We start from the raw sequence: 57,671 nt of genomic DNA on the forward strand, positions 1-57,671 counted from the left end.
GCGGCAACGGGCGGAATGTTGCGTCTGGCCCAACTCCGCCTACTTGCTGTCCCACGCCTCCGCGAGCGGCACCATGTGGTCGATGTCGAGGCTGCTCGCGTCGGTCTGGTCGACGTCGTCGTAGTAGGAGTGCCACTCCCCGCCGGTGAGCGCACACCGTCCCCCGACCGCGGGCGCCACGGTCGCCTCCTCGATCAGGACTTCGTTGCGGGTGTGGCAGCCGTCGCGGTCGGCGTCGACCCAGTGCCGGAACGCGTCGCGCGTGTACCCCGCGCGGTCCTCGTCGGCGACGAACAGCGCCGCGATCGCCTCGCGCAGCGTGGTGGCATCGGCCGTGTCCGGCGGCCGCGACGCTTCGGCAGCCCGCCGCACCCCGCCCCTCGCGGCCTCCCTACGCTGTCGGCACCGAGACGGAAGATCGGAACGCCAGAGGCGGGGAAGCGGGGAGTTCATGGATCAGATCACGGTGGTCACCGGCGGCGGCCGCGGCATCGGGGCGGCCGTCGCGCTGCGGCTGGCCCGCGCGGGGCACGGCATCGCCATCGGGTACGAGCGGGCCCGGGAACGGGCCGAGGAGACCGCGGCCGCGGTGCGCGCGGAAGGGGTGCGCTGTCTGACGGTCCAGGTGGACACCAGCGTCGCGGAGCAGGTCGAGGCCCTGTTCGACACGGTGAAGGCGGAGTTGGGGACGATCACGGGGCTGGTCAACAACGCCGGGATCACCGGGCCGCTGGGCCGTTTCACCGACGCCTCGCCCGAGGTGATGCGCCGTGTCGTCGACGTCAACGTGACCGGCGCCCTGCTCTGTGCGCGTCGCGCGGCGCGTGAGATGTCCACCCGGCTGGGCGGCCGCGGCGGGGCCATCGTCAACATCTCCTCCGGCGCCGCGACCACCGGCAGCCCCGGCGAGTATGTGCACTACGCGGCCAGCAAGGCGGCGGTGGACGCGATGACGGTGGGGCTGTCGAAGGAGCTGGCGCAGGAGGGCATCCGGGTCAACTCGGTGCAGCCCGGCATGGTCGTCACCGAGATCCACGCCGCCATGGGCGACCCGGAGCGGCCCTGGCGAAACCCGGACCGGGTGCCGATGCGCCGGCCCGGCGAACCCGAGGAGATCGCCGGAGCGGTCGCCTGGCTGCTCTCCCCGGAGGCGTCGTACACCTCCGGCGCCGTGCTGCGGGTGGCCGGCGGCCTGTGACCCGTCCGAGGCCGCCGGCCGTGGACCGCGCCGCTACTCCAGCACCCCGGCCAGCTTCTCCGGGTTGCGCACGATGTAGACGCAGGCGATGGCGCCGTCCGCGACATCGAGGCTGAACGCCATGTCCGGGCGGCCGTCGACGGAGAGCACCACCGCCAACTGCCCGTTGAGCTCGGTGAGGGCGAGTTCGGCGCCCGGCATCCGCGCCGCGGCGCCGGCCAGGAAGCGGCCGACGTGGTCGGCGGTCTCCAGCACCCGCAACGGCGCCTGCGCCTTGCCGCCACCGTCGCCGATCAGGCGGACGCCGGGGGCGAGCAGCGCCAGCAGCCGGCCGAGGTCACCCCCGGCGGCCGCGTCGATGAACTGCTCGGTGAGGGCGCGCCGCTCCGCCGGATCCACGGAGTACCGCGGCCTGCGCTCGTCCACATGGCGCCGGGCCCGGGCGGCCAGTTGACGCACCGCCGGCTCGCCGCGGTCCAGGGCGGCGGCGATCTCACCGTACGGCAGGCCGAACGCCTCCCGCAGCACGAACACCGCCCGCTCCAGCGGCGAGAGCGACTCCATGACGACCAGCACGGCGAAGGAGACCGACTCGGCCAGCATCGCGCGCTCCGCGGTGTCCGGCACCGCCTCCCCGAAGCCGGTGACCAGCGGCTCGGGAAGCCAGGGCCCCACATACGCCTCGCGCCGCGACCGCGACTGCCGCAGCCGGTCGATGGCGAGTCGGGTGGTGATCCGCACGAGGTAGCCGCGCGGTTCGCGGACCTCCGCGCGGTCCGCTCCGGCCCAACGCAGCCAGGTCTCCTGGACGACGTCCTCCGCGTCGACCACGCTGCCCAGCATCCGGTACGCCACCCCGATGAGCAGGATGCGGTGTTCCTGGAAGACCGCGGTCCGCGTCGCGGTGTCGGGGTCGTCGCCCAGGTGGGCTTGGGAAGCGCTGTCGGCCGCGGTGGAGGTCACCGGCCCATCCCAGCCGACAACCCGCGCGGTGTCCAGCGCCCGCTACACCGGAACGGCCGACGACTCGGTCACCTGCTCCGAGGTCGCCTCAGCGACCCGCTCGGGGACCGGCGCGGCAGCCGACTCCGAGGTCGACGCGGCGGCCGACTCCGAGGACGGCCCGGTGGCCTGCGCGGCGGCCGGAGTCCGCAGGGCAGCCGGCAGCGGAAGGGCGTGCAGCACCTCCAGACGGGAGACCGCGCGGGTGAGCGCCACGTACAACCGGTGCAGTCCGCGGGGTTCGGCCGCGACGATCTCGGCCGGCTCCACGACGATGACATGGTCGTACTCCAGGCCCTTGGCGAGCGACGCGGGCAGCGCGGTGACGCGGCCGTCCGCATTCGAGGGGCCGGCCGGGGTCCCGGTGTCGATGCCCTCGGCCCGCAGCACCTCCCGCAGCGCTTCCAGTGCGGCGTCAGCGGCGATCACGGCGATGGAGCCCTCGCGCTCCAGGGCGGCGCGCACGGCCGCCGCGACCCCGGGGGCGAGGCCGGCGGCGGGCAGCGCCACGACACGCAGGTCACCGTCCCCGCGCATCGAGCGGGCCGGTGGGACGTCCACGTCCAGCGCGGTCAGCAGCCGGTTGGCCAGCGCGACGACGGCGGCGGGCACCCGGAATCCCGTGGTGAGCGGCGCGATGGCGGCCTCCGGCTTGCCCATGTGGGCGAGGTGGGTCGGCCAGTCGCGGGCGGCCCAAGGGGTGGTGCCCTGGGCCAGGTCGCCCAGGACGGTGAGCGAACCGAAGCCACTGCGGCGGGCGATGGCGCGGCACTGCATCGGGGAGAGGTCCTGCGCCTCGTCGACGACCACATGGCCGTACCCGTCGGGCCGCTCGATGAGCCCCGCCACCTCGTCGATCAGCACCAGGTCGGCGGGGGCCCAGTGCGCGCTCCGGTAGGAGCGGGGCGGCCTGCGCCAGCGGATCGCGGTCTGCTCCGGTTCGGTGAGCAGTCCGTCCGCGGCCCGCGCCAGGACCGTCGGATCGGTCAGCAGGGTGGCCACCAGCTCTTCCGGGCGCACGGCGGGCCACACCTCGTCCAGGAGGGCGCCGATCGCCTTGGCCCGCCCCATGCGCCGCAGCCAGGCGGCGGGCGGCGGCCCGGCGCGACGCTCGGCCTGACGCTGTATCAGGGCCACCACGCGGGAGCGCACCCGCTCGCGCCCCACGGCGTACGGCGGGGTCTGGGCGAGCACCTCGTCGACGACCTGGCGCAGCTCCTCGACGTCGAGGCGCCAACGGTAGGAGCCGTCGGGGACGGCGAGCGGCTCGCCGGGGGCGCGCACCCTGTCGTACAGCGCTCGGTGGAGGACCTCGGCCATCGCCGCGCCGTGTTTGACCCGGGCGGCGGCCGGATCGTCGGGGGCGGTGACGGCGACGCGCTCCCGCGCGATGAGGTCCTCGACGGTGCACTGCCGGACGTCGGCCTCGCCGAGAGCCGGCAGCACCTGCGCGATGTACCGCAGGAAGGCGCGGTTGGGGCCGATGACGAGCATGCCGCCGCGCTGGATGCGCTGGGGGTGGGTGTAGAGCAGATACGCGGCGCGGTGCAGGCCGACGGCGGTCTTGCCGGTGCCGGGGGCGCCCTGGACGCAGACGGAGGCGGCCAGTTCACGCCGCACGAGGTCGTCCTGTTCGGGCTGGATGGTCGCGACGATGTCACGCATCGGTCCGACGCGCGGGCGCTCGATCTCGGCGGCGACGATGCGGCTGGCGTCGGTGGGCCCGGGCCGCGCGCCCTCCGGCTCCGCCACGGGCGGCCGGTCGCCGAGGTGCTCGTCCTCCAGGCTGGTCAGGTCCGCGGCCTCGCCCCGGCCGAGCGGGGCCCAGCCGAAGCGGCGGCGCACCGCGACGCCGTGCGGCTCCCGGGGCCCCGCCTGGTAGAAGGTGCGGGAGACCGGCGCGCGCCAGTCCACGACCAGCGGCGGGGCGGCCGGGTGGGGCGCGATGCGGCGCCGGCCGATGTAGTAGCGCTGGCCCTGGTGGTCGCCCGCGGCGGGCTCGTCGACGAAGTCGAGGCGACCGAAGAAGGGCGGGCTGTCCGGCTCCTCGGCCAGCTCCTTGGCGTGGCTGCGCAGATAGCGGCCGAGGGCCTCCGCGCTGGCTCCGCTGCCGGCGACGTCCTCACCGGAGACGACCCGCTCACCGGCGGCCTCGACCATACGGGTCATGGCCGCCCGGCAGGTGTCGACGTAGGTCCGCTCCGCGCCCAGCGCGTCGTCGAGTGCGTCCGAGGTCATGCCTCTTCTCCTTGTCGGCTTGCGGGTCTCGGTTCAGCGGAGGTCGGCGAGGCCGTCGCCGAGCAGCCCGAAGGCGTGTTCCGCGGCGGCCACCGCGGCCGGGTGCGCCTGAGCCGCCGTCATGCCGCCGTCGGCGACGCACCGCCAGTTGTCGAGGGCGAGGATCCGCTGGGTGGTGACGATCTGCCCGGCGGCCAGCCGCGCGGTGAGCTCGGCGTGCGCGCCGCCGGGCAGCACCTCGCGCAGCGCGCCGGCCAGCGCCTCCTCCGAACGGGTCGTGTACGCGTGGAGGCGGGCGACCAGGCTGGGCGTGGAGTACAGCAGCTGATGGAACGCCAGCACCTGGGGGTGGTCGCAGAGGCCGGTGACGGGGTCGCGCGCGTCGAGGGCCGCGAGGAAGTGCCGGCGCAGCGCGGTCAGCGGCGCCTCTCCGGCCGGGCGCCCCCGCACCACCCGGGCGGCCTCGTCCTCGTGATCGGCGAAGCGGTGCAGCACCAGGTCCTCTTTGCTGGGGAAGTACCGGAAGAGCGTGGGCTTGGAGACCTCGGCGGCCGCCGCCACCTCGGCGACGGACACATGGTCGTAGCCCGCGTCGAGGAAGAGGGTGATCGCGGTGTCGGAGATCGTCTCGATCGTCCGCCGGCGCTTGCGCTCGCGCAGACCGGGCTGAGGCTTCGTCATGCGACAACGGTACGCCCATGCCCGTTACCCGGTCAATGTTTTTACCCAGTTACAAAATTCGACGCGTGCGGGCGTTCATCGAATGTTCGACCGCGGGGCATCTCGTACCGATAGCAACGTGCCCACGAACGACGGAAGGATCTTCATGGCTATCGGACCGGAATCCGGGAGAACGGTCGACCGGCGGGCGGTGCTGCGGGGCTCCGCCGCCGCGTCCGCGGCGATGGCGCTGCCGACGGCGGCGCTGACGGGCCTCGGCGCCGCCCCCGCGCAGGCGCTGTCCGGGCGGCCGCGTGCCGGCTGGGGTGTCCAGGTGGGCGACGTCACCACCTCCTCGGGCCTGGTGTGGGTGCGCTCCGACCGCCCGGCCCGCATGGTCGTGGAGACCTCCACGACCGGGTCCTTCGCCCGCCCGCGGCGCTGGCGCGGCCCGCTGCTGGGCCCCGGCACGGACTTCACCGGCACCACGGCGCTGCGCGGGCTGGCGCCGGGCGCCCAGGTCCACTACCGGGTGCTGCTATCCGATCCGGACGATCCACGACGCACCGGCGAGCCGGTGTACGGCACCTTCCGCACCGCGCCCGCGGGGCGCCGGCGCGGGGTGCGCTTCGTGTGGTCGGGAGACCTGGCGGGACAGGGCTGGGGCATCAACCCGGACCTGGGCGGCTACCGCGTCTTCGAGGAGATGCGCCGACTGGACCCCGACTTCTTCCTGTGCAGCGGCGACAACGTCTACGCGGACGGGCCGATCGCGGCGACCGTCGCACTGCCGGACGGCACCACCTGGCGCAACATCACCACCGAGGAGAAGTCCAAGGTCGCCGAGACCCTGGACGAGTACCGCGGCAACTTCCGCTACAACCTGTTGGACGCCAACCTCCGCGCCTTCAACGCCCAGGTGCCCTCGATCGTGCAGTGGGACGACCACGAGGTCGTCAACAACTGGTATCCGGGCGAGATCCTCACCGATCCGCGCTACACCGAGAAGCGGGTGGACGTGCTGGCCGCGCGGGCCCGCCGGGCCTTCAGCGAGTACTTCCCCGTCCCCACGCTCCGCTCGGACCGCCATGGCCGGATGTACCGGGTGGTGCGGCACGGCCCGCTGCTGGACGTGTTCGTCCTGGACATGCGCACCCACCGCAACGCCAACTCGCCGGGCCGACAGCCCGAGGACGCCCAGGGCGTCCTGGGCGCCGAGCAGTCGGCCTGGCTCAAGCGGGAGCTGTCGCGCTCCCGCGCGGTGTGGAAGGTGATCGCCTCCGACATGCCGCTGGGCCTGGTGGTGACGGACGGCCCGACGGACGTCGAGGCGGTCGCGCAGGGCGACCCGGGCGCCCCGCTCGGCCGGGAGCTCCAGATCGCCGAGGTGCTGCGGCACATCAAGCACCGGCGGATCACCGGCACGGTATGGCTCACCGCCGACGTCCACTACACCTCCGCCCAGCACTACGACCCCGCGCGGGCGGCGTTCCAGGACTTCGCGCCCTTCTGGGAGTTCGTCACCGGGCCGCTGAACGCCGGCTCGTTCCCCGCGGTGAAGCTGGACGGGACCTTCGGCCCCGAGCAGCCCTTCGTCAAGGCGCCGGACCGGGCCAACGTCTCCCCCGCCGAGGGCTTCCAGTTCTACGGCGAGGTGGAGATCGACGGCGACAGCGGCGAGCTGACGGTCCGCCTGCGCGAGGTGGGCGGCGGGGTACTCTTCCGCAAGGTGCTCCAGCCCGGCCGGGTCGGCCAGTAGGGCGAGCCCCCGCGCGAGCGTGGCGAAGAGCGATGTGGTTGACGAGCGTACGAAACCGGGCGTTAGGGGCGTAGGAGCCTCTTTTACTCACCGGACACAGAGCGTTCGTGATCACGCAACACCGCTCGGCGAGGGTGTGGGCATGACTCATGTGACTCCCGCACACTCCCGTCGCCACCACCACTGGCGGCGCGATCTCGTCGAACTCGCCGCCCTCTTCACGGCGGTGGCGGTCGCTGACACGATCGCCAACACCATCGCACACGGCCCCGACGGTCGGGCGCTGCTCCTGGCGTCCGCCGTGACCCTGCTGGCCACCGCCGGGTTCCACACCTGGTGGGCCCGGCGGCACAGCCATGCGCCGCCGGGCCTCCCGACATCCACGCCCGATACCGCCGCCGGGGCCCCCGCCCCGGCCCCCGCGGCGGTACCGGGCACCGAGAGCGGCACCGCGGTGTGGCGGATGCGGACGACCGTACGGGACAAGCCGGGCAGCCTCGCCACGCTGTGCGGGGCGCTCGCCCGGCACGGCATCGACATCCTGACCCTCCAGGCCCATCCGCTGGCCGACGGGGCGGTGGACGAGTTCCTGCTGCGCGCCCCCGGTGCCCTGTCGCCGGCCGAGCTGACGCGCGCCGTCACCGCCGGCGGCGGCAGCTCCACCTGGGTCGAGCGGGCCGACGCCCATGACCTGGTCGACACCCCGACCCGCGTGCTGAACCTGGCCACCCGCACCGCGCTGGACCCCGCCGAGCTCCCGCTGGCGCTGCGTCAGCTGCTCGGCCGCTGCACCATCCGCACGCTCCCCGCCGCCTCGCTGGCCGGACGGCCGCTGGCCGAACCGCTGCCGGTCGAAGCCGTGCTGGAGGAGACCGTGATGCGGCTGCGCGACCCCGCGGGCGGGGCGCTCACCATCGAGCGACCGTACCTGCCCTTCACCCCGACGGAGTTCGCCCGCGCCCGCGCGCTGGTCGAGCTGGACACACGGCTCGGCCCCCGCGTGCCGCCCCGGCGTGATGTGTTGACGCTGCCCGAGGGGAACGAGATCACCGTGCGCCGCGCGGGCCCCGGCGACCTCGCGGCCGCCCGCGCGATGCACGAGCGTTGCTCGACCGCCACCCTGGAGCAGCGCTATCACGGCCCGGTGGGCGACGCGGAACGCTATCTGAACCATCTGCTGAGCCCGCGCCACGGCCGCACCCTGGCCGCCTACACCGCCTCCGGGCGGCTGACCGCCCTCGGCCATCTGCTCTGGGACGGGGACGAGACCGAGGTCGCGCTGCTGGTCGAGGACGCGTGGCAGCGCCGCGGCATCGGCTCCGAGCTGCTGCGGCGGCTGGTGGCCATGGCCGCGGAGACCGAGTGCGCGAGCGTCTACGCGGTCACCCGTTCGGCCAACACCGGCATGGTGGCGACCATGCGCGGCCTGGGGCTTCCCCTGGACTACCAGATCGAGGAGGGCACCCTCGTCATCACCGCCCGGATCGCCGCGACACCGGCGTCCGCGCCGGCGCCCGTCTCCCCGCCGCGCGGGCACCGGCCGTAACCGCGCCGGCCGAACACCGCCCCGACCGGGGCCGGGAACTCCGACGCCCATCGGCCACGCGTATCCCGGCGGTGATGACGCGACGGCCCCGGCCGTACGAGGATGACCACATGTCCGATATCAAGAACGCTCCGCTGCCCCGTCAGGTCGCCGACGCCTATGTCGACGCCCTCGTCGAACTCGACCCGATCACCGGCACCTACCTCGGGGTGCCCGAGAGCTCGCGGCGGCTGCCCGACTACTCCCCCGCGGGCCAGGAGGCCCTCGCCGACCTGGCCCGCGCCACGCTGGACCGGCTGGCCGAGGCCGAGGCGCGACCGGGGGCGGACAGCGACGCCGAGCGGCGCTGCGCGCGGCTGCTGCGCGAGCGGCTCACCGCCGAACTGGCCGTCCACGAGGCGCGCGAGCCGCTCCGCGCGGTCAGCAATCTGCACTCCCCGCTGCACTCGGTGCGATCCATCTTCACGGTGACCCCGACCGACACCGAGGAGGACTGGGCGGCCATCGCGGAGCGGCTGCGCGCCGTGCCGGCCGCGCTGGCGGGCTATCGGGCCTCCCTCGCCGAGGGCCTGGAGCTGGGACTGCCGGCCGGGCCGCGACAGGTGTCCACCGTCATCGGCCAGTTGGCGGAGTGGATCGGCACCGAGCGCGGCTGGTTCGCCGACTTCGTGGCCCCCGGCCCCGAGGTGCTGCGCACCGAACTGGACGCGGCGGCGAAGGTGGCCACGGCCGCGCTGGTGGAGATCCGGGACTGGCTGCGCGACGTGTACGGGCCGGGGATCGAGGGAGCTCCGGAGGTCGTCGGCCGCGAGCGGTACGCCCGCTGGGCCCGCCTGTGGAACGGCACCGACATGGACCTGGACGAGGCGTACGCGTACGGCTGGGCCGAGTACCACCGCATCCACGCCGAGATGCGCGCCGAGGCGGAGAAGATCCTGCCCGGCGCCACGCCGTGGGAGGCGCTGCGCCACCTGGACGAGCACGGCGAGGCCATCGAGGGCGTCGAGGAGACGCGGGTGTGGCTGCAGAACCTCATGGACGAGGCCATCGAGCAACTCGACGGCACCCACTTCGAGCTCGCGGAGCGGGTGAAGCGGGTCGAGTCGATGATCGCCCCGCCTGGCTCCGCCGCGGCGCCGTACTACACCCAGCCGTCCGAGGACTTCTCGCGGCCCGGGCGGACCTGGCTGCCCACCATGGGCGAGACCCGTTTCCCCGTCTACGACCTGGTCTCCACCTGGTACCACGAGGGCGTGCCGGGCCACCACCTCCAGCTGGCGCAGTGGACCCACGTCGCCGATCAGCTCTCCCGCTACCAGGCGACCGTCGGCATGGTCAGCGCCAACGCCGAGGGCTGGGCGCTCTACGCGGAGCGGCTCATGGACGAGCTGGGCTACCTCACCAACGCCGAGCGGCGGCTGGGTTACCTCGACGCCCAGATGATGCGCGCGGTGCGCGTGATCATCGACATCGGCATGCACCTGGAGCTGGAGATCCCGGCCGACTCCCCGTACCACCCCGGTGAGCGGTGGACGCCGGAGCTGGCGCAGGAGTTCTTCGGGGCGCACAGCGGCCGCCCGGCGGACTTCGTGGAGAGCGAGCTGGTCCGCTACCTCGGCATGCCCGGGCAGGCCATCGGCTACAAGCTGGGTGAGCGCGCCTGGCTGGCGGGGCGGGAGGCGGCCCGCCAGCGACACGGCGACGCCTTCGACGCCAAGAAGTGGCACATGGCCGCCCTCTCGCAGGGCTCGCTGGGCCTGGACGACCTGGTGGCGGAGCTGTCGGCACTGTGACGGCCTGACCGCGCGGGGCGGGCCGCGGTCGGGGCCGAGGGCCAACGCCTCCGGCCCCTCCGCGCGGGGCGGACCCGAGGAAACCCGGGTCCGCCCGAGCCCCTGTCTCCGCCCCGAGCTATATGCGCCAGCCGCGGATGCGGTCGGCGCACTCGTACACGTCGACCCGGTACTCCTTGATGTCGCGCGTCAGGTCGACGATCGCACCGTACGGCGGGTCTATGCCCTCGCCCGCCGCGGCCATGTAGGCGACCACGACCATGCAGGCGTAGAGGCTGCTCCGCGCGGGCAGCGGTTGCAGCCGCACCAGGGTGTGCATCAACGCGGCGGCGCGCCAGGCGGCGTCCGGTTCGTGGTCGAACTTGGCCACGTCGAAGGCGTGCCGGGAGACGGCCGCGGCCAGCGCCGTGTAGTCGTGCACGGCGGGCTCTTCGTAGAGCTTCTGCTCCTGTACGCCCAGGAGCCAGGGGATGTCGATATGGAGGGCCATCAGGCGGCCGCGCCACGGTCCGCGGGCGGGGGCACTTCCTCGGGGAAGGCCGCGTCGAACTCCTCGATGTGCTCGTTCCAGAACTTCACCGCGTGCTGGACGAAGATGCGCCGCTGCTGTTCACGGACGGAGAGATCGTGGACGTATGCCTTGATGCTCTTGCCGTCCGCGGCCGCGGCCTCGCGGATGGCCGCGAGCTCCTCGTCGGTGAACTCGATGTTCAGTGCTGGCATACCGGCCACGGTACCGGATCGGTACCACGGCCGGGGGGTGCCGTGACGGAACCCGCCGACGGCCCGCGGGCGACCCTTCTCAGCCCAGGACGAGCTTGCGGCGGACCGCCGAGCCGGCGCGGTCCTTCACCACCTCCAGCTGGGCGGGGATACGGCGGCGGAGGTCGGCGACATGGCTGACGATGCCCACCGCGCGGTCCCGCTCGCGGAGCGAGTCGAGCACGTCGAGGACCTCGTCCAGGGTCTGCTCGTCCAGGCTGCCGAAGCCCTCGTCGATGAAGAGCGTGTCGAGGCGGGTGCCGCCGGCCTCGTCGGTGACGACGTCGGCGAGGCCGAGCGCCAGCGCGAGAGACGCGAAGAAGGTCTCGCCGCCGGAGAGGGTGGCGGTGTCCCGCTCGCGACCGGTCCAGGAGTCGATGACATGCAGGCCGAGTCCGGCTCGGCGGGTACCGGTGCGCTCGTCGGAGTGGACGAGGGTGTAGCGCCCGGAGGACATGTGCTGGAGGCGGGCGCTGGCGGCCGCGGCGACCTGCTCCAGTCGGGCGGCCAGCACATACGACTCCAGTCGCATCTTGCGCTCGTTGTCGGCCGAGGTGCCGGCGGCCAGGGCGGCCAGCCGGGCGACCCGGTCGTACTCCGCGCGGAGCGGGGCGAGCCGCCGCGCGTCGGTCGCGGCCTGCTCGGAGAGCCGGTCGAGATCGGCGCGGCGGGTGCGGGCCGCGTCGTCGGCGGCGGAGGCCGCCCGCAGCCGCAAGGTGGCGTCCTCCAGCGCTGCCTGCGCGGCGGCCAGGGCGGCCGGCGGCGCCTGGGCCGCCGCCGTGAGCTGCGGGTCGTCCAGTTCGGCGGCGACGGCAGCCGACTCGCTGTGCCACCGGTCGAGGTGGTCCTGGAGCGCGCGCTGCCGGTGGTCGGGCAGCACCGCGTCGGCCGCGCCCCGCGGGGTGTCGAAGCCGGCCCGGTAGGCGGCGTCGGCGAGCCGCGCGTCGGAGTCCTTGAGCCGCAGCGCGGCCGACTCCGTGGCGCGCGCCGCGTCCGCGGCGCCGGCGAGGAGAGCCACGCGGCGCTCCAGCTCCCGGGCGTGGTCGGCCACGCTGGCGGCGGCGCCCCGGGCCTGCGCGACCTGCTCCTCCAGATCGGCCCGCTCGCGGGCCAGCACGTCGCGCCGGGAGGCGCGGGAGGCGGCGTCGCGCTCGGCGTCCCTCAGCTGTTCGAGCCGACGGCCGTGCTCCGCCTCGGCGTGGTCGAGGGCCTCGCGAGCGGCGTGCGCGTCGGCTCCGGCCTCCCGCGCGGTGGCGAAGGCGGCGCGCAGCTCTTCGAGCGCGTGGGCGAGTTCGACGGTGGGGGTGTCGGCGGCCTCCGCGCGGGCGGCGGCCATCGCCTCGCGCAGCTCGCGCAGCCGCTCCTCGGCGGCCTTGCGGGCGGCGTCCGCGCGCTCGGAATCGGCCAGCGCGGCCTCCTCGGCGGCACGGTCGACATGGCCCTCGGCCGCGCGGGCCGGCCGGGGGTGGTCCGCGGAGCCGCAGACGGCGCAGGGCTCCCCGGGGAGCAGCCCGCCGGCGAGTTCGGCGGCGATCCCGCGCAGTCGGCGCTCCTTGAGGTCCAGCCAGCGCTCCCGCGCGGTGGCGGCTTCCCGGCGGGCGCGCAGCGAACCGTCCTCGGCCGCGTCCACCTCGGCTTCCAGCGCGTCCCGCCGCAGGGCCGCCGCCAACTGTCGCTCGGCGGGGCCCAGCTGGGCCCCGAGCCGCTCGGCCTGGACGGCGGCGGCCTGGGCGACCTCGACGCGGCGCTGGTGGGCCAGGCGGGCGGGCTCCCAGCCGGCCAGCCAGTCAGCGGCCTCCTGGGCGGCTTCCTCGTCGGCGCGGGCCTCCCGGTCCAGCTCCGCGGCCTCTACGGCGATCTCGGCGGCGCGTCGCTCCGCCCGGCGCGCGACGGCCAGCCGCCCGAGCTCCTCGCGTAGCTGCCGCTCCATGGTGGTGAGCTGCTCGGCGGGGGCGTCGGCGAGCCGCGGCGGCAGCAGGTCGCGGGCGGCGCGCTCGGCGGCGGCGGCCGCCTGGTGCTCGCGCTCGGCCCCGGCGTGCAGCTCCAGGGCCGGGGCGACGGACTCGGCCGCACGCGCCCGCTCCAGCCGGGCCCGGGCCTGGTCCACGTCGGCCCGGCGCGCGTCGAGTTCGGCGGCGCGACGGCGGGCGTCCGCGTGCCGGCGCTGGAGCCGGTCCAGCTCCCGTACGGACTCCAGTGCGGCGGCCGCCCGGTCATGGGCGGCCTCGGCGGTGCGCACCGCCGCGGCGGCGATGTCCGCGCGCTCGCGCGCGCCGCTGCGGGCGATGGCGGCCCATTCCAGGACGGCGGCGGCGAACCCGGGCTCACCGGGGGCGGGCGCGGTCCGCTCCGCACCGCTCGCGGCACGCGCCGCGCGGGCCGTCGGCCGCTCCGCGCGGGAGCGGGCGCGGGACCCGGTGCGCTGGCCGGGGACGGCCGGCGGCGCGCCGCCCGCGTCGAGGAGCGCGAGGCCGCGCAGGTCGGCGCTGTCCCCGGCGGCCTGCGCCATCCGGTGGGCGAGCGCGAGCAGCCGCTCGTCGCCGCCGACGACCCGCTGCTGCGCGGTGCGCCGGGCCTCGGCCAGGTGGTCCTCCACGGCGGCGAAGCGGCCGGTGTCGAAGAGCCGGCCCAGCAGCTTGCCGCGCGCCTCGGCGTCCGCGCGGAGAAAGCGCGCGAAGTCGCCCTGGGGCAACAGCACCACCTGGCAGAACTGCTCCCTGTTCATGCCCAGCAGCTGCTCGATCTCCAGGCCGATCTCCTGGTGGGAGCGGCTGAGCCCGACCCACTCGCCGTCCGCGGAGCGTTCCCGCAGCTCGCTGTGGGCGCGCTGGGTGGTGAAGCCGTCGGCGCCCTTGGTGGACTTCCGGGACCTCTTGGGGCGGGTCTGCTGCGGCCTGCGGGTGATCTCCAGCCGGCGGCCGCCGACGGTCAGCTCGAGGACCACCTCGGTGAGGGTGTGCGGGTCCGCGTGGTCGCTGCGCAGGGTCAGCCCGGCGCCCTGCCGGGCGCCGGGCACCCCGCCGTAGAGCCCGAAGCAGACCGCGTCCAGCACGGAGGTCTTGCCCGCCCCTGTGGGGCCGTGCAGCAGGAAGAGCCCGGCGGCGGCGAGCTCGTCGAAGTCGACCTCCTGGGTGCCGCCGAACGGACCGAAGGCGGTGACGGACATCCGGTGCAGCCTCATCGGGTGCCCTCCCGCAGCGTCTCCGCGGTGCGCACCGCGTCCAGGGCGACGGTCAACACGGCGCGCTCGGCGGCGTCCGGGCCCTGGCCGCCGCGCACGTGCGCCACGAAGTCCTCGGCGATCTGCTGGTCGGTGCGGCCGCGCAGCCGCCGCGCGTAGGAGCCGACGGTCTCCTCGGGCGGCCGCTCCGGGTCGAAGGCGATGCTCACCGCGTGCGGGAAGCGGGCGGCGAGCCGGGCCATCGGCTCGTGCGGCCGGACCGGGTCGGTGAGGGTGGCCTCCACCCACGCCTCGCGGTGCTCCTCCAGCTCCGGGTCGACGAGCAGCTCCTCCAGCCTCCCGCGCAGCCGGGCGAGCGGCCGGGGCACCGGACAGTCGACGCGCTCCGCGGCGACCGCCCCGTCGGCCGCCAGGTCGACCAGCCACATGGTCTTGCGGTGCGTCGCCTCGGAGAAGGAGTAGGCGAGCGGGGAGCCGGAGTAGCGCACCCGCTCGGTGAGCGCCTGGCAGCCGTGCAGATGGCCGAGGGCGACGTAGTCGACGCCGTCGAAGACCTCCGCCGGGACGGAGGCCACACCGCCGACGGTGATGTCCCGCTCGCTGTCGCTGGGGGCGCCGCCGACGACGAAGGCGTGCGCCAGCACGACGGACCGGGTGCCGGCCGGCCGCTCGGCGAGGTCGGCGCGCACCCGTTCCATGGCGGCGCCCAGCACCGCCGCGTGGCTGCTCCGCGCGGCGCCCATTTTCTGCCGCACCAGCGCCGGCTCCAGGTAGGGCAGCCCGTAGAAGGCGACCTCTCCGTGCGCGTCGCGCAGCAGCACCGGCGTACCGCACTCCAGGGGGTCGGTGCGCAGATGGATGCCGGCCCGCTCGATCAGCCTGGAGCCGACGCCCAGGCGGCGGGCCGAGTCGTGGTTGCCGGAGATCAACACCGTGGGCACGCCCAGGCGCGCCAGCCGGTGCAGCGCGTCGTCGAAGAGCTCCACCGCCGCGAGCGGCGGCACCGCGCGGTCGTACACGTCGCCTGCGACGACCACCGCGTCCACGCTTCGCTCACGCACCGTGGCCACGAGGTGGTCGACGAACTCCCGCTGCGCCTCCAGCAGGCTGATCCGGTGGAACGACCTTCCCAGGTGCCAGTCGGAGGTATGCAGAATCCTCACAGCACCACTCCGACCTGCATCTTCATTCGCTCCTCCGGCTCCCCGACCCACACGGAGCCAACATGGGCGCCGCTGTCGGCACCGCACCACGTTAGCGTCGACCGGCACCGTGTCCCTCACCGACCTCGGTTTGGTCACGGCGGTCGCCGCGTCGGGTCGACGCACAACTCGGGTGGCTCACTGAGGACTTCCACCGCGCCACGCTGCCGGCCGGAGGCTGTCGCCGAACGACGCGACCGTCAGCCCGCACCGGCCGGGGGCGGGAGACAGCGCCGCTCAGGGGAGCGAGGAGGCGTGGACGCGCCGTGGGCGTCCACGGCGGTCGTGGCAGGCACGCGAGTGCTCCTGTCGGCCCCCGCCGGCGCCCGCTCGGCTGGTCATCGACGGTCGGTCGCCGAACCCTCTCGCGCAGGGGCGCCGAGGATCCGGGCGATGAAGCTCGCCAGCCGCTCCCGTAGCTCCTCGCGGGGAACCCGCTTCTCGCCGGCCAGGTGTTCGACGAGATCGGCTCGGGTGGCGGCGAGCAGGGCGTGGGCGGTGAAGTCGCTGTCGGGCAGCCCGGGAATGCGTTCCAGCATGCCCCGGAGCAGGGCGTGCCAGCGCTCGTAGTGTTCCGTGCGGTAGGGGCTGTCGCTGCCCGCCTGCTCCAGCGCCAGCGCGAGGTGGCGGTTGTCGAGCTTGAAGCAGAGGACGGCGTCGAGCAGGGCCGGTACGCGCTGAAGCGGCGGGGTCGCGGGTCCCAGCGGGGGCGGTCCCGCCTCGACGGCGTCCCTGACGGGTGCGAGTCGCGCCTCGTACAGCGCGTGGATCAACCCGGTGCGATCGCCGAAGGCACGGAAGAGCGTGCCCTTGCCGACGCCGGCCGCCGTCGCGACGTCGGCCATGGTGACGTCCTGGGGGCTCTGACACTCGGCGAAGAGCGTGTCGGCGGCCGCGAGGACGGCCACCCGGTTGCGCGTCGCGTCCTTGCGCGGCTTGCGCTCGCTCATTCTGCTGCCTCCCGTTCATCTGCTTCCCCGTTGCGATCCGGACCCGTGGTCCGTATCGTATCGCCTCTCAAAGCGGACCGTGGGTCCGCATCATGGACGGAACGGAGACACTCATGCCCGCACACGCCTCGCCGGCAGATCTGTACCGGCACAGCCTGCGCCTGTTGCTGGACAAGGACATCCCCGCCTGGGTCGGCCTGTGGGCCGAGCACGGTGTCATGGAGTTCCCCTTCGCTCCCCCGGGCTGGCCCGAGCGGCTGGAGGGCCGGGCGGCCATCGCCGACTACATGCGCCCCTACCCCGACCACATCGACCTGCGCGACTTCCCCGAGCTGCGGATTCACCAGACCACCGACCCGGGGACCATCGTGGCCGAGATGCGCGGCGTGGGCCGCATGGTGGAGACCGGTGAGCCCTTCGACATGACCTACATCGCCGTCGTGTCCGCCCGGGACGGACGCCTCATCTCCTACCGCGACTACTGGAACCCCCTCGCCGTCCCCGCGCCCGCCGCGGACTTCGCCAGGAACGACGCCCGATGACCACCTCCACCGGCACCACCCTCGTCATCGGCGCCACCGGCACCACCGGCAGCCGGACCACCGCGCGGCTCGTCGCCGCCGGCCATCGCGTCAGGGCCGCCAGCCGCCGTGCCACACCGCTCCCGGGCGCCGCGCCGGTCCGCTTCGACTGGTACGACCCCGCCACCTTCGGCGACGCCCTCACCGGAGCCGACCGCGTCTCTCTCGTCCCGCCGCTGGGCGATCCGGACCCGGCCGCCGTCATGCTGCCCTTCCTCCGGCGGGCCCGCGCCGCGGGTGTGCACCGCGCGGTACTGCTGAGCTCCTCGGCCATCCCCTCGGGCGGCCCAGCCGTGGGGGCGGTACACCAGGCCCTGCCCGACCTGTTCGACCAGTGGGCCGTCCTGCGGCCCTCCTGGTTCATGCAGAACTTCACCGGCACGCACGCCCACGCCCTCAGCATCCGCGACGAGGGCGTCATCCTGACCGCGACCGGGAGCGGCCGGGTCGGGTTCATCGACGCCGACGACATCGCCGCCGTGGCCGTCCACGCCCTGACCGACGACCTCGCGCCCAACACCGACCTGGTCCTGACAGGACCCGAAGCGCTCCGCCACGACGACATCGCCGCGATCGTCACGGAGGTCACCGGCCGCCCCGTGGTCCACCGCGACCTGACCTACGAGGCCCTGCGCGACCGCCTGGTCGCGGCGATACCGCTGGAGTTCGCCACGATGCTGGCCGACATGGACCGCGCCATCGCCGAAGGGGCCGAGGACCGCACCACCGACACCGTCCGACGCCTCACCGGTCGCCCGCCGAACGGCTTCCGGGCGGTCGTCGAACGGGAGCTGGCGTCCGGCGCGTGACGCGCGGAACCCCACGCGAGTCCGGACCACGAGGACGACCCGCTCGTCGGGTCCGCGGGACGCCGAGGCGCCGGCTCACGCGTCCCCGTACGCCTCGCCGCCCAGCTCCAGGGTGGCCGTGCCGGCGGTGGTGTCGGCCAGCCAGCCGCGGAAGGCGTCGAGGTCCGCCTCGGGCAGCCCGACCTCGATGGTGACGGCCTCCGCGTAGCGCACCTCGCGCACCGCGCGGCCGGTGGCCCGCAGGTCGTTCTCCAGCTTGCCGGCCCGCTGGTGGTCGACGGTGACGGTGGCCAGCCGGAACCGCTGTCGGGTGATCGTGCCCAGCGCGTCCAGCGCCTCGCCGACGGCGCCGCCGTAGGCGCGGATCAGCCCGCCGGCGCCCAACTTGACCCCACCGTAGTAGCGGGTGACCACGGCGACGACGTAGCGGACCTCGCGGCGCAGCAGCATCTGGAGCATCGGCACCCCGGCGGTGCCGCCCGGCTCGCCGTCGTCGCTGGCCTTCTGGACGCCGCCGTCGGCGCCGATGACGTACGCGAAGCAGTTGTGGGTGGCGGTGGGGTGCTCGGCGCGGACCCGCCGCACGAACTCCTGCGCCTCCTGCTCGGTCGCGGCGGGCGCCAGCGCACAGATGAAGCGGGACTTGTTGATCTCGATCTCGTGCACACCCGCGCGCGGGACCGTCCGGTACTGCTCCTGCATCAGGCCACCCTACGTGCCGGAGGCCGGAAGTCCGGATCCGGCCGCCCGGTGGGGGAATGCTCCGGGCGGGGCCCCGGTTGAGCTGGTCATGTACGGAGACCCAGCAACGATCCGCGAGATCCTCCAGAACACCGGCGACACCTGGGCGGTGGTCGGCCTCTCCACCAACCAACGGCGGGCCGCCTACGGCGTGGCCGGTGTGCTCCAGCGCCACGGCAAGCGCATCGTGCCGGTGCACCCCACGGCGGAGACCGTGCACGGCGAGCGGGGGTACCGCTCGTTGAAGGAGATCCCCTTTCCCGTCGACGTGGTCGACGTGTTCGTCAACAGCGACCTGGCGGGTGCGGTGGCCGACGAGGCGGTGGCGATCGGCGCCAAGGCGGTGTGGTTCCAGCTCGGGGTGGTCGACGAGCAGGCGTGGCACCGCACCCGGGACGCCGGGCTGGCCATGGTGATGGACCGATGCCCGGCGATCGAGCTGCCGCGACTGGGCTGAGCCGCGACGGCCGGCGCGGGGGATGCGCTAGCGTCGGCCCATGATCCCCATACGAGCCGCGCTGCCCGCCGACGCCGCCGAACTGGTCCGTCTGCGCAGGCTGATGTTCGCGGAGATGAACGGTCGGGACGAGCCCGGGACGTGGGAGCGCTCGGCCCGAGAGATCGCGTTCCGTCAGCTGTCGGAGGACGGCCCGTGTCTCGGCGGGTTCGTGGTGGAGGGCGACCCGCGCGACGGCGGCGCCCACCTGGCCGCCTGCGCGATCGGCCGGGTGGAGCAGCGGCTGCCCGCGCCCGGCCATCCGACCGGGCGCTTCGCCTTCGTCTTCACGGTCTGCACCGACCCGCGCTACCGGGGCCACGGCTACGCGCGGGCGACGACCAGGGCCCTGCTGGACTGGTTCGCGGGCCACGGTGTCACCCGTGTCGACCTGCACGCCTCGGAGGAGTCGGAGCGGCTCTACCGGAGCCTCGGCTTCGCGGAGCATTCCATCGCGCTGTCACTGGACCTCACCCGGCGCGGGCTGAAGCAGGCGGGCTGACACCGGCGGGAGCCGAGGTCGGGCGGGAGCGGAAGCGGGGCGGAAGCCGAGGCGGGGCGGGAGCGAGGCGGGGCTGAGCCCCGCGCGTCAGGCCGCCAGACCCTCCAGCACCGTGGCGCCAGGGAGTTCGGCGAGCGCCTTGCCCGGGACGATGATCTTGCCGCGCCGGCTGCCGCTGCCGATCAGGACGTACGGCGCGTCGGCGACCGCCGCGTCCACCAGCAGCGGCCAGTCGGCGGGCAGACCGATGGGGGTGATGCCGCCGAACTCCATGCCGGTCTCCCCCGTCGCGGTCTCCATGGGCGCGAACGACGCCTTGCGCGCGCCGAAGTGACGGCGCACCACGCCGTTGACGTCCGCCCGGGTGTGGGCGAGGACCAGGCAGGCGGCGAGGGTCACCTCCCCGCCTCGCTTGGCGGCGACCACGACGCAGTTGGCGGACTGCTCCAGCAGCCAGGAGCCGTAGTCGGCCACGAGGACGGCGGTGTCGGCCTTGTCCGGGTCGGTGTCGACGTACCGCACCTCGGTCACCGGGACACCGCCGCTCCAGCCGCGGAGCGCCTCCGCGACGGGGGCGGTGAGCAGGTCGAGGCAGTCGATGGCGGGCCGGACGTCGGTGAAGGCTTCCATGGGCGTTCTCATGGTCGCCAAGCTACCGGCCACGGTCCGGGGCGCGGAGTGCCGTCTCAGGGTGCGGGAGCCGCCGCACTGACGGTGCACGTGACGCTGGCCGTACGGCGCCATCGCTTGGGGCGAGCGGCCGTACGTCGCTACCGCGCGGGCGGGCGACCGTACGGCGCCATCGCGCGGGGCGAGCGCCTGTACGTCGCCGTCGCGCGAGGCGGGCGGCCGTACGGCGCTACCGCGCGGGGCGGTGGCCGTACAGCGCTACCGCGCGGGCGTCCATCAGTGCCGCCGCCCGCCGAGGCGTGCGCGCGGCCGCGCGGGCCCGATTCGGCGCCCGGCCCGACCGCGCGTTGGCCGAGTCCCGCCCGCGCGTTGAGCCGGGGTCCCGCGCCGCGCGGGGAGCACGCCTCAGCACGCGGTGACGGCGGCACACCCGTCGGCCCGCACCCAGGATGAGCCCACGTCGCGCCTCAGCGGTCGCCGGCGGGTACGCCGTCTTCCCGCGCGGGTGCGATGGGGTGCGGGCCGGTGCCGGCATCCCCGAAGGCCGCGACCTCGCCGGACTCCTCCAGCTCGGCGAGCGCCAGCAGCTGGTCGGCGGTCATCCCAGCCGGGATGGGCACCGGCGGCGGGGTGCGCAGCGGCGGCTGCCAGCCCGCCTCCGGGTCCCAGCGGCGCACGATCTTGGCGGGCGCGCCGGCGACGACGGCGTGATCGGGTATCTCTCCGCGGACGATCGCGCCCGCCGCGACCACCACGTTGCGGCCCAGCCGCGCGCCGGGCAGGATCACCGCCCCCGCGCCCAACCAGCTGCCGGTGCCGATGCTGACGGGGGCGCTGCGCGGCCACTGTCTGCCGATGGGCTGGGTGGGGTCGTCGTAGGAGTGATTGTCGGAGGTCACGTAGACGTAGGGGCCGCAGTAGACGTCGTTGGCGATGACCACCTCCTGGGACGCCACGACATGGCTGCCGCGCCCGAGGACGACTCCGTCGCCTATCCGTATCACCGGATCGGGGCCGAGTTCGTGGTCGGGCACGAAGCCGGCGGTGAGGGTGACCTGTTCCCCGATGATGCAGAAGTCGCCCAGTTCGATCCAGCGTTCGCCGAAGACGGTGCCGAGCGGGAAGGCGAGCCGGGTCCCCACGCCGATCCGGCCGAAGCGGTACGGGCCGGGTCGTTCGGCGGTCACCGCGCCCGCGTCACGCAGCCAGCGCCAGCCGCGGTGGACCGCGCGGGAGACCAGGCGGCGCCGCGCGGCCGCGAGGGATGAGAACACGTTCTGGTTCTTCGGCACCCGCACACCGTATCCCCACCCACCTGCCGTACCGCGGCCAGGACGGGTGGTTGACCTGCGTCCCGAGCATGGTCAGGCTGGGGCCGGGCCCGGCGCGGCCCGATCACGGAGCTGACGGAGACGGGAGTCCGATGAGCGGCGACGCGGTGGTGGTGGGTGGCGGGCTGGCCGGGATGTTGGCGGCGGCCGCGCTGTTAGGACACATGGACACGGTCACCGTCGTCGAGCGTGACCGCTACCCGGTGGAGCCCGCCTTTCGCAAGGGCGTTCCCCAGGGCAGGCATCTGCACGTCCTCCTCACCGGCGGTCAACGGGCCCTGGAGGAGCTGCTGCCCGGCGTGGTCGGCGAGCTGAGGGCGGCGGGGGCGCACCGGCTGCTGATACCGCGCGATCTGCTGACGCGCAGCCGGAACGGCTGGCAGCGCCGCTACCACGAGGAGCGGCACTCGATGATCACCTGCACCCGCCCAGTGCTGGACGCGACCGTGCGGAGCCGGGTGCTGGCCGCCGCGGCGCGCTCCCGCACGCGCGTGGAGGTGGTGCAGGCCAGCGAGGCCGTCGGGCTGCTGGGCGGCGCCGAGCGGGTCACCGGCGTCCGGATCCGTTCCCGCGCGGGCGGGCGACGCCGGGACGGCGTCCCGGAGGCGGCGGTGGGAGTGCCGGGGGACGTTCGCGAGGAGCGGGGCCGCCGGGGCGCCGGCGGCGCGGAGGAGCGGGAGCTGCCCGCCACGCTCGTCGTGGACGCCTCCGGACGCGGCTCTCGCGCGCCGCGGTGGTTCGCGGACCTGGGGCGGCCGGCGCCGCGCGAGGAGATCATCGACGCCGGGATCGGCTACACCACGCAGGCGTTCCGACCCGTCGAGCCGCTCGACGCGGCCGTGGCGCTGCAGCCGGAACCGGGGTTCCCGCGCGGGGCGGCGTGGTTTCCGGTCGAGGACGGAATCTGGCTGTTGACACTGTCCGGGGTGCGCGGCCAGCACCCGCCCACCGGCGTCGGGGCGGACGGCATGGCGGCGGTGCTGGACTACGTCGGGGCCTACGGCGAACCCCATCTGCACGACCACCTGAAGACCGCCGAGCCGGTCTCCCCGCCGTACGGCTTCTTCGACACCGCCAATCGGCGCCGCTTCTACCAGGCGCCCGGGGGCGTCCCGGAGGGCTTCATCGCGGTCTCGGACGCCGCCTGCACCTTCAACCCGATCTACGGACAGGGCATGTCGGTCGCGGCGCTGAGCGCCGTCGCGCTGAGCCGACTGCTCCGGTCCCGGAGCGGCCCGCGCCCGGACCGGCCCGGCTTCGCCGCGGCGGCACAGCGGGCCGTCGCGCGGTCCGGCGACACCGCCTGGCTGACCGCCGTCGGGGCGGACCGACCCTTCGCCGCGGACGCCGACGCCACCCCACCGAGCGCCGCGGAACGGCTCGCGACCTGGTACTTCGGCCGGCTCGCGGACCGCGCGGTGATCGACCGTACCGTCGGGGCCGCGTTCCGTGACATCACCTATCTGACCGCGTCGCCGAGCCGGCTGCTGACCCCCGCCGTCGCGCTGCGCACCGTGGCTCTGCCGCGCCGCCGGGGACTCGTCGGGCCGCCGCCGCGGGTGGAGGGGACGCCCCGCTGAACCGGCACCCCGGCTTGCTCGCACCCTGCCTGACCTGCGGAGACATAAGAACAAGCCGCCGAGCGGGGCCGGCGGGGGTAACCTGTCAAGGGATAACAGTGGTGTCAACCCGGCACAGGAGGCACCCCATGCCGAATCCGGGATCCCCATCCGACGCGGCGCACGCGCCGCGGCCGCTCGCAGCCGTCCAGGACTTCCTCAACTCGCTGCACGTCGGTCGCGGCACCGACGAGCTGACCGACCCCGCCCAGGCGCCCCACTGGCTGGAATCCATCGGGCTGCGGCTCGACCGGCAGGGCGCACCGACCCGACAGGCGATGCTCCCCGCCGAGCTGACCACCCTGGCCTCACTCCGTACGGCGCTGCGCGAGCTGGTGCTCGCCGACGAGGACGCGACCGACCGGAGCCATGCCGCGGTGTGGATCGAGCAGCTGGCCGCCGCGACCCGTTACATAGTCCGCACCGACCACGAGGGGCGGATCCGCTTCGAGCCGGTCGGCACCCGCGTCGAGCGGCTGGTCGGCCACTTGTTGACGCTGGTCCACGACGCCCAGCGGGACGGGAGCTGGGAGCGGTTGAAGATCTGCCGCAACCCCACTTGCGCCTGGGTCTTCTACGACTACTCCCGCAACCACTCCGCGATCTGGTGCTCGATGGGGATGTGCGGCAACCGGCACAAGGTCACCCGGCACCGCGAGCGCAAGCGGGCCAACGCGCCCACCACCAGGATCCAGCTCGCCTGAGCCGCCGCGCGGCCCGGTGCCCGGCCGGCCCCTCCCGGATCACCCCGCCGGGGCGGAGCGCGACGCGCGCACGCCCGGCACCACCACCGGCGCTCCGTCCGCGGACGCGGTGAGGATCTCCGCCTCGATGCCGTAGAGCTCCCGCACCAGGGCGGCGTCGACGATCTCGCGGGGCGGGCCGGCGGCGACGACGCGACCGTCCCGCATGGCGACCACGGCGTCGGCGTAGCGCGCGGCGGCGGCGAGGTCGTGGAGGACCATGACGATCGTCCTGCCCTCGGCGGCGATCTCCCGCACCAGGTCGAGGACTTCGACGGCGTGACCGATGTCGAGCGCGCTGGTCGGCTCGTCCAGCAGCAGGACGGGGGTCTCCTGGGCCAGCGCCATCGCCAACCAGCAGCGCTGCCGCTGTCCACCGGAGAGCTGGTCCAGTCGGCGGTCACCGAGCGCGGTGACGCCGGTGGCCCTGAGCGCCCGGTCCACCGCCCGCTCGTCATCGGGCGACCACTGGCGGAACAGCCCCTGGTGCGGATGGCGTCCGTACCGCACCAGCCCGGCCACGGTGACCGCCTCGGGGGCCTGCGGGGACTGCGGGAGGAGGGCGATGCGGTGGGCGGCGGCGCGCTGGTTCAGCCGCCACACATCGGCGTCACCGGCGAACACCCGCCCGGAGTCGGGCTGGTGAAGACGCGCCATGCAGCGCAGCAGCGTCGACTTCCCGCAGCCGTTGGGGCCCACGACGGCGACCACCTGGCCGGACGGCACGACGAGATCGACGCCCCGGACGGCCAGATGGCCGGGATAGCCGGCGGTGAGCTGCTCGACGCGGAGTTCCACGGTGGCGGACCTTTCCGAAGGAGGACGAGGGCGGTTGGACGGCGTGCGCGCCGGCGTTTCCGAGGGCTCGCGGCGACAAGTGTGGCGACAAGTGTGGGGCACCCCTTGCCCAGAGGGCATAAGGTAAGGCTAACCTTACCCATTGCGGCGGAACTGTGAAGCGTTCTCGAACAGCCGTCGCCCCCTGACCACTTGACGCCGGAGCCGTTGATGACCCTGCTCACCCCCTTCCACCCGACCACCGCGCGCCGCGCGGCGCGGACCCTCGCGGCCCTCGGAGCCGCGGTGCTCCTGGTGTCGGGGTGTGGCTCCGACTCGGACTCGTCGGACGGCGGAGGCAAGGACGGTGCGAAGACGCGCACGGTCAAGGACGCCACCGGCAGGCCGGTGGAGGTGCCGGTGGCGCCCCAGCGGGTCGTGACGCTCACTCAGGAGGACCTGGACGCCGTGCTGGCGCTGGGCATGGAGCCGGTCGGCATCACCAACGGCCAGGGGCTCAGCGAGCCGCCCGAGTACCTCGCCGACAAGGTCCAGGACGTCGAGGTGGTCGGCAACCTGCTGCAGCCGGTGATGGACAAGGTCATCAAGGCCAAGCCGGACCTGATCCTCGCCGGCGACATGCAGGACGAGCAGGTGCTCAAGCAGCTGCGCGAGATCACCCCGGCGACGCTGGTCACCATGGCGCCCGCGGACGACTGGAAGCTCTCCTTCCGTGGCGTGGCCAACGCCGTGAACAAGCTGGACCAGGCCAACAAGGTCATCTCCGACTACGAGGCCGACGCCAAGGCGGCGGGCACGAAGCTCGGTGCCGACAAGGGCGCCGAGGTCAGCATCGTGCGCTGGAACCCCGACGGCCCGAGCTGGATGGAGAAGAAGCAATTCGCCAGCGGGGTCGCCCTGGACATGGGCCTCAAGCGGCCCAAGGCCCAGAACAAGGACGGCAACGCGCACACCCCGCCGCTCAGCCTGGAGAAGATCAACGAGATCGACGGCGACTGGCTGTTCCTCTCCACCCTGACCTCGGACGGCGAAAAGGCCCTGAAGGGCGTTCAGGAGAAGCCCGCCTACAAGGAGTTGACCGCGGTGAAGGAGGGCCACGCCGTGACCGTCGACGGCTCCGTCTGGTCGACCCGCGGCGGTCCGCTGGCCAGCCGGGTCGTGATGGAGGACATCACCAAGGCGCTCTCCAAGCCCTGACGGCGCGTGCGGACACGTGCGGACGCGTGCTGACCGGTAAGTCCTGACGGCAGTCTCGCCCGCACAACTGACCGTACGCCGCCAGCACTCCCGACCGGCGCGTCCGGCACCAGCAGACCGGCACGTCCAGCACGTCCTGACGGCGCGTCCTGACGGCGCCGCCCCGACGATCAACCGGTGGCGGATCGGGCGGCCGCGAAGTCCGCGGCCGTCCACGCCATCCCCACCGCGCCGTCGATCAGCGCCCGTTCCGCCGCGGCCCCCAGGGCGGCCGCGGCGAACTCCGGCTCGTGCGGGCCGCAGGCCCCACCGGTGATGTCCAGGACCGGGTGGATGGACGGCACGGCGTGCGAGACGTTGCCCATGTCCGTGCAGGCGAACGGCTCCCGGGCCTCCGGCTCGGGCCGGCCCAGCGCACGGGCGTTGGCCCGCCACAGGGCGGTGAGGGCGGGGTCGGAGCGGAAGTCCAGGTAGTCGGGCTCGGGACGGGTGAGGGTGACCTCGCAACCCGTCGCCAGCGCGCCCGCGCGGAAACACGCTTCGACCCGCTCGCGCAGCTCGCGCAGGTCCTCGGCGGCCAGGGCGCGGATCTCGTACTCGGCGGTGGCCCGGTCCGGGATCGCGTTCGGAGCGGTGCCCGCGCTCGTGGTCACCCCGTGCACCCGCCAGTGCGGGGGCAGCTGCTGGCGCAGCAGGCCGAGGGCGACCTGAGCGACCGTCAGGGCGTCGGCGGCGTTGCGGCCCTCGTGCGGGTTGAGGCTGGGGTGCGCGGCGCGGCCGGTGTACGCCACGGAGAGGGTGCCGAGCGCGAACGAGCGGAAGTCGGCGACATCGAAGGGGCAGGGGTGCACCATCATCGCCGCGTCCACCCCCTCGAACGCGCCGGCCTCCAGCAGCAGGGCCTTGCCCGCGCCGCGCTCTTCCGCCGGCGTGCCCAGCACCCTCACGGTCAGGCCGAGTTCGTCGACGTAGGGGGCGAGGCCCAGGGCGGCGCCCACGCCCGCGGCCGCGATCAGGTTGTGGCCACAGGCGTGACCGAGGCCCGGCAGCGCGTCGTACTCGCAGGCGATGGCGACGGTGACCGGCCCGCTGCCCACGGTGGCGCGGAAGGCGGTCTCCAGGCCGTACGCCGGCGCCGTCACGGCGAAGCCCTGGGCGGCGAGCAGTTCGGCGCACCAGGCCGCCGCGCGGTGCTCGGCGAAGGCCACCTCGGGATGGGCGTGGATGCGGCGGCTGAGGTCCAGCAGCGCGGACCGGTGCGCGGCCACTTGGTCCCGTATCGCGTCCTTGAGCACGCTGGACGCGGTGGGCGCAGTGGGCGCGCTGGACGCGATGGGCGGTGCGGCGGCTTCCGCGGCGACGCCGTCGCCGCTCTCCGCGGCCTCGACGGCCGTGGCCCGGTCGACTCCGGTCATGACTGGTCCCCTTCATCGGATGGATCGGTCGGTCCGCGGAGGGGCGGTCACACCCTCGCGGCCCAGCGCAAGATAACTTAGCCTTACCTAAGTTTGCGTCACCGATGTGTCCGGTGTCGCAGACCGTTCTCGTCCACCGGGAGTTCCCACACATGCGTCTTCCGCTGCTTGCCGCACAGGCCGGAGTCCTGTACGCCCAGCAACTCGATCCGGACAGCACCGCGCTCAACACCGCGGACTGCGTGGAGCTCCAAGGACCCCTGGACGAAGCGCTGTTCGAGCAGGCGTTGCGGCGCACCACCGCCGAGGCCCAGACCCTGTCCCTGCGCGTCGCCGACGACGGAGGCACCCCCGTCCAGTTGGTCGTGCCGGACCCCGAGTGGCGGTTGCACCGGCTCGATGTGCGCGACGCCGACCGCCCGTTGGAGGCGGCCGAGGCGTGGATGCGGGCCGACCTGGCCCGACCGGTCGACCTCACCGGCGGAACGGACCTGGTGACGCAGGCGCTCATCCGGGTCGCCGACGACCGCCACTGGTGGTACCAGCGCGTCCACCACTTCGCCGTCGACGCCTACGCGCTCCAACTGCTGGGGCGTAGGACGGCCGAGGTCTACACCGCGCTCGCCGCCGGTCGGCAGCCCGCCGAGAGCTCGTTCGCGGCGCTGAGCGACCTGACCGCCGAGGAGACGGCGTACCTGGGCGGTGAACAGTGCACGGCCGACTGGGAGTTCTGGCGCGACCGCATGGCGGACCGCCCCGAGCCGGCCACCCTGGCCCCCGCGCTCGCTCCGGCTCGGCACCGGTTGGACACCCCCGGGGCGGACGGGGAGGACTCCCCCGATCCGGGTCGCCCCGAGGGCGCCGCCCGGCGCGGTGCCCCGGCGGACGGTCAGCCACCGCGCGGGACTCGACCCCACGGCGCCGAAACGACCGAACCAGCCGGGACGACCGAACCAGCCGGAACCACCGCGTCGGCCGCTGCGGTCCCGCCCGTTCGGGGCCCGCGGCACCACGCCCCCCGGCGTAGATCCCTCACCCTGCCCGCCGGCACGCTGGCGCGGCTGGAGGAGGCGTCCCGCGCCGCGAAGGCGACCTGGGCGGAGCTGCTCATCGCGGCCACCGCCGGCTATGTGCACCGGATCACCGGCAGCCAGGACGTGGTGCTCGGGCTGCCGCTGTCCAACCGGCGCGGCCCGGCGGCCCTGCGCACGCCGGCGATGACGGTGAACGTGCTCCCGCTGCGCCTCGCCGTGCGGCCCCAGGACACCGCGGCGGAACTGCTGCGCCGGGTGGTGCTGGAGGTGCGCGCGGTCCGCCGCCACCAGCGCTACCCGCAGGCCGACCTCCGGCGCGACCTCGGTCTCACCGCCGCGGACCAGATGCTGACCGGGCCCATGGTCAACATCAAGCCCTTCGAGGGCGACCTGGACTTCGGCGGACTGACCGGCACGGTGCGCAACCTCGCCGCCGGACCGGTCGAGGACCTGTCCGTCACCGTCTCGCCCACCGGGGACGGCGGCCTGCGGCTGGGCCTGGACGCCAACCCGGCCCGCTACGACGACGCCGCGCTCGCCGCCCACGAACACGGGCTGCTGGCCTACCTCGACGGTCTGTCCGCGCTGCTGCGCGACGCGCCGCACCGGCCGGTGGGCGGGGTGGACCTGCTCGACCCGCCCGCCGTTCACCAGGCCACCGCCGGACGGAGCGAGCCCCCGGCCGGACGGACGCTGCCCGAGCTGCTGGCGGAGCAGGCCGCCCGCACTCCCGAGGCGACAGCCGTCCACAGCGGCGCCGCCCGACTCACCTTCGCCGAGCTGGACGCGGCCGCCAACCGGCTCGCGCACCACCTGAGGGGGCTCGGCGTGCGCGCCGAGACGCCCGTCGCGCTGGCCCTGCCGCGCGGCGCGGACACGGTGGTGGCGCTGTTCGGCGTGTTGGGGGCGGGCGGTGTCTGCCAGCCCCTGGACCTGGGACACCCCACCGCCCGCACGGAGGCCGTGCTGGCCGATGCCCGGCCCGGCTGCGTGGTCGGCACCACCGAGGCCCTGGCCGGGCTGCCGCCGCACTCCCTGCCCACCGTCGCCCTGGACGCCCCGGGCACCCGGGCCGCCCTCGCCGACCACCCGGCCACCCCACCGCATCCGGCACCCGCCCCGGAGCAGGCCGCCTACATCATCCACACCTCCGGTTCCACCGGCCGCCCCAAGGGCGTCGTCGTCAGCCACGCCTCCCTGGCCAATCTGCACGCGGGGCACGGCACCGACCACATCGCGCCCGCGCTCGCCCGCACCGGTCGGCACCGGCTACGGATCGCCCATACCGCCTCCTTCGCCTTCGACGCCTCCTGGGACCCGCTGCTGTGGATGGTCCACGGGCACGAGCTGCACCTGCTCGACGACGCGGCCTACCGCGACCCCGCCGCGCTCGCCCGATACGTCGACGAGCAGCGCGTGGACTACCTGGACACCACCCCCTCCTACACCGAGGCGCTCCTCGCCGAGGGCCTGCTGGACGACGACCGCCACCGCCCCGCCGTGCTGGTCGTCGGCGGTGAGGCCGTGCCCGCGCCGCTGTGGGAACGGCTGGCCGGGACGCCCGGACTCCACCCCGTCAACCTGTACGGCCCCACCGAGACCACCGTGGACGCCTACTACTGGCTGCCGGCCGCGGTGCCCGGCACGGAACCGGACGCCGCGCGCGACGGTCGCGCGGCCACCCCCGACCCCGCTGACACCGCTGACACCGACCCGACGGGCGCCGCCGAAGCGGATCCCCAGGCGCCGGACCGGGTGACCGGGCGGCCCGTGCGCGGCTCGCGCGCGTATGTGCTCGACTCCTCCCTCCGTCCCACGCTCCCCGGGTTCGTCGGAGAGCTGTATGTGGCCGGGGCCTGCCTGGCCCGCGGCTATCTCAACCGCGCGGGGCAGACCGCCGAACGGTTCACCGCCGACCCGTTCGGCGCCCTGCACGGTGATCCCGGCGGCCGGATGTACCGCACCGGCGACCTGGTCCGACGGCGCGTCGACGGCACCCTGGAGTTCCTCGGCCGCGCCGACGACCAGGTCAAGATCCGTGGCTTCCGGATCGAACTCGGCGAGATCCAGGCCCGGCTGGCCGCCCATCCGGCCGTGGCCCAGGCCGCCGTGATCGCCCGTGACACCCCGCACGGCAAGCGGCTGCTCGCCTATGCGGTGCCCGCCCTCGCCCCCACCACGGAAACCGGGACAGCCACCGCGGACACCGGCACACCCACCGCGGACACCGCGCCCGTCTCGGACACCGAAGCGCCCGCCTCGGAGGCCGGCGCCCTCGGCCACACCCCGGACACCCGTGTCCCTCTCACGGGCACCGACGGCCTCGCCCTCGCCGCGGACACCGGCGCGTCGGCCGGCACCGCCGGGCAGGCCCTCGCCGGGCGGCCTCCCGCCGGGCAGACCGCCGGGAGCGCCCGCCCGGCCGTCACCCCTGCGGCGCTGCGCGCCCATCTCGCCGAGACGCTGCCGGCGCACATGGTGCCGGCCACCGTCACACTGCTCAACGCGCTGCCCCGCACCGCCAACGACAAGCTCGACGTCCGCGCGCTGCCGGACCCGGCCTCGGACTCCCCCGCCGGGAGCGGGGCGACGGGCGCCGCCGGCGACGCGGCCGCCGCGCCGCGCTCCCCGCACGTGGACATCCTCCGCGGGCTGTTCGCCGACATCCTGGACCTGGAGCAGGCCCCCTCGGCCGACGCCGGCTTCTTCGACCTCGGCGGCCACTCGCTGCTCGCCGGACGGCTGGCCGCCCGCGTTCGGGAGTCCTTCGACGCCCCGATCGGTATCGCCGACGTCTTCCGGCACGCCACTCCGAACGCGCTCGCGGCCCTGCTGCGCGACCGCGCCCGCGGCCGCGCCGGGGCCGGCGCCGACGCGGCCGGCTCGACCCACACCGCGGACGGCGGCGAAGCCCCCGTGCTCGTGCCCGTCCCCCGCACCGAACGACTCCCCCTCTCCCCCGCCCAGAAGCGGCTCTGGTTCCTGCACCGACTCGAGGGCCCCAGCCCCACCTACAACATCCCCCTCGTCCTCTCCCTCACCGGGCCCCTCGACCGTGACGCGCTGCGGCTCGCCCTGCACCGCCTCACGGAGCGTCACGAGACACTACGAACCGTATACCCGACCACTGACAACGCCGACGGAAACGAGCCCTACCAGCGGATCCTCCCCTCGGAGCGGGCCCGACCGACGCTCCACGACGCCCCGCCCGGAGCCACCCTCGCCGACGCCGTGCGGCACTGCTTCGACCTGGCCGCCGAACCCCCGCTGCGCGCCACGCTGTTCCGCGACTCCGCCGAGCGGCACACGCTGCTCCTGCTGCTGCACCACATCGCCGGCGACGGAGCCTCCACCACCCCGCTCGCCCGCGACCTGGCCGCCTTCTACAGCGCGCGTGACCTCGCGCCGCTCGCCGTTCAGTACGTCGACCACACCGCGTGGCAGGAACGTCTCCTCGGCCCAGCGGACGCGCCCACTCCGCTGGCCGAGGCGCAGTCGGCACACTGGAAGCAGGCCCTGGCCGGCCTGCCCGACCAGTTGGACCTGCCGACCGACCGGCCCCGCCCGGCCGTCGCCTCGTACGCCGGCGACACCGTGCCGTTCCACCTGGACGCGGCGACGACCGCGGCGCTGGGGCGGCTCGCGCGCGCCACGGGCACCAGCGTCTTCATGGCGGTGCAGGCCGGCCTCGCCACGCTGCTCACCCGGCACGGCTGCGGCACCGACATCCCGATCGGCACCCCGGTCGCGGGCCGCGCCGACGACGCCACCGCCGACCTCGTCGGCTTCTTCACCAACACGCTCGTGCTGCGCACCGACACCTCCGGCGCCCCCACGTTCCGCGATCTGCTCGGCCGGGTGCGCGCCGCCACCCTGGCCGCGTACGAGAACGACGCGCTGCCCTTCGACCGGCTGGTGGAGGAGCTCAACCCGCCGCGCTCGCTGGGCCGTCACCCGCTGTTCCAGGTGATGCTCGCCTGGCAGTCGCTGCCGGACGCGGAGTTCACGATGGGTCCGGCGGACGGTCCCCCGCTGACGGCGCGTATGGCGGCCGTCCCGTCCGGCACGGCGAAGTTCGACCTCACCCTCAACGCCGGGGAGCGGTCGGACGGAACCATCGCCGGCTTCCTGGAGTTCCGTACCGACCTGTTCGAGCGCGCCACCGCCCAGGGCCTCGCCGACCGGCTGACCCGGCTGCTCACCGCCGCCGCGGCCGCCCCCGACACCTCGATCGGGCGGCTGCCGCTGCTCGGCGCGGAGGAGCGGCGGAACGTCCTGGTCACCGCCAACACGCCCCGTCCTACGGACCCTTCCGCGCCCGCCACGGACACGGCCACGACCGACACCGCCGCCCGCGCGAGCGCGGACTCCGAGCCGGACTCCGCCCCGGACGCCCCGCCTTCGGCCCCGCCCACCACGCTCGCCGCGCGGTACGCCGAAGCCGCCCGTCTCCACCCCGAGCGCACCGCCGTGACCTGCGGCGAGGAGGCGATGAGTTACGCGGAACTGTCCGCGCGGGCGCACCGTCTGGCCAGGCTGCTGGCCGCCCGCGGCATCGGCCCCGGATCCATCGTGGCGCTCGCGCTGCCCCGGTCACCGGACCTCGTCACGGGGCTGCTCGCGGTCTCCCTCTCCGGCGCCGCCTATCTGCCGCTGGACCCGGACTACCCGTCCGACCGGCTGGCGTACATGCTCGACGACGCCGCCCCGGCCGCCGTCGTCACCGACACCGCGACCGCGCCCCGGCTGCCCGCCGCCGCCCATGCGCTGCCCCTGGTCACCGTGGACGCCACGGATGTCTCGGGGTTCGCCGACGGGCCGCTGACCCAGGACGAGCGCACCCGCCCGCTGCTCCCGCGGGACGCCGCGTACGTCATCTACACCTCGGGCTCCACCGGCCGGCCCAAGGGCGTCGTCGTCACCCACCACAACGTGACCCGGCTGCTGTCCGCCACCGACCACTGGTTCGGCTTCGGCCCCGACGACGTGTGGACGCTGTTCCACTCCTACGCCTTCGACTTCTCGGTGTGGGAGCTGTGGGGCGCGCTGCTGTACGGCGGCCGGGTCGTCGTCGTGCCGCACCTGGTCAGCCGCGACCCGGCCGCGTTCCTGGAGCTGCTGGCGGCCGAACGGGTCACCGTGCTCAACCAGACACCGTCCGCGTTCTACCAGCTCGGTGCCGCCGACCGGGAGCGCCCGGGCAGCGGGCTCGCGCTGCGCTACGTCGTCTTCGGCGGCGAGGCGCTGGAGCTGGGCCGACTCGCCGACTGGTACGAGCGGCACCGGGACGACGCGCCGACGCTGGTGAACATGTACGGCATCACGGAGACCACCGTGCATGTGTCGTACATCGCCCTGGACGAGGCCACGGCCGCCGCCGCGTCCTCCAGCACCATCGGCGTGACCATCCCGGACCTGCGGGTCTACGTCCTGGACGACCACCTGGAGCCGGTGCCGCCGGGGGTGACCGGTGAGATGTACGTGGCCGGCGAGGGCCTGGCGCGCGGCTATCTGGGGCGGCACGCGCTCACCGCGGAGCGCTTCGTCGCCGATCCCTTCGCGCACCTCTTCGGCGAGCGCGGGGCGCGGATGTACCGCTCCGGGGACCTCGCCAGGCGGCGCGCCGACGGCACCCTGGAGTACTTCGGCCGTGCCGACCACCAGGTCAAGATCCGCGGCTTCCGGATCGAGCTGGGCGAGATCGAGGCGGTGCTGGCCGAGCACCCGGACGTGGCGGACGCCGCCGTCGTCGTCCGCGAGGACACCCCCGGCGACAAGCGGCTGGTCGGCTACGCGGTGCCGGCGCGCGAGACCACACCGGCGGCGCTGCGCGAGCACGCGGCCGCCGAACTGCCCGTGCACATGGTGCCGTCGGCCGTCGTCCTGCTGGACCGGCTGCCGCTGACCGCCAACGGCAAGCTGGACCGCGCGGCGCTGCCCGCGCCCGACTTCGGCGCCGCCGTCACCGCCGGTGGCCGCCCTCCGCGCGGTCCGCGCGAGGAGCAGCTGTGCGCGATCTTCGCCGATGTGCTGGGCGTGCCCCGGGTCGGGGTGACGGACAACTTCTTCGACCTGGGCGGGCACTCGCTGCTGGCGGTGCGGCTCGCCGCGCGGGCGCGCGCCGCCCTCGGGGCGGAGATCTCCATCTCCACCGTCTTCCAGGCCCCGACCGTCGCCGCGCTGGCCGAGGCGGTCGACGCGGAGCTCAACGGCGAGCGGGCGACCGATCCGCTCGACGTGCTGCTGCCGCTGCGGCCGGCCCGCGCGGGCGACCGGGCCCCGCTGTACTGCGTCCACCCGGCGGGCGGACTGAGCTGGTGCTACGCCGGACTGATCCGCCATCTGCCGGCCGATGTGCCGATCTACGGGCTCCAGGCGCAGGGCGTGGGCCCGGCCACCGCGGACAAGCCGCTGCCGGGCACCCTGGAGGAGCTGGCCGGGCACTACGTCGACCGGATACGCGAGGTGCAGCCGACCGGACCGTACCGGCTGCTGGGCTGGTCCACGGGCGGCATCATCGCGCAGGCCATGGCCACCCGGCTGCGTGACCTGGGCGCGGAGGTCGAGCTCCTCGCCATCCTCGACGCCTACCCCGCCGAGGGCTTCCGCGAGCTGCCGGTGCCCGACCGCGCGGAGGCGATGGAATCCCTGCTGGCCATGGGCGGCTACGGGCTCGAGAGCCTGGAGGGCAAGCCCCTGGAGACCGAGCACGTGGTGGAGGTGCTGCGCCGCGAGGGCTCCCCGCTGGCCAGCCTGGACGCGGCCACCATCGAGGCGCTCGGCCAGATCTACCTCAACACCAACCACCTGGTGCGGGGCTTCGACCACCGCGTCTTCGACGGGGACGTGCTCTTCTTCCGGGCCACCGTCGACACCATCGACGACACCCTCACCCCCGAGACGTGGACCCCCTATGTCTCCGGCCGGATCCGGAACACGAACGTGGCCTGCTCGCACAAGGACATGACGCTGCCCGAGCCGATCGCGCACATCGCCGCCGTGATCGCCGACCACCTGACCGGACTGGAGCGGGACCGATGAGACTCGCGGGACCGATGAGGCCGCGCACCGTCGTCATCCTCGTCTACACGGCCGCGATGTGCATGAACGGCCTGGACTCGACGATCGTCAATCCGGCGCTGTTCACCATCGCCGGCGACCTGGACCAGCCGGTCTCGGCCGCCAACACGGTCGAGACGGCGTTCCTTGTCGCCCTCGCCGTGGCGCTGCCGGTCGCCGGATGGCTCGGCGACCGGTACGGCACCAAACGGGTCTTCCTCGGCGCGCTGGCGGCCTTCACCGCGGCCTCCGCGGCCTGCGGGCTGGCCCAGGACCTGACCACCCTGGTGGTGGCGCGCGCCGTGCAGGGGCTGGCGGGCGGGCTGCTCACCCCGGTGGGCATGACGCTGCTGTTCCGGGCCGTGCCGCCGCACGAGCGGATCTCGCTGTCCAAGGTGCTGATCGTGCCGACGGCGCTGATGCCGGCGCTCGGCCCGCCGCTCGGCGGCTTCCTCACCGAACACCTCTCCTGGCACTGGCTGTTCTTCGTCAACGTGCCGATCGGACTGGCCGCGGTGGTGCTGGGCACGGTGGGGCTGCGCGAGCACGTGGAGGGGACCGCCGGCCCGTTCGACCGGACCGGCTTCTGGCTGGCCACCCCGGCGCTCGGGCTGCTCACCTACGCCCTCGGGTTCGGCCCGTCGCGAGGCTGGACGCAACCGGGCGTGGCGATCTGCGCCCTCCTCGGCGTCGCGCTGCTGAGCGCTGCCGCCGTCCACCAGTGGCGGACGCCGGATCCGTTGCTGCGGGTACGGCTGCTGGCGGACCGGGTGTTCGGCGCGGCGACGGCGCTGGCGCTGCTCACCTCGGCCGGGCTGATGGGTGTGCTCTTCGTCTTCCCGCTGCTGTACCAGGCGGCGCTGGGGGCGTCGGCGCTCGACGCCGGACTGAGCGTCTTCCCGGAGGCCGTCGGGCTGATGCTGGCCTCCCAGGTGGTGGACCGGCTGCTGCCCCGGCTGGGCCCGCGCCGGCTGGCCGTGCCCGCCCTGCTGCTGGCGGCCGGCGTCTTCGCCGCGCTGGCCGCCCCCGGCGTGGCGGAGAACGCGTGGGCGGTGCGGGCGTTGATGTTCGCCGTGGGCCTGGTGCTGGGCACGGCGGTGCTCACGGTGCAGATCGCCGGATTCGCCGACGTCTCACCGGCCGACACCGGTCAGGCGATGGGCCTGTTCACCATCGTCCGCACGCTGGGCGGGGCGTTCGGCATCGCCGCCTGCGCCGCCGTGATCGGCGGACACGGGGACGGCGCCGTCGACCCGGGCCCCTTCCGTACGGCGATCTGGGTCACCGCCGGCCTGGTCGCGCTGGGCGCGCTCGCGGCGCTGCGGCTGCCCTTCGCCGCGCCGGAGCCGCCGCCCTTCGAGGATGGGGGCGAGGGCGCGGACGAGGGCGCGAGCGTGGTGGAGGCCGAGAGGCCCGACCGTCCGGGGAACGGCGGTGGGCCGCCTGGGCACACGTCGGTGCCGTCCGCCTGACGGTGGTCCGCCCGCCGTGGCGGGGCCGCTGCTACGGGCGGCCCAACAGCCCGGCCAGTCCGCTGGCGAGGCCGCCGCGCCAGCACGCGTAGTCGTGCCCACCGTTGAACTCCTCGTAGGTCAGGTCGTATCCGCGCTCGCGCAGGACGTCACGCAGTCGGCGGTTCTGCGCGAGCAGCATCCACTCCTGGAGCCCCACCTCCAGGTGGAAGCGGACCGGCAGCCGCTCGCAGGCCGCGTAGCGGCCGGTCAGCCACTCCCCGCCGGACTCGGACGCCTCGTCGTCCGGCCACCAGAAGGAGCCGGACTGCGCGAGCACGTTGCCGAACCGTTCGGGCCTGCGGTACGCGGCGAACGCGGCGGTGAGTCCGCCGGCGCTCTGGCCGGCGATCACCGTGCGCTCCGGGTCCTCGTCCGCGGCGTGCCGCCGGGCCGCCCAGGGCAGCAGGCGGTCGGCGAGCCAGTCGACGAACGCGTCGGAGCAGGAGAGGTCCTCGTGGCGACGGCCCATGGAATCCACCAGAAGGGTGACGGTGGGGGGAATACGGCCGTCGGCGAGGAGGTTGTCGAGGGTGTCGCCCACGCCGAGTACCGGCCCCCACATCTCGCCGTCCAGCAGCACCACCACCGGGTAGGGTCCGCCGTCCGCCCGGTGGCCGGCGGGCAGATGGACGGTGATCCGCCGCCCGTCCAACTCCTCGTCCCTGTGGGTGCCGCGGGCCGGGTCGGCGCGGCGTGCCGTCCAGGGCTGTGGGGGCGCCTCGTCCAGCGCCATCACGGACGCGGGGTGGCGCCCGTCGCGCGCCGGAAGCGGCGGGTCGGAGTTGAGGGGATCGGGCAGGGCCAGGTCCAGGACGCGTCGCCAGGACGCCCGGTCGGCGCGGAGCGCCTCCTCACGCGGACCGTGGGAGACGTAGAACTGGTAGGAGGCGCGGTGGTCGGCGCGCAGCCGGTGGCCGATCGCCCAGACGCCGGTGCCGGGCAGCCGCGTCATCAGGTGGGGCACCAGGTCGCCCGCGTGCCGGTCCTTGTCCGTGACGGTGTGCAGCAGCGCCAGCACATCGCCGGCCGGGCGGTCCGGGTCGTCCCGCCAGAGGAACGTGACCAGCCGGTGGGCCGGATCGCCGTCGGGGTCGGGTTCCACGAGCGGGGTTCCGGTGGTCTCGACGTGCCGCCAGAACTCCTCCTCCGCACGGGGTGTTCCGGTGCGTACGGCGTCGGTCAGGGCGCGCAGCGCGGGGCTCAACACAGGGCTCGGCACGAAGTCTCCTTCACAGGGGGTGCGGGTACGGGAAGGGAGAGGGGAGTGAGGTACGGGAGTCGGTCGCGAGGAGAAGCATCAGGCGCGGTCGGAGCGACAGGCACGGTGGAAAGGTCAGACCGGGCAGGAGCGTCAGACCGAGCAGGAGCAATCAGAGGCGGGTAGGAGGGTCAGACACGGCTGGGAGGGTCAGACGCGGATGGCGGCGGAGCGGCCGAGGAGCACCCACAGCAGGAACGGTCCGCCCAGTACGGTCGTGACCACGCCCACCGGGATCTCCACCCCGTCGAACGCGATCCGGCCGAGGGTGTCGGCGAGCACCACGAGCGTGGCGCCGACCAGCATCGAGCCGAGGACCGGCACCCGCAGCGGACCGGCCAACCGCGAGGCGATCACGGGCGAGGCCAGGGCGACGAACCCGACCGGACCGCAGACGCCGACGGCCAGGCCGGCGAGCGCGACGGCCAGGGCGAGACAGATGGTGCGGGTGCGGCCGGGGTTGACGCCGAGGGAGGCGGAGGTGGCGTCGTCGAACCGCAGCACGCCCAGGTTGCGCGCGACCGCCAGGGTGAGCGGCACGAGCACGGCGAGCCCGATGAGGACGGGCCCGGCGACGCCGTAGCCGCGGCCGTTGAGGCTGCCCGAGGTCCATACGTACAGGGAGCTGGCCGAGTTGAGGGAGCGGCGGGAGAGAACGACCTGGGTGGCGGCCGAGGCGAGCGCCGACATCGCCATGCCGACCACGAGCACCCGGTAGCCGCGCTGGCCGAGGCCGCCGGAGACGGTGGTGACCACGAGCACGGCCGCCAGCGCGCCCAGCGGACCCGCCCACCAGGCGCCGAAGGTCCCGCTCGCGCTGAGCGAGACCGACAGCAGGACGGCCGCCGTGGCGCCGTCGTTGACGCCCAGCAGTTCCGGGGTGGCGAGCCGGTTGCGGGCCAGGGTCTGGGTGAGGCAGCCCGCGAGCCCCAGGGCGGCTCCGGCCGCCAGCCCCGCCACGATCCGCCCCAGCCGGAACTCCTGGACCAGCAGCACGTCGAAGTGGTCCCCGTAGCCGAAGACGGCCCGGAACGTGCGGCTCACGCTCATGTCGCTCTGGCCGGCGTAGGCGGAGAGCACCACGGTCGCGGTGAGCAGCGCGGCCAGCATCAGCACGGCGACGGCGGCCCGGCGCGGCACCAGGAGCGACAGCGGGCCGCGCCGCAGCAGCAGGCTGTCCGGCGGCCGAACGGCATAGGGCGTCTCCCGAGCGGGCACGGCATCGCCGGACGCCTGAACAGCGCGCCCCCCGACCCCGGACACCCCGACCCCGGACGCCCCCACCCCGGACGCCTTCACGCCGGGTGCTTCCACGGCCGCCGCCGTGGCGGCCGGTCGCCCCCCGCGCGCCGGGAGGGACCGCCCCGGCTGGAACCGCGCCGGGAGGCACCGCCCCGCGAGGCGCCGGAGCGCCGTGGGACGACCGCCGCCCGCGGGGCCGTCCTCCGCCGCCGGCTCGGTCAGCCCCAGGGCGGCGAACTGGCGGGAGCGGACGATGCCGATGAGGACGGGGGCGCCGATGAGGGCGACGATGACGGAGACGGGGGCCTCGAACGGCCGGGAGACGACGCGAGCGAGGATGTCCGCGGTGGTCAGCACGCCGGCGCCGATCAGCCCGGAGAGCAGGAGGCGGGCGCTCAGCCGGGGGCCGGCGACCGCGCGGCCGAGGAATCCGGCGAGCAGCCCGAGGAAGGAGATGGGCCCGGCCAGCGCCACGGCGGCGGCGGTGAGCAGGGTGACGCCGACGGCCACCACCGTCCGGATGACCGGCGGCCGGTGCCCCAGCCCGCGGGCGAGGTCGTCGCCGAGGGCGAGCGCGGAGAGCGGGCGCGCCACCAGCAGGGCGACCAGGAACCCGGCGACGAGCACCGGGGCGAGCCGCTTCAGCTCGCCGAACCCCTCGACGCCGGCGAGCGAGCCGAGCACCCAGAAGCGGAACCTGTCATAGGTCTCCGCGGAGTTGACCACGATCACGCTGGTGAGGCCGCCGAAGGTGGCGCCGAGGGCGGAGCCGGCGAGCACCAGCCGCATCGGCGAGCCGCCACCGCGGCCGGCGATGAGCAGCACCAGCCCGCTGGCGACGACGGCGCCGCCGAACGCGCAGACCAGATAGGCGTATCCGGTCTCGGCGCCGAGGAAGGCGATGCCCGCCACCACGCCGAGCGAGGCGCCCGCGTTGACGCCGAGCAACCCGGTCTCGGCGAGCGGGTTGCGGGTGACGGCCTGGAGCAGACAGCCCGCGACGCCGAGCGCGGCGCCGACCAGCAGCGCGGTCAGGGTGCGGGGCAGCCGCAGATCGCCGACGACCAGGTCGAGTCGGGCGTCGGCGCGAGCGCCGCCGCGGTCCAACAGGTAGTCCATCACCTGCCCGGGGCCGACCTCGCCGGCCCCGATGGAGAGCGACAGCGCGGCGAGAACCAGGACGGTCGCGGTGAGCGCGAGGGTGGCGACCCGTACGGTGCGGGCCCCGGCGCCCCCGCGCGGGCCTTCGTCCGGTCCCTCGACCGGTCCCTCGACCGGGCCTTCGTCCGCGATCTCCGGGGCGGCGGTTCGCCCTGGGACGGGGACGTCCAAGGCGGCACTGGCCGCCGGGGCGGCGCGGTCATCCCGGTGCCCGTCCTGAGTCTTCGGGCCCACTCGCGGCAAGGTCATAAGGTAAGGCTAGCCTAACCATCAGTCCAGCTCACCACATGTACACCCCGCGACCCCCTCTCGATCTCCACCGACGCACCGTCAAATCTTGAACCACTCACCGGAATTCACGAAGCAAGGCGCGCCCCGTAGCGACACTGTGCAATCCAAGGCTGTTAAGTTAGCCTTACCTAACTATCACGGGGAGGTTTCTCATGCCGGGGCATATACCGGACGAGCAAGGGGAGTTCGCGGGCCGGATCGCCCTCGTCACCGGTGCCGGCCAGGGCATCGGCGAGGCCGTGGCCCATGCGCTCGCCACCCTGGGCGCGCGCGTCGCCGCCACCGACCGGTCCCCGGACGGGGTCGCCGCGCTGGCCGAATCCTGGGCGAAGGAACGCGCGGCGAGCGGCGCGTCCGGCACCATCACCGCCTACGAGCTCGACGTCGCCGACGGGGCGGCCGTCGAGGCCACCGTCGAGACCGTCGAACGCGAACTGGGCCCCGTGGACACCCTGGTGAACGTCGCCGGAATCCTCCGCACCGCCGAGGCCGTCGAACTCACCGACCAGGACTGGGCGGACACCTTCGCGGTCAACACCACCGGGGTCTTCCACACCTCCCGCGCGGTCGCCGCCAGGATGGCGGCCCGGCGCTCCGGGTGCATCGTCACCGTCGGCTCCAACGCGGCCGGCGTCCCCCGCACCGGCATGGCCGCATACGCCGCGTCCAAGGCGGCCGCCACCATGTTCACCAAGTGCCTCGGCCTGGAACTCGCGCGTAGCGGGGTGCGGTGCAACGTGGTCGCCCCCGGCTCGACCGACACCCCGATGCAGCGTCAGCTGTGGACCGGTCCGCAGTCGTCGCGCCGGGTCGTCGACGGCGACCCGGCGAGCTACCGCACCGGCATCCCGCTGGGACGGCTGGCGCAACCGCAGGACATCGCGGACGCCGTCGTCTTCCTCGCCTCCGACCGGGCCCGGCACATCACCATGCAGGACCTGTACGTCGACGGCGGCGCCACCCTGCGCTGACGGCACCGCCCCGGGCCGCACGGCCCGCGCATGGCCCCCGTGCGGCCCCGTACGGCCCTCGCACGGCCCCGTAGAGCGACCCGCACCACGACCGCGCGGCGGAGCGGGGAACGGCACACCACGCACCGGCTCGAGCTCGCTCCCCGTCTCCCCCGCCCGCACCCGCCTCCCTCCGTCCCTTCCACCCCCGCCGACGCTTCCCGCGTACGCAACCGAGAATTGGAGCCCCCGTGTCGACGGCACCCGATGTCGCCACGCACGTCCCGACGGCCCACCCGGCACACCCCGCCGTGGGCGCGGCCACCGGCCTGCTCGACGCCTACACTCCGGGCGCGCGTTTCCTCGCCACCCCCACCAGGACCCTCCTCGCCCACGGCGTCCACACCGACGTCCCGCACGACGAGAGACCGTTGCCGCGGCGCGTCGCCGCGGCGCTCCAGGCCGCCGGCGCCGCGGGGCTGCCGGCGCCGGTCGTCATCGGCGCGGTGCCCTTCGACCAGAGCGCGCCGGCCGCGCTCGCCGTCCCCGCCACGCTCAGCAGCGCTCCGCCGCTCACCGCCGACCCGCTGATCGCGTTGCCCGCCACCACGGCTCCCGCGGCCGACTGGGAGATCCGTCCGGTACCGGCCCCCGAGGAGTACGGGGCGGGGGTCGCCGCGGCGGTGCGACGGATGCGCGACGGGGAGTTCCGCAAGGTGGTGCTCGCCCGGACCCTCGAACTGCGCGCCCGCGGCCCGCGCGGCCCGCTGGACGCCCCCGGCGGCCCGCTCGACGCCCCGCGCGGCCCGCTGGACGTCTCGCGCGGCTCCGTGGACGTGCCCGCGATGGTGCAGCGGCTGGCCCGCCGCGACCCCTCGGGTCACACCTTCGCGCTGCCCGTCGGCGCCGGGCGGACCCTGCTGGGGGCCAGTCCCGAACTGCTGGTCGCCCGGCGTGGCGACCGCGTGATCGCCAACCCGCTGGCCGGGTCCGCGCCGCGCAGCGCCGACCTCGCCGAGGACGTGCGGCGCGCCGCCGCGCTCCTGGAGTCGGCGAAGGACCTGCACGAGCACGCGGTCGTGGTGGACGCCGTCCGCGCGGCCCTCGCCCCGCACTGCGCGGCGCTGGACGTGCCCGCGCGGCCCACCCTGGTGCGCACCGCCACGATGTGGCACCTGTCCACCACCGTGACCGGAACCCTGGCCGCCCCGCGGGCCTCCGCCCTGGAGTTGGCCTGCGCGCTGCACCCCACCCCCGCCGTGTGCGGCACTCCGACGGCGACCGCGCGGGAGGTGATCCGCGAGACCGAACCGTTCGACCGGGGCTTCTTCACCGGGATGGTCGGCTGGGGCGACGCCTCCGGGGACGGCGAGTGGGTCGTCACGATCCGCTGCGCCGAGGCGGACCCCGAGAAGGGCGTGATGCGGCTGTACGCGGGCGCCGGGGTGGTGGCCGCCTCGCGGCCGGAGGACGAGACGGCCGAGACCGGCGCCAAGTTCCGTACCTTCCTGGACGCCGTGGGGGCGGAGGCGCGGGCCGTGACCGCGGCGGAGACCGGCGTTCCGGCCGGCGCCACGGGGGTGGTCCGATGAGCTACCAGACCCCGACCTGGCCGGCCGAGTTCGCCGAGCGCTACCGCGCGGCCGGCTGGTGGCGCGGTGAGACGTTCGGACAGCTGCTGCGCGACCGCGCGGAGGCCCATCCGGACCGGATCGCGATCGTCGACCCCCCGCGCGAGCTCCGCTGGACCTACGGTGAGTTGGACCTCCGCGCGGACCGCCTCGCGGCCGGGTTCGCGGCCCGCGGCATCGCCCCCGGCGACAAGGTCGTGGTGCAGCTGCCGAACGTGGCCGAGTTCTTCGAGGTCGTCTTCGCCCTGTTCCGGATCGGCGCACTGCCGGTCTTCGCGCTCCCCGCGCACCGCGAGACGGAGATCGGCTACTTCTGCTCGTTCACCGAGGCGGCCGCGTACGTCGTCTGGGCCGAGGACGGCGACCGCCCGGGCGGCCGGTACGACTCGTTCGACTACCGGGGGCTGGCCGCGACGGTGCGGGACCGGGTGCCCACCCTGCGGCATGTCTTCGTCGCGGGCGACGGCGACCCGGGCCCGTTCGAACCGCTGGCCGACGTGGCCACCGACCCGGTGCCGACGACCGGTCCGGCCCCCGGCGACCTGGCCTTCCTCCAGCTGTCCGGCGGCAGCACCGGCGTACCCAAGCTCATCCCGCGCACCCACGACGACTACATCTACTCGCTGCGCGGCTCCAACGAGATCTGCGGCGTCGACGAGCACAGCGTCTTCCTGTGTGTGCTCCCGGCCGCGCACAACTTCCCGCTCAGCTCCCCGGGCACGCTGGGGGCCCTGTACGCGGGCGCCCGGGTGGTGCTGTGCCCGCGACCCGACCCGGAGACGGCCTTCCCGCTCATCGAGCGCGAGCGGGTCACCCTCACCGGGCTGGTGCCGCCGCTGGCGCTGCTGTGGACGGAGGCCGGCCGGCAGACCTCGTACGACCTGAGCAGCCTCCAGGTGCTGCTGGTGGGCGGGGCGAAGTTCAGCGAGGAGGCGGCGCGGCGGGTGCGTCCCGCGCTCGGCTGCACCCTCCAGCAGGTCTTCGGGATGGCCGAGGGGCTGGTCAACTACACCCGGCTGGACGACCCGGTGGAGACCATCGTCACCACCCAGGGACGACCGATCTCCCCCGACGACGAGATCAGGATCGTCGACGACGAGGACGTCGAGGTGCCGGACGGCACGCCCGGACACCTGCTCACCCGCGGCCCGTACACCATCCGCGGCTACTGGATGGCCCCCGAGCACAACGCGCGGGCTTTCACCGAGGACGGCTTCTACCGCACCGGCGACATCGTGCGGCGCACCGAGACCGGACACCTGGTGGTCGAGGGGCGGGCCAAGGACCAGATCAACCGCGGCGGCGAGAAGATCGCCGCCGAGGAGGTGGAGAACCACATCCTGGCCCACCCGGCGGTGCACGACGCCAACGTCGTGGCCGTGCCCGACCCGTATCTGGGCGAACGCACCTGCGCCTATGTGATCCTGCGGGCCGACGCGGAGCCGGTGAAGCCGGTCGAGATCAAGAAGTTCGTCCGCCGACGGGGTCTGGCCGCCTACAAGGTGCCCGACCGCGTGGAGTTCGTCGACGCCTTCCCGCAGACCGGGGTGGGGAAGGTGTCCAAGAAGGATCTGCGCGCCGCCGCGCGGACGCCCGATTCCCGGTGAGTCCCGTCACCGTCAACCCACCCGCTGTTCGAACGGAATCCCCCACCATGGCTCTGCCCGCCATCGCCCCCTATCCCATGCCGTCGCCGGCCGAGCTGCCGGAGAACCGCGTCTCCTGGACCGTCGACGCGTCCCGCGCGGTGCTGCTGATCCACGATCTGCAGAACTACTTCCTCTCGGCGTTCACCGCCGACGCCTCGCCCGTCCCCGAACTCCTCGACCACGTCAGCCGCTTGAAGAAGGAGGCGGAGCGGCTGGGTGTGCCGGTCGTCTACACGGCGCAGCCGGGCGGCCAGACTCCGGTCGAGCGGGGGCTCCAGCAGGACTTCTGGGGGCCGGGGCTGCCCGCGGACCCGACGGCCGCGGCGATCGCGGAGCAGGTGGCGCCGGGTCCGGACGACACCGTGCTGACCAAGTGGAAGTACAGCGCCTTCGTCCGCACCGATCTGCTGGAGCAGCTCCACGAGCGGGGCCGCGACCAGCTCGTCATCACCGGCGTCTACGCCCACATCGGCGTGCTGATGACCGCCTGCGACGCCTGGATGCGGGACATCCAGGCGTTCGTGGTCGCCGACGCCGTGGCGGACTTCTCGGCGCGCGACCACCGCATGGCGCTGGAGTGGGCGGCCGGCAGGTGCGCCGTCGTCACGACCACCGACACGGTCTTCAAGGAGGACTGACCCCATGACGCTCACCCTGGAACAACTGCGCGCCGACGTCGCCGACGTGCTGGGCGAGGAGCCCGCCGACATCCCCGACGACGAGAACCTCGTCGACTACGGCCTGGACTCGGTGCGGTTGATGACCCTCGTGGAGCGCTGGCGCCGCGACCACGGCGTCACGGTCGACCTCGCCGACCTGGCGGAGCGGCCGGCGCTGGAGGAGTGGGGTCGGCTGCTGGGGGCCGCTGGATGACCTCGGTCCCCGGGCTGGCCGCCGGGCGGGCCGGGGGCGGCACCGGCTCCCCGGCCGCCGCTCCCGCGCTGCCGCTGACCCTCGCGCAGTCCGCGCTGTGGCGGCGGCCCGGGCCGCCGCCCGGCAGCCCGGCGCGCGCCCTCGCCGACGTCACGGTGATCGACGGCCCGCTGGATCCGCCGCTGTTCGCCGCGGCGCTACGGCAGGCCGTGTCCGAGGCGGACGCGCTGCGGGTGCGGATCGCGCCCGGCGCGGACGGCCTGCGCCAGGCGCCGATGGCGGACTGGCGGCGCGCCGCCCGGGCCGACGGCTCTCCTCCGCCCGGCGACGGTCCGGGAGGCCGCCCCCGGCCCCCGGCCGGAAGCCGGGGCGGCCCGCCGTCCGGAGCGTCCCGGCCGTCCGGCGACCGGGACGGCTGGCGTACTGTCGACCTCCGCGCGGAGCCCGATCCGGAGGCGACCGCCGAGGAGTGGCAGACGGCCTGGCTCACGGAACCGTTCGACGTGACGCGCGGGCCGCTGTTCGGGCACGCGCTGCTGCGCACCGCGGACCGGCGCTGGCACTGGTGCCAGCGCGCCCATCACGCGGTCACCGACGGCATCGGGCGCTCACTCCTGGCGGCCCGCACCGCCGCCGTCTACACCGCGCTGCTACGGGGCCGGCATCCGGGTCCCAGCCCGTTCACCCCGCTGCGGGAGCTGGTCGCGGCGGACATCGCCTACCGGGCCTCGCCGGAGTACACCACCGATCTGGCGTACTGGCGGCGGGCCTTGGAGGGCGTGTCCCGACGCCCGCGCGGCGTTGCGCGACGGCCGCGCGGCGGGCCCGGGCGCCCCGTGACGCTCCGCCGCACCGCCTCCCTGGCAGCGGCGGCCGCGGATCGGCTGCGGCAGACCGCGCGGTCGCTGGGCGTCGGCTGGCCCGATCTGGTGATCGCCGCGGAGGCCCTCTACGCCGCGCGGACGGACGGCGTCGAGGAGGTCGTCCTGGGGCTGTCGCTCCCGGCTCGCATGGAAGACACCCGCCACTTCCCCGGACGCACCGCGCGCGTGCTGCCGCTGCGGCTGTCCGTGACCCCCGCCACCACGCTGGCGCGGCTGGCCCGAGAGGTCGTCCGGCGCGGCTCGGAGGCGCGCCGCCACCAGCTGTGCCACCCCGAGGACATCCGGCGCGCGGTGCGGTGGCCGGACGGCGCCCCGCTGGTCGGCACGGTGGTGCGGGTGCTGCCGTCCGGAGCCGGCCCGTCCTTCGCGGGCGCCTCCGCGCGGGTGCGCAATCTGGCCCGCGGCCCGGTCGCGGACCTGGCCCTGGGGGTCTACGACCACGTCGACGGCGAGCCGCTGCGGATCGAGCTGGACGGCAACGCGGAGCTGCACGGGGAGGAGGCGCTGGAGGCCCGGCTGGCGCGGTTCGCCGCGCTGCTGGAGGCGGTGGCCGCCTGCGATCCGCACGCGCCGCTGGCGGCGCTTCCGATGCTGACGCCCCGTGAGCGGCCGCGGATCCTGCTGGAGTTCAACGACACGGCGCACCCGGTGCCGCCGACGACCGCGGTCGGCCCCACGGAGAGCCTGGCCGTCCGTGTGCCGGAGGCCGTCGCGCTGGTCGACGGCGCCACGACGCTCACCTACCGCGAGCTCCACGCCCGCGCCAACCGACTCGCCCGGCATCTGCGGGGCCAGGGGGTACGCGCCGGCGCCACCGTCGCCGTCGCCCTGCCGCTCTCACCCGTGTGGGTGGTTTCGCTGCTCGCCGTCCTCAAAGCGGGCGCCGCGGTCACGCCGTTCCCCGTGCGGGGCTGCGCGCATGTGCTGACGGACGACGCCCGGCGCGAGGAGGTGCGCGCGCTCGGGCTGCCGTCGACCGATCCCCGGACCGTCGAGCTCTCCGCGTACCCGGCGATCGTGCCGCCGCGCCCGCTCACCCCGCACCATCCGGCGCTGCTGCTGCGCGAGCCGCCCGGGGCTCCGGGCGACGGATCGGATTTGATCATTCCGCATGGCGCGCTCGACCAGCGCATACGGCAGTGGCAGCGGGAGCGGCCGCTGCGCGCGGGAGAACGGGTGGCCCTGGCGGCACCGGCGGCACGCCCCCAGCACCCCGCGGACGAGCCGAACTCCCCTGGCAGGGAAGCTGGTTGGGGCGCCGCCTGCTCCGACCGAGGGCGCGACACCACCGGCGGGCAGGCGCCGGACGACCGGCGCGGCCTCGTCGCCCGCACCTGGGGCGCGGGCGGCCCCACCGGACCGCAAACCTCCGGGCGACTCGAAGAGATCCTTCTCACGCTGAAGGCCCTGCGGGCGGGGGCCTGCCTCGTCCTCGGCGCCCCCGGCGCGACGCTTCCGGAGGCCGACGGACGCGCCCCGCTGGACGGCCCCTGGGGGCCGCCCTGGAACACCCGGCTGTACGTCCTCGACGCCGCCCTCCAGCCGTGCCCGCCGGGCGTGGTGGGGGATGTGTACATCGCGGGAGACCGGCTCGCCTCGGGTTACGCGCACCGCCCCGCGCTCACCGCCCTGCGCTTCGTGGCCGATCCCTACGGCCCGCCCGGCGGTCGGATGCACCGCACCGGCGAACGCGCGCGCTGGACCGGCGACGGCGCTGTCCAGCGCGTTCGCACTGCTGAGCGCCTTGTCGGCGACTCCGGGGAGCACTAAGGTCACAGGGCCTTGGTGCACGGGAAACCGGTGGAGAACCGGTGCGGCCCTCGCCACTGTGATCGGGAAAGTCCGGCTCCATCCCCCCGGGGAAGCCACTGGGACGCCGAGGGAGACCTCGGCGCCTGGGAAGGCGGAGTCCGGACGCCTCACCCGTCAGCCAGGAGACCGGCCAGGGCGCGTTGTCCATCCACGAGGTGCTGGAGAGGTCTCCCGACACATGCACATAGCCGAGGGTTATCTGCCACCAGGGCACGCGGCCGCCTGGGCCGCCGCGTCCGCCCCGTTCGTCATCCACGGCGTGCGCTCCCTGACCCGCGAGGTCAAGGCCCACCCCGAATCCACCCTGCTGCTCGGCGCGTCCGGCGCCTTCACCTTCGTTCTCTCCGCGCTCAAGATCCCCTCGGTGACGGGGAGCTGCTCCCACCCCACCGGTACCGGGCTCGGCGCGATCCTGTTCCGACCACCGGTGATGGCCGTGCTGGGCACCATCACCCTGCTCTTCCAGGCGTTGCTGCTGGCCCACGGCGGGCTGACCACGCTCGGCGCCAACGTCTTCTCCATGGCCGTCGTCGGCCCCTGGGCCGGATACGGCGTGTACTGGCTGCTCCGACGTTTCGAACTGCCGCTGATGGTCTGCGTGTTCTTCGGGGCCTTCATGGCCGACCTGATCACGTACTGCGTCACCACCGTCCAGCTGGCCCTCGCCTTCCCCGACCCGAGCAGCGGAGTCCCCGGCGCGCTGGCCAAGTTCGGCGGCATCTTCGCGGTCACCCAGATCCCGCTCGCGGTCAGCGAGGGGCTGCTCACCGTCCTCGTGATGCGGCTGCTGGTGCAGTCCAGCAAGGGCGAGCTCACCCGGCTCGGCGTGCTGCTCCGGAGCGGCGCCGCGGGCCGGGACGGAGCGGCCGGCAAGGGCGACAAGGGTGACAAGGGCGAGACGAAGGAGGCCATGGCCTGATGAGCCGTAACGCCAGGATCAATGCGCTGCTGCTGCTCGTCGTCGCCGCCCTGGCCGTCCTCCCGGTCGCCCTCGGCATGGGGGACGACAAGGAGGAGCCGTTCACCGGGGCCGACGCCCAGGCGGAGACCGCGATCACCGAGAACAAGCCGGACTACGAGCCGTGGTTCTCCCCGCTGTACGAGCCGCCGTCCGCCGAGATCGAGTCGGCGCTGTTCGCGCTCCAGGCCGCCATCGGCGCCGGCGTCGTGGCCTTCTACTTCGGACTGCGCAAGGGACGCCGGCAGGGCGAGGCCCGCGCGGCCGAGGCCTCCCTCGCCGAGGCCCGCGCGGAGACGGTCACCGCCACCGCCGGGGCCGCGTCGCCCGGAGCGGCCGCGGCCACGGGCGCCGGCGAGGCTGAGGCCACCGTTCCCGGGAGCGCCGAGCCCGGGGCCGGGAGCGCCGAGCCCGCGCCCGGGAGCGCCACGCCCGCGGCCGGCGAGCAGCGCGAAACCGCGCGCCCCTAGCGGCGCCCGATGCTGCCGATCGACGCGGCGGCGCACAGCAGTCGCTGGCGCCGCCGCCATCCCGTGGACAAGGCCGTCCTGGGCATGGGCCTGACCTTCTGCGCGGTGGGCCTGCCGCCGTGGCCCGGCGGCCCGCTGGTGGCCGCGGCCACCCTCGCCCTGCTGCTGGGCCCGGCCGGTGTGGAACCGCGCCGGCTGTGGCGGGCGTTCCGGGTGCCGCTGGGCTTCTGCGTCACCGGCGCACTCCCGCTGCTGTTCGCGGTGGGCGGCGGGGACGGCTGGGTCTCGCTCGCCCCGGACGGGCCGCGGCACGCCGCCGAGCTGCTGCTGCGCACCTCCGCCGCCTCCCTGGGCGTCCTGCTCTTCGCCTTCACCACACCCGTCTCGGACGTCCTGCCGCGGCTGGTGCGGGCGGGGGTGCCCGCGCCCGTGGTCGACGTCGCCCTGGTGATGTACCGCATCACCTTCCTGCTGCTGGACTCCATGCAGCAGGTACGCGAGGCGCAGGCCGCGCGGCTGGGCCACACCACCCGCGCCGCCACCTGGCGGTCGCTGGCCGGCCTGGGGGCGACGGTCTTCGTCCGCGCCTTCGACCGGGCCGGTCGGATGCAGGCGGGCCTCGCGGGCCGCGGCTACGACGGCACCCTGCGCGTCCTGCTGCCCACCGCGCGGGTCTCCGGCCGGTTCCTCGCCGCGACCGCCGCGCTGCTGGCCGGCCTGGTCGCGCTCACGCTCGTACTCGAAAGGTTCGTCGCATGACCGGCACGACCGCTCCCGTGACCCCGAAGCCCGTCGTGGAGCTCGTCCGCGCGGGATACGCCTACGAGGACGGCCCGGCGGTGCTGGAGGACGTCGACTTCACCGTCCCCGAAGGCCGCACCATGGCCCTGCTGGGCCGCAACGGCAGCGGCAAGACCACGCTGATGCGGCTGCTCAGCGGCGGACTCCAGTGCCGCTCCGGGCAACTGCTGCTGGACGGCACCCCGGTGACGTACGACCGCAAGGGGCTGACCCGGCTGCGCACCACCGTGCAGCTGGTGGTGCAGGACCCGGACGACCAGCTGTTCGCCGCCTCGGTGAGCCAGGACGTGTCCTTCGGCCCGATGAACCTGGGGCTGTCGGAGGCCGAGGTCGCCGAGCGGGTCGAGGAGGCCCTGGAGGCGCTGGACATCGCCGCGCTGCGGGACCGGCCCACGCATCTGCTCTCCTACGGCCAGCGCAAGCGGGCCGCGATCGCGGGCGCGGTGGCGATGCGGCCCCGGCTGCTGATCCTGGACGAGCCCACCGCGGGGCTCGACCCGCACGGTCAGGAACGGCTGTTGGAGGTCCTCGGCGGGCTCCAGCGCTCCGGCACCACCGTGCTGATGGCCACCCACGACGTGGACCTCGCGCTGCGCTGGGCGGACGACGTGGCCGTGCTGACCCCGGCCGGGCTGCGCACCGGCCCGACCGGGGAGGTCCTCGCCGATCGGGAACTGCTGGAGGCGGCCCGGCTGTGCAGGCCATGGGGCACCGCGGTGGCCGCGGTGCTGCGCGCCCATGGCCTGCTCGACGCGGCGGAGGCCGGCCCCCGCACACCGGAGGAGCTGGGCGACTGGGTCACCCGGCGGCCTACGGCTCCGTCCAGGTGAAGGGGACCTTGTCGCCAGCCTTGGTGCGGAACCGGCAGCCGCCCACCGGGGCGGCAGCCAGGGTCCGTCCCCGGCGGCCAGCACCGCGGAGGCGACGGGACCCGCGCGGGGCGCTGCCGTCATCGATGTCGCTACGCACGGTTCCTGGTCGCGGGGGCCAGGGCCGTCACCACGCTCCGGGTCCAGGAGAACTTGGCCCACTCACGCTTTGCCTGGTCATCGCACGCGGGATAGCCGAAGGCTCCGTCGGCGTCTTGTTGTCCAATGAGGAACGAGATGGCGTCTCGAGTGATGCGGTGCTGCCGCCATCCGTCCCGGACAAGGGCGCGGACGGTGGCTGCGAACTGGCCGAGGTGGTAGGTCTCTCTGGCTTCGCAGAGAGTGGTGGCGGCATGAAGAGGATAGGCGCGGCGTTCGCGTGCCGGGGACTGCTCGGGGATGGCCATGCCTGATGAAGGACGGATGAGGCCGAGGCTGATGAGCCGTCGCACGTTGTCCATGACGTCGGCGGGGACGCTGTCGAGTGAGTTGACCACAGCGGCTGTCGCTTTGAGAAACTTCTCCAGGGAAGGACAGCCGACCTCAGCTGCACGGAGAGCCATGGCGAACTCTCCGGCGATTTCCATGCCTTGTTCCTGCCAGACGTCCGGGTCCGCGTCAGCGAGGCTCGCTGCGTAGAATTCGAGTGCCGGCCGGACGAGTTGGTGTTCCTGGATTGCCGCAGCCCCGATCGCGGCGGCCGTGATTCCGGGCAGTCCGGCCCGTGGGCTTTGCGCCATGCTCCTGTCGCGCAGCCACAGGACGGCGCGTCGAAGCGGTTCCACCAGTGCGACGTCCGTTGCCGGCATGTCCGGGCGCGGTCTCACGACTCTTCGGGGGCTCCGTTCCAGCAGGCCGGCCAGGGCGGCGACGATGGTGGTGTGGTATCCCTCCGCCCAGTGCCGGAAGTCGTCGTCTTCACTCTGGAGTCTGGGGTGAATGATGCCCTTGGGTCCGTTCACGCGGCCGTTGTCTTCCTGGACGGATTCCAGGAATCTCCATGCCTGGTCCGCTGCGTCAGAGTCGGTGACACCCAGGCAGAGCAGACAGCACAGCAGCTCCCCGACCAGGTCGGCATTGGCGCGGGCCTCGGCGAGGACGAGAAGTGCTTCGAGGAGTTCGACAGCCTCGCCGAGGCGGTATCCGCGGGGCCATGCAGGCTCGCGCTGGCCGAAGTCCGTGACGTAGAAGATGGTGTGGGTGACGGCGTAGATGTCGCGGTCGGCCAGCTTGAGTACGTTGGGATGACTGCAGAGGACCGTGAAGGGCAGGACGTCGTCCATGGCAGGCAGACGATGCTCGATCCCGCACAGGTGCAGTGTGTGGAGCAGGTCCAGTTGCCGGTAGGGAACCCGCTCGAACGCGGCCGCGTACCCGCCGGCGGCAGCTTGCTGGATGATACGCCGGAATTCAGGGTCGTCACGGCCGCAGAGACGCAGCGCGGCATACGTCCCCGCATACAGCAGGAGGGCGACTTCGTCCCGTGCGATGAGTTCCCGGTATGAGGGTTGCCCGGCAACGTCCTCCACCTGCTCGAGAATGCTCGCATAATCGCCAGCAAGCGGGGCGTCGTCCAGGCGGGATCGAAGCCCTACAAGGAACGCTGTTTCGATCAACGCTTTGCGGGCGAAAAGCACCGTGTCCGGTCGGGCGTTGCGCGGGTCCAGCATGACCCGGCGCGCAGCAAGCCAGGCGACTGCCCGATTCTCCACCGCGCGCCTTCGAGATGACCAGACGCCGGGGTCCTCTGTTTTCACCGTCGCCCTCCCGGCAGTCACCTTGATGAGTGAGTCAGCTGTCCGCAGGCCCGCAAGGGTCCGCTACCTCGTTGGCGACGACCAGGACGTACCGCTCCCAGGCCAGCACGTAACCTGCGACGTCGTCGAGTTGGCTGACCTGGTTGACGATCTGCTCCAGAGGGATTCTGAGATCGACCAGACCACTGGTTCTCAGGAAATCCAGCGCCTTACGCGCATCGACGGGGGGTGGACAGGACATGAGAAACCTCCTGCTCGGAGTCGAGTGTTTCTCAGTCGATTATCTATCCAGCCACCAGGACAGTGGAATGCAAAAGCAGCAACTCATACAGTCGCATTTTTTTACCGTTCTCGTCATGCCGGCCTGCAACGGCGACATACGCGCGTATCGCACGGGCCACGAGGAGGAGCTGCCCTTACCGTGCGGGCCGAAAAGCCCTTTACGGCCCGGACGATGACGGTACGTCAGCTTGTCGCTAGCAGCGGCGGTACGGGGCGCGGTCGGCCGTCCGCGTCGACGGCCACGAACGCCAGCTCGGCGGTGGCCACCTCCGTGACCGGCCACCGCGCAGCGGGCGCGCACCTGCGGGTCGCGGGTGAGCACGGAGCCCGCGCGGGCCGCCAGGGCGGCCCGGTTGGCGCGCAGCCGCGGGGCGATGGCGTCGGCGCCCTGGCGCAGTCCGCGGGCGAGGACGGCGACCTCCTCGGCCTTCTGCCGGGCGAAGGCCAGCCAGCGGGCGAACTGCGGGTCGAGCTCGCGCTCGGCGGTGGCGTCGAGGGGGACGTGCAGCAGTGAGCAGAGGGCGCCATGTCCACCTCGCCGGCGAGGCCGAGCAGGGTGACGAGGGTCGCCAGCGAGCGCTCCAGGTCGTCGATCCAGACGTTGCGCCCGTCCACCACTCCGGCGACCAGCCGCTTGCCGAACAGCCCGCCGACCGCAGCAAGGGCGTCCAGGTTGGCCGCCGCGGGCCCGGTGAAGTCGATGCCGAGGCCCTCGACCGGGGCCTGGGCAAGCACCGGCAGCGCCTCGCCGAGCCGGTCGAAGTAGCCGGCGACCAGCAGCTTGGGCCGGTCGGTCAGGGCGCCCAGGGCGCGGTAGGCGCGGCGGACGGCGTCGAGCACGGCCGGCGGCTGGTCCTGGACCAGGGCCGGTTCGTCCAGCTGTACCCAGCCGGCGCCCGCGGCGCGCAGGTCGGCGAGGACCTCGGCGTAGACCGGCAGCAGCCGGTCCAGCAGGGTGAGCGGCCGGAAGCCGGCGGGCGCGCCGGGCGCCGGCGGGCGCGCCGGGCGCCGGCTTGGCCAGCAGCAGGAAGGTGACGGGGCCGACCAGCACCGGGCGGGCGGTGTGCCCGAGCACCACGGCCTCGGTCAACTCGCCCACGGGCTTGGTGGAGTCGGCGCGGAAGACGGTGTACGGACCCAGCTCCGGCACCAGGTAGTGGTAGTTGGTGTCGAACCACTTGGTCATCTCCAGCGGCGGCGCCTGCTGGGTGCCGCGGGCCATGGCGAAGTAGCCGGCCAGCGGGTCGGCGGCGTGCGCGGCGCGGTGCCGCACGGGGATGGCGCCGACCATCACCGCGGTGTCCAAGACGTGGTCGTAGAGTGAGAAGTCCGCCGGTGGGCACCTCGTCGACGCCGGCCTCGGCGAGCTGCGCCCAGTTCGCGCGGCGCAGCGCGGCGGCGGTGTCGTGCAGGGCTTCGGCGGCGATCCTGCCTGCCCAGTAGCCCTCGACGGCCTTCTTCAGCTCCCGGCGCGGGCCCTGCCGGGGATAGCCGTACACGGTGGCGTGGGTCACGGAACTCTCTTTCGCGAGTCACGGTCCCCCGGGACCGGAGGTGCGCGCGAAGGGACGGCGGGATACGCGCCCGTGCCGGATGCGCCCGCCGTGCCGTCGACCCGTCCCTCGATGGTCGCCGAGATTCCGCGCGGCCGTGCGGCGCGCGGGCAGTGGCAGGTCTTCGGACTCGCGGACGCGCCTCGTGTCGTGACGAGGCTCCTAGTGGCCGTCGCTTCCCAGGCCCGGCCGGGCCCAGTGCGTATGACGGCGGTCGTTCCCGCTCACCGCTGCGGGGCAGTCCCGGATTCCCACCGGGTTCCCTCTTGCGACGCATCCCGCCTGCGGACGGGGCGAACCAGTTGCACGGGCAACGTAATCACAGCCGGGCGGCGGACGGAAAGGCGTTCCGGATACGGAGGTCACATCCCGGACGTGGCGCCGGTCGCATACGGTGCGGTCAGCCGAGGTGGACGAGGGCGAGGAGACGGCAGTGGCGGACGAGACGACGGCGACCGACGGGGCGCTCATCGCGGCTCTCGGCGAGGCGGAGCCGCGGGTGGACCCGGGGGCCTACACGGCCCCGACGTCGGTGGTGATCGGCGACGTCACCCTGGCCGCGGGCAGCAGCGTCTGGTACCACGCGGTGCTCCGGGCCGACTGCGGCCCCATCGTGCTGGGTGCCGACAGCAACATCCAGGACAACTGCACCGTTCATGTCGATCCGGGCTTCCCGGTCACCGTGGGCGAGCGGGTGACCGTCGGACACAACGCGGTGTTGCACGGTTGCACCGTCGAGGACGACGTGCTGGTCGGCATGGGAGCGACCGTCCTCAACGGGGCCAGGATCGGCGCCGGCTCGCTGATCGCCGCGCAGGCGCTGGTCCCCCAGGGCATGGTGGTGCCACCGGGTTCCCTGGTGGCCGGGGTGCCCGCCCGGGTCAAGCGCGAGCTGACCACCGAGGAACGGGAGCACATCAAGATCAACGCCCAGATGTACCTGGGACTCGCCACCACCCACCGGGAGCGGCTGCGCCGGCGCTCGGCGTGACCGAACCCGTGGGCCGACGTCCCTGGCCGAAACCCGGCCGGCTTGCCTGACCGATGCCTCTCGCCGGCGCACGGGACCGGCCCTCGGCCGGCGCTCCCGGACGCCGGCCCCGGCCGGCGCCACCCGCGCGAGGGGCGCCGGGCCACTGAGTGCCGAAGATCCCGTCCGGGCGCCTTCGGGACCGCGCAGCGCGCCGGATCGCCGGTGTCGCGGAACGCGCGAACGCCGTGGCTACGAGCCGTAGCCACGGCGCTCGGGAGTCTGAAAGTCGGGAGCCGCCCCGGCCCGGGGATCGGACCGGGATCGGCCCGCGGCCGGCCGGACAGGGGACGGGGTCGCGGACCGATGTCGGCCTTGCGGGCGGCCGGGACAAGGGGTCGCGGCCGGCCGGATACAGGCAGACGGTGGTCAGTCGCGGGCCGGCACGGGCGCCGGCTCGACGTCCGCGGCGGCCGGTGCGGCCGCCGCCTCCGCCGCCTCGGCCGCGGTCTTCTTCGCCCGGCGCTTCATGATCACCATCGAGCCGAGGCCGAAGAGGACGGCGGCCACCAAGCCCAGCCAGGAGAACTTCTTCAACCAGTCCTCGGCCACCTTGCCGACGGAGTAGATGACGGCGACGGTGCCGCCCGCCCAGACGATGCCGCCCAGGACGTTGGCGATGGCGAACTTCCAGTACGGCATGCGCAGCACGCCGGCCAGCGGGCCCGCGAAGATCCGCAGCAGGGCGACGAAGCGGCCGAAGAAGACGGCCCACATGCCCCACTTCTGGAACGACCGCTCGGCGGTCGCCACGTGCGCGGCGCTGAAGTGCTTGGGGAACTTGCGCCCGAGCCAGTTCAGCAGCGGCTGGCCGCCCTTGCGGCCGATGAGGTAGCCGATGGAGTCGCCGACGATCGCTCCGGTGATCGCGCAGGCGGCGAGGATGTACGGGTTGATGTGGTCCTGCGAGGACGCGAGCAGCGTCGCCGTCACAAGGATGATCTCGCCGGGCAGCGGGATGCCCAGGCTCTCCAGTCCGATGACCAGGCCCACGATCACATACACGCTGACCGCGGGCACGGACTCGAGCCATGCCTCGATATGCAACGCCGGTTCCTCCCCGTTTGATGTTTCCTGCCCCGTGCGCACCCCCGCCTGGGGACACGCCGGGGAAGCCTACTCGATCGGGGTGGACGGCCGAGCCACGCCACGCAGCCGCAGGTCACACGCGTGCCCGCGGGCGCGAAGGGGCGATACGGGCCCGGTCAGAGGGCCCGACGGTGGCGCGGATCAGGAGGTCGAAGAGAGCGGAGAGGGGTTCGCCGGAGATCGGGAGACGAGGGCGCGGGGGCCGCCCCGCCGGGGGGCGGCGTCACCGCGCCAGGGGCGGCGCTCACCGCGTCGGGGGCGCTGGCGTCGCCCCGCCAGCAGGCCGGCGCTCGCCACGCCAGGGGTGGCCGGCGTCGCCCCGCCAGCAGGCCGGCGCTCGCCACGCCCTCC

The 57,671-nt window shown here is 74.4% G+C and carries 41 protein-coding genes, 3 pseudogenes and 2 riboswitches; of the genes and pseudogenes, 24 read left to right on the forward strand and 20 right to left on the reverse strand.

Going from position 1 to position 57,671, the window contains the following annotated elements; all coding sequences use genetic code 11:
- Positions 1–45: 45 nt before the first annotated feature.
- Positions 46–372, reverse strand: a pseudogene (locus CD790_RS25195) (HNH endonuclease); the annotation flags it as partial.
- A gap of 79 nt (positions 373–451) precedes the next feature.
- Here CD790_RS25195 and CD790_RS25200 point away from each other — a divergent pair.
- Positions 452–1,198: an SDR family oxidoreductase gene (locus CD790_RS25200; RefSeq protein ID WP_144385634.1), complete on the forward strand. Its 747-nt coding sequence runs from the start codon at positions 452–454 to the stop codon at positions 1,196–1,198.
- A gap of 33 nt (positions 1,199–1,231) precedes the next feature.
- Here the strand turns inward: CD790_RS25200 and CD790_RS25205 are convergent, their stop codons facing one another.
- The 3 genes from CD790_RS25205 to CD790_RS25215 are packed head-to-tail and all read right to left on the reverse strand — an operon-like array spanning position 1,232 to position 5,119.
- Complete coding sequence (locus CD790_RS25205) at positions 1,232–2,161, reverse strand: RNA polymerase sigma-70 factor (RefSeq protein WP_399218197.1); 930 nt, start codon at positions 2,159–2,161, stop codon at positions 1,232–1,234.
- A gap of 42 nt (positions 2,162–2,203) precedes the next feature.
- A complete protein-coding gene (locus CD790_RS25210) occupies positions 2,204–4,438 on the reverse strand; it encodes an AAA family ATPase (RefSeq protein ID WP_144385635.1) in 2,235 nt (744 codons plus the stop codon).
- A gap of 33 nt (positions 4,439–4,471) precedes the next feature.
- A complete protein-coding gene (locus CD790_RS25215) occupies positions 4,472–5,119 on the reverse strand; it encodes a TetR/AcrR family transcriptional regulator (RefSeq protein WP_144385636.1) in 648 nt (215 codons plus the stop codon).
- Between the two features lie 145 nt (positions 5,120–5,264).
- Here CD790_RS25215 and CD790_RS25220 point away from each other — a divergent pair, with 145 nt between their 5' ends.
- From CD790_RS25220 to CD790_RS25230, 3 genes are all read left to right on the forward strand, one after another.
- The gene (locus CD790_RS25220) at positions 5,265–6,857 is read left to right on the forward strand and encodes an alkaline phosphatase (RefSeq protein WP_144385637.1); all 1,593 of its coding nucleotides are present in this window, start codon (positions 5,265–5,267) and stop codon (positions 6,855–6,857) included.
- A 142-nt stretch (positions 6,858–6,999) separates the two neighbouring features.
- Positions 7,000–8,403 carry a GNAT family N-acetyltransferase gene (locus tag CD790_RS25225; RefSeq protein WP_144385638.1) on the forward strand — a complete coding sequence of 468 codons (1,404 nt, stop codon included), beginning with the start codon at positions 7,000–7,002 and terminating at the stop codon, positions 8,401–8,403.
- 110 nt (positions 8,404–8,513) lie between these two features.
- Positions 8,514–10,196 (forward strand): DUF885 domain-containing protein, encoded by a 1,683-nt coding sequence (locus CD790_RS25230; RefSeq protein WP_144385639.1) that lies wholly within the window; start codon positions 8,514–8,516, stop codon positions 10,194–10,196.
- 118 nt (positions 10,197–10,314) lie between these two features.
- Here CD790_RS25230 and CD790_RS25235 read toward each other — a convergent pair whose 3' ends face one another.
- From CD790_RS25235 to CD790_RS25255, 5 genes are all read right to left on the reverse strand, one after another.
- On the reverse strand, positions 10,315–10,686 hold the full coding sequence (locus CD790_RS25235; RefSeq protein ID WP_144385640.1) for a toxin Doc: 372 nt from the start codon (positions 10,684–10,686) through the stop codon (positions 10,315–10,317).
- A complete protein-coding gene (locus tag CD790_RS25240) occupies positions 10,686–10,919 on the reverse strand; it encodes a hypothetical protein (protein ID WP_186319224.1) in 234 nt (77 codons plus the stop codon). Before CD790_RS25240 ends, CD790_RS25235 begins: the two co-directional genes overlap by 1 nt.
- Before the next feature lie 79 nt (positions 10,920–10,998).
- Positions 10,999–14,139, reverse strand: a complete 3,141-nt coding sequence (locus CD790_RS25245) for an AAA family ATPase (RefSeq protein WP_144385641.1) — start codon at positions 14,137–14,139, stop codon at positions 10,999–11,001.
- Entirely contained in the window at positions 14,136–15,302 is a 1,167-nt protein-coding gene (locus CD790_RS25250) for an exonuclease SbcCD subunit D (RefSeq protein WP_144385642.1), read from the reverse strand. The genes CD790_RS25245 and CD790_RS25250 overlap by 4 nt, the downstream gene beginning before the upstream one ends.
- 377 nt (positions 15,303–15,679) lie before the next feature.
- Complete coding sequence (locus CD790_RS25255) at positions 15,680–16,291, reverse strand: TetR/AcrR family transcriptional regulator (RefSeq protein WP_144385643.1); 612 nt, start codon at positions 16,289–16,291, stop codon at positions 15,680–15,682.
- Between the two features lie 113 nt (positions 16,292–16,404).
- On the opposite strand from CD790_RS25255, the gene CD790_RS25260 reads away from it, so the two are divergent.
- Both CD790_RS25260 and CD790_RS25265 read left to right on the forward strand, forming a co-directional pair.
- Entirely contained in the window at positions 16,405–16,833 is a 429-nt protein-coding gene (locus CD790_RS25260; RefSeq protein ID WP_144385644.1) for a nuclear transport factor 2 family protein, read from the forward strand.
- Entirely contained in the window at positions 16,830–17,681 is an 852-nt protein-coding gene (locus tag CD790_RS25265) for an NAD(P)H-binding protein (RefSeq protein ID WP_144385645.1), read from the forward strand. The genes CD790_RS25260 and CD790_RS25265 overlap by 4 nt, the downstream gene beginning before the upstream one ends.
- Positions 17,682–17,756: 75 nt before the next feature.
- Here CD790_RS25265 and CD790_RS25270 read toward each other — a convergent pair whose 3' ends face one another.
- On the reverse strand, positions 17,757–18,383 hold the full coding sequence (locus tag CD790_RS25270; RefSeq protein ID WP_144385646.1) for a YigZ family protein: 627 nt from the start codon (positions 18,381–18,383) through the stop codon (positions 17,757–17,759).
- A gap of 88 nt (positions 18,384–18,471) precedes the next feature.
- Between CD790_RS25270 and CD790_RS25275 the strand changes: the two genes are divergently transcribed.
- Complete coding sequence (locus CD790_RS25275) at positions 18,472–18,879, forward strand: CoA-binding protein (protein ID WP_144385647.1); 408 nt, start codon at positions 18,472–18,474, stop codon at positions 18,877–18,879.
- Positions 18,880–18,919: 40 nt separating this feature from the next.
- Positions 18,920–19,420, forward strand: a complete 501-nt coding sequence (locus CD790_RS25280; RefSeq protein ID WP_144385648.1) for a GNAT family N-acetyltransferase — start codon at positions 18,920–18,922, stop codon at positions 19,418–19,420.
- 87 nt (positions 19,421–19,507) lie between these two features.
- Here CD790_RS25280 and CD790_RS25285 read toward each other — a convergent pair whose 3' ends face one another.
- Together CD790_RS25285 and CD790_RS25290 are read right to left on the reverse strand one after the other, a co-directional pair.
- Positions 19,508–20,062 (reverse strand): YbaK/EbsC family protein, encoded by a 555-nt coding sequence (locus tag CD790_RS25285; protein WP_144385649.1) that lies wholly within the window; start codon positions 20,060–20,062, stop codon positions 19,508–19,510.
- A gap of 455 nt (positions 20,063–20,517) precedes the next feature.
- A complete protein-coding gene (locus CD790_RS25290) occupies positions 20,518–21,342 on the reverse strand; it encodes an acyltransferase (RefSeq protein ID WP_144385650.1) in 825 nt (274 codons plus the stop codon).
- Between the two features lie 131 nt (positions 21,343–21,473).
- On the opposite strand from CD790_RS25290, the gene CD790_RS25295 reads away from it, so the two are divergent.
- Together CD790_RS25295 and CD790_RS25300 are read left to right on the forward strand one after the other, a co-directional pair.
- Positions 21,474–22,961 (forward strand): NAD(P)/FAD-dependent oxidoreductase, encoded by a 1,488-nt coding sequence (locus CD790_RS25295; protein WP_144385651.1) that lies wholly within the window; start codon positions 21,474–21,476, stop codon positions 22,959–22,961.
- Between the two features lie 128 nt (positions 22,962–23,089).
- A complete protein-coding gene (locus CD790_RS25300) occupies positions 23,090–23,704 on the forward strand; it encodes a CGNR zinc finger domain-containing protein (RefSeq protein ID WP_144385652.1) in 615 nt (204 codons plus the stop codon).
- A 39-nt stretch (positions 23,705–23,743) separates the two neighbouring features.
- Here the strand turns inward: CD790_RS25300 and CD790_RS25305 are convergent, their stop codons facing one another.
- Entirely contained in the window at positions 23,744–24,541 is a 798-nt protein-coding gene (locus CD790_RS25305; RefSeq protein WP_144385653.1) for an ABC transporter ATP-binding protein, read from the reverse strand.
- Positions 24,542–24,751: 210 nt separating this feature from the next.
- On the opposite strand from CD790_RS25305, the gene CD790_RS25310 reads away from it, so the two are divergent.
- The gene (locus tag CD790_RS25310; RefSeq protein ID WP_144385654.1) at positions 24,752–25,738 is read left to right on the forward strand and encodes an ABC transporter substrate-binding protein; all 987 of its coding nucleotides are present in this window, start codon (positions 24,752–24,754) and stop codon (positions 25,736–25,738) included.
- A 170-nt stretch (positions 25,739–25,908) separates the two neighbouring features.
- On the opposite strand, the gene CD790_RS25315 is transcribed toward CD790_RS25310, so the two are convergent.
- A complete protein-coding gene (locus tag CD790_RS25315) occupies positions 25,909–27,153 on the reverse strand; it encodes a M20 family metallopeptidase (RefSeq protein WP_144385655.1) in 1,245 nt (414 codons plus the stop codon).
- A 152-nt stretch (positions 27,154–27,305) separates the two neighbouring features.
- On the opposite strand from CD790_RS25315, the gene CD790_RS25325 reads away from it, so the two are divergent.
- Positions 27,306–35,228 carry a non-ribosomal peptide synthetase gene (locus CD790_RS25325; RefSeq protein WP_260867869.1) on the forward strand — a complete coding sequence of 2,641 codons (7,923 nt, stop codon included), beginning with the start codon at positions 27,306–27,308 and terminating at the stop codon, positions 35,226–35,228.
- A gap of 14 nt (positions 35,229–35,242) precedes the next feature.
- Positions 35,243–36,718, forward strand: coding sequence for a DHA2 family efflux MFS transporter permease subunit (locus tag CD790_RS25330; RefSeq protein ID WP_260867870.1), 1,476 nt, complete (start codon positions 35,243–35,245; stop codon positions 36,716–36,718).
- Positions 36,719–36,749: 31 nt separating this feature from the next.
- Here CD790_RS25330 and fes read toward each other — a convergent pair whose 3' ends face one another.
- Both fes and fhuB read right to left on the reverse strand, forming a co-directional pair.
- Positions 36,750–37,979 (reverse strand): enterochelin esterase, encoded by a 1,230-nt coding sequence (gene fes / locus CD790_RS25335; protein WP_260867871.1) that lies wholly within the window; start codon positions 37,977–37,979, stop codon positions 36,750–36,752.
- A 189-nt stretch (positions 37,980–38,168) separates the two neighbouring features.
- The gene (gene fhuB / locus CD790_RS25340) at positions 38,169–40,670 is read right to left on the reverse strand and encodes a Fe(3+)-hydroxamate ABC transporter permease FhuB (protein WP_260867872.1); all 2,502 of its coding nucleotides are present in this window, start codon (positions 40,668–40,670) and stop codon (positions 38,169–38,171) included.
- A 194-nt stretch (positions 40,671–40,864) separates the two neighbouring features.
- On the opposite strand from fhuB, the gene CD790_RS25345 reads away from it, so the two are divergent.
- From CD790_RS25345 to CD790_RS25390, 10 genes and pseudogenes are all read left to right on the forward strand, one after another.
- Positions 40,865–41,683: a 2,3-dihydro-2,3-dihydroxybenzoate dehydrogenase gene (locus CD790_RS25345; RefSeq protein WP_144385657.1), complete on the forward strand. Its 819-nt coding sequence runs from the start codon at positions 40,865–40,867 to the stop codon at positions 41,681–41,683.
- A gap of 230 nt (positions 41,684–41,913) precedes the next feature.
- A pseudogene (locus CD790_RS25350) lies at positions 41,914–43,191 on the forward strand (isochorismate synthase); the annotation flags it as partial.
- A 59-nt stretch (positions 43,192–43,250) separates the two neighbouring features.
- Positions 43,251–44,900, forward strand: coding sequence for a (2,3-dihydroxybenzoyl)adenylate synthase (locus tag CD790_RS25355; protein ID WP_144385659.1), 1,650 nt, complete (start codon positions 43,251–43,253; stop codon positions 44,898–44,900).
- Positions 44,901–44,947: 47 nt separating this feature from the next.
- Positions 44,948–45,580 carry an isochorismatase family protein gene (locus tag CD790_RS25360; RefSeq protein WP_144385660.1) on the forward strand — a complete coding sequence of 211 codons (633 nt, stop codon included), beginning with the start codon at positions 44,948–44,950 and terminating at the stop codon, positions 45,578–45,580.
- Between the two features lie 4 nt (positions 45,581–45,584).
- Positions 45,585–45,815, forward strand: a complete 231-nt coding sequence (locus tag CD790_RS25365; protein ID WP_144385661.1) for a phosphopantetheine-binding protein — start codon at positions 45,585–45,587, stop codon at positions 45,813–45,815.
- A complete protein-coding gene (locus CD790_RS36990) occupies positions 45,812–48,469 on the forward strand; it encodes a condensation domain-containing protein (protein ID WP_144385662.1) in 2,658 nt (885 codons plus the stop codon). Before CD790_RS25365 ends, CD790_RS36990 begins: the two co-directional genes overlap by 4 nt.
- Positions 48,466–48,661: riboswitch (cobalamin riboswitch) on the forward strand. It overlaps the preceding gene by 4 nt.
- A gap of 28 nt (positions 48,662–48,689) precedes the next feature.
- On the forward strand, positions 48,690–49,430 hold the full coding sequence (locus tag CD790_RS25375) for an energy-coupling factor ABC transporter permease (RefSeq protein WP_144385663.1): 741 nt from the start codon (positions 48,690–48,692) through the stop codon (positions 49,428–49,430).
- The gene (locus tag CD790_RS25380; RefSeq protein ID WP_144385664.1) at positions 49,430–49,939 is read left to right on the forward strand and encodes an energy-coupling factor ABC transporter substrate-binding protein; all 510 of its coding nucleotides are present in this window, start codon (positions 49,430–49,432) and stop codon (positions 49,937–49,939) included. Before CD790_RS25375 ends, CD790_RS25380 begins: the two co-directional genes overlap by 1 nt.
- A 9-nt stretch (positions 49,940–49,948) precedes the next feature.
- Positions 49,949–50,698 carry a cobalt ECF transporter T component CbiQ gene (gene cbiQ / locus CD790_RS25385; protein ID WP_144385665.1) on the forward strand — a complete coding sequence of 250 codons (750 nt, stop codon included), beginning with the start codon at positions 49,949–49,951 and terminating at the stop codon, positions 50,696–50,698.
- Positions 50,695–51,570, forward strand: coding sequence for an energy-coupling factor ABC transporter ATP-binding protein (locus CD790_RS25390; RefSeq protein WP_144385666.1), 876 nt, complete (start codon positions 50,695–50,697; stop codon positions 51,568–51,570). The genes cbiQ and CD790_RS25390 overlap by 4 nt, the downstream gene beginning before the upstream one ends.
- A 131-nt stretch (positions 51,571–51,701) precedes the next feature.
- On the opposite strand, the gene CD790_RS25395 is transcribed toward CD790_RS25390, so the two are convergent.
- From CD790_RS25395 to CD790_RS25405, 3 genes and pseudogenes are all read right to left on the reverse strand, one after another.
- Positions 51,702–53,366, reverse strand: coding sequence for a DUF6895 family protein (locus tag CD790_RS25395; protein ID WP_260867873.1), 1,665 nt, complete (start codon positions 53,364–53,366; stop codon positions 51,702–51,704).
- A gap of 34 nt (positions 53,367–53,400) precedes the next feature.
- Positions 53,401–53,607 (reverse strand): hypothetical protein, encoded by a 207-nt coding sequence (locus CD790_RS25400; RefSeq protein WP_144385667.1) that lies wholly within the window; start codon positions 53,605–53,607, stop codon positions 53,401–53,403.
- Between the two features lie 323 nt (positions 53,608–53,930).
- Positions 53,931–55,162, reverse strand: a pseudogene (locus CD790_RS25405) (5-methyltetrahydropteroyltriglutamate--homocysteine S-methyltransferase); the annotation flags it as partial.
- Between the two features lie 136 nt (positions 55,163–55,298).
- A riboswitch (cobalamin riboswitch) is annotated at positions 55,299–55,519 on the reverse strand.
- 115 nt (positions 55,520–55,634) lie between these two features.
- On the opposite strand from CD790_RS25405, the gene CD790_RS25410 reads away from it, so the two are divergent.
- Positions 55,635–56,192, forward strand: coding sequence for a gamma carbonic anhydrase family protein (locus CD790_RS25410; RefSeq protein ID WP_186319225.1), 558 nt, complete (start codon positions 55,635–55,637; stop codon positions 56,190–56,192).
- Positions 56,193–56,600: 408 nt separating this feature from the next.
- Here CD790_RS25410 and CD790_RS25415 read toward each other — a convergent pair whose 3' ends face one another.
- The gene (locus CD790_RS25415; RefSeq protein ID WP_144385668.1) at positions 56,601–57,278 is read right to left on the reverse strand and encodes a DedA family protein; all 678 of its coding nucleotides are present in this window, start codon (positions 57,276–57,278) and stop codon (positions 56,601–56,603) included.
- Between the last annotated feature and the right edge of the window lie 393 nt (positions 57,279–57,671).

The organism is Streptomyces sp. SAJ15, assembly GCF_007595705.1.
Classification (GTDB): domain Bacteria; phylum Actinomycetota; class Actinomycetes; order Streptomycetales; family Streptomycetaceae; genus Streptomyces.

Bases quoted from the DNA above. Each gene is read 5' to 3' on its own strand.
- CD790_RS25375 (WP_144385663.1), top strand. From the start codon at position 48,690: ATGCACATAGCCGAGGGTTATCTGCCACCAGGGCACGCGGCCGCCTGG.
- CD790_RS25315 (WP_144385655.1), bottom strand. From the start codon at position 27,153: ATGACCGGAGTCGACCGGGCCACGGCCGTCGAGGCCGCGGAGAGCGGC.
- CD790_RS25210 (WP_144385635.1), bottom strand. From the start codon at position 4,438: ATGACCTCGGACGCACTCGACGACGCGCTGGGCGCGGAGCGGACCTAC.
- CD790_RS25225 (WP_144385638.1), top strand. From the start codon at position 7,000: ATGACTCATGTGACTCCCGCACACTCCCGTCGCCACCACCACTGGCGG.
- CD790_RS25280 (WP_144385648.1), top strand. From the start codon at position 18,920: ATGATCCCCATACGAGCCGCGCTGCCCGCCGACGCCGCCGAACTGGTC.
- CD790_RS25245 (WP_144385641.1), bottom strand. From the start codon at position 14,139: ATGAGGCTGCACCGGATGTCCGTCACCGCCTTCGGTCCGTTCGGCGGC.
- CD790_RS25390 (WP_144385666.1), top strand. From the start codon at position 50,695: ATGACCGGCACGACCGCTCCCGTGACCCCGAAGCCCGTCGTGGAGCTC.
- CD790_RS25240 (WP_186319224.1), bottom strand. From the start codon at position 10,919: ATGCCAGCACTGAACATCGAGTTCACCGACGAGGAGCTCGCGGCCATC.
- fhuB (WP_260867872.1), bottom strand. From the start codon at position 40,670: ATGACCTTGCCGCGAGTGGGCCCGAAGACTCAGGACGGGCACCGGGAT.
- CD790_RS25265 (WP_144385645.1), top strand. From the start codon at position 16,830: ATGACCACCTCCACCGGCACCACCCTCGTCATCGGCGCCACCGGCACC.
- CD790_RS36990 (WP_144385662.1), top strand. From the start codon at position 45,812: ATGACCTCGGTCCCCGGGCTGGCCGCCGGGCGGGCCGGGGGCGGCACC.
- CD790_RS25380 (WP_144385664.1), top strand. From the start codon at position 49,430: ATGAGCCGTAACGCCAGGATCAATGCGCTGCTGCTGCTCGTCGTCGCC.
- CD790_RS25215 (WP_144385636.1), bottom strand. From the start codon at position 5,119: ATGACGAAGCCTCAGCCCGGTCTGCGCGAGCGCAAGCGCCGGCGGACG.
- CD790_RS25310 (WP_144385654.1), top strand. From the start codon at position 24,752: ATGACCCTGCTCACCCCCTTCCACCCGACCACCGCGCGCCGCGCGGCG.
- CD790_RS25260 (WP_144385644.1), top strand. From the start codon at position 16,405: ATGCCCGCACACGCCTCGCCGGCAGATCTGTACCGGCACAGCCTGCGC.
- CD790_RS25270 (WP_144385646.1), bottom strand. From the start codon at position 18,383: ATGCAGGAGCAGTACCGGACGGTCCCGCGCGCGGGTGTGCACGAGATC.
- CD790_RS25400 (WP_144385667.1), bottom strand. From the start codon at position 53,607: ATGTCCTGTCCACCCCCCGTCGATGCGCGTAAGGCGCTGGATTTCCTG.
- CD790_RS25220 (WP_144385637.1), top strand. From the start codon at position 5,265: ATGGCTATCGGACCGGAATCCGGGAGAACGGTCGACCGGCGGGCGGTG.
- cbiQ (WP_144385665.1), top strand. From the start codon at position 49,949: ATGCTGCCGATCGACGCGGCGGCGCACAGCAGTCGCTGGCGCCGCCGC.
- CD790_RS25295 (WP_144385651.1), top strand. From the start codon at position 21,474: ATGAGCGGCGACGCGGTGGTGGTGGGTGGCGGGCTGGCCGGGATGTTG.
- CD790_RS25275 (WP_144385647.1), top strand. From the start codon at position 18,472: ATGTACGGAGACCCAGCAACGATCCGCGAGATCCTCCAGAACACCGGC.
- CD790_RS25300 (WP_144385652.1), top strand. From the start codon at position 23,090: ATGCCGAATCCGGGATCCCCATCCGACGCGGCGCACGCGCCGCGGCCG.
- CD790_RS25345 (WP_144385657.1), top strand. From the start codon at position 40,865: ATGCCGGGGCATATACCGGACGAGCAAGGGGAGTTCGCGGGCCGGATC.
- CD790_RS25235 (WP_144385640.1), bottom strand. From the start codon at position 10,686: ATGGCCCTCCATATCGACATCCCCTGGCTCCTGGGCGTACAGGAGCAG.
- CD790_RS25255 (WP_144385643.1), bottom strand. From the start codon at position 16,291: ATGAGCGAGCGCAAGCCGCGCAAGGACGCGACGCGCAACCGGGTGGCC.
- CD790_RS25360 (WP_144385660.1), top strand. From the start codon at position 44,948: ATGGCTCTGCCCGCCATCGCCCCCTATCCCATGCCGTCGCCGGCCGAG.
- CD790_RS25355 (WP_144385659.1), top strand. From the start codon at position 43,251: ATGAGCTACCAGACCCCGACCTGGCCGGCCGAGTTCGCCGAGCGCTAC.
- CD790_RS25285 (WP_144385649.1), bottom strand. From the start codon at position 20,062: ATGAGAACGCCCATGGAAGCCTTCACCGACGTCCGGCCCGCCATCGAC.
- CD790_RS25330 (WP_260867870.1), top strand. From the start codon at position 35,243: ATGAGGCCGCGCACCGTCGTCATCCTCGTCTACACGGCCGCGATGTGC.
- CD790_RS25325 (WP_260867869.1), top strand. From the start codon at position 27,306: ATGCGTCTTCCGCTGCTTGCCGCACAGGCCGGAGTCCTGTACGCCCAG.
- CD790_RS25200 (WP_144385634.1), top strand. From the start codon at position 452: ATGGATCAGATCACGGTGGTCACCGGCGGCGGCCGCGGCATCGGGGCG.
- CD790_RS25230 (WP_144385639.1), top strand. From the start codon at position 8,514: ATGTCCGATATCAAGAACGCTCCGCTGCCCCGTCAGGTCGCCGACGCC.
- CD790_RS25365 (WP_144385661.1), top strand. From the start codon at position 45,585: ATGACGCTCACCCTGGAACAACTGCGCGCCGACGTCGCCGACGTGCTG.